Source organism: Mesorhizobium sp. 2RAF21, from assembly GCF_052115345.1.
GTDB lineage: Bacteria > Pseudomonadota > Alphaproteobacteria > Rhizobiales > Rhizobiaceae > Mesorhizobium > Mesorhizobium terrae.
In genome coordinates this window covers 1-53,087 of record NZ_JBFRGM010000019.1, presented here as the reverse complement: position 1 = coordinate 53,087, position 53,087 = coordinate 1, and the positions used below count along the sequence as shown (strand labels likewise).

The following is a 53,087-nucleotide window of genomic DNA, read 5'->3' as shown; positions in this document are numbered from 1 at the left end:
CTTGATGGCAATGGAGCCCTGGCCGAAGGCGGAGAGCACGACGGGAATCTCGTCGGCCGGGATGCCGGGGCCGTTGTCCCTGATCGAGACATATTGGCCGCCGCCCGCCGTCCAGCCGACGCGCACGCGCACCTCGCCGCCGGTTGGCGTGAATTTGACGGCATTGGAGAGCAGGTTGAGCGTGATCTGGCGCACGGCGCGCTCGTCGGCGAACAGCCGCGGCAGCTGGCGCTCGAATTCCTCGATGATGCGGATATCCTTGTTGCGGGCCCTCAGCTCCATCATGTGGCAGCAGTCCTCGACGACCGCCAGAAGCGTCACCGGCTCCTCGTTGAGCTGATAGCGGCCGGCTTCAATGCGCGACAGGTCGAGGATCTCGTTGATGAGATCGAGCAGGTGGCGGCCGGAATCGTGAACGTCGCCTGCATAGGTCTTGTAGGTGTCGTTGCCCATCGGACCCAGCACCTCATTGGCCATCACCTCGGAGAAACCAAGGATGGCGTTGAGCGGCGTGCGCAATTCGTGGCTCATCGAGGCGAGAAAACGCGACTTGGCGAGGTTGGCCTCCTCGGCGCGGCGGCGTGCCTCGTCGGACATCGACTTGGCGGTCTCCAGTTCGGCGATCAGCGCATCCTTCTCCGTGCGGAACGACAGCAGCATCACCGAGGACCGGTGCAGATGGTGCGCCACATAAGCGAAGAAGGGCAGGGCGGCGACCAAGAGCGTCACCATGATCGGCTCGGCCGGCATCCAGCCATGCGAGCCGACATAGGCATAGACGGCGACGGGAATTGCAAAGGTGGCGAGAAGCGCGCCGCGCAGCGACGAAGCCATGATGGCGGTGGCGGCCATCGCCATCAAAAGGATGACGGCCTTGATAACCTGGAACTGGTCGAGCACGCAGCCGCCGCAGCCCAGCGTGGCGAAATAGGCCCAGCCGAGGCCGCTGAGGAAATGCGCGGCCAGGAATGCGTTACGGGTCGATGTTTGCCGGATGTCGGCGGCTTCGGTGCGGTTGACGCGGCGCGCGATGATGCCGAGGCCGGCATAGCAGCCCATGGTGGCGAGCGCCCACACCAGCGCCTCGGAATTCATGCCGGAAAGGACGCCGGCGATGGCAATGGTCAGCACCAGAAGCGGCACGACCGCCGCGCCGTTGACCATCGCGCGCGCGTGCAATTTCAAAAGTTCGCGGTCGAAATCGGGATTGCCGGCCTGCTGGGAAAGGCGGTCGCGCGTACGCCGCACAGCGCGCGCGACATCGCTGTTGCGATGCGGCTTGCTGCGGTCCACAATGTTCTTGTCCGCCGTGGTCGAGCTTAACAATGGCATGAAACTTCAATCGTCGCAGGCAGCGGCTCCAGACTGGACGCTAAGGCGAAATCATTAAGAGACTGTTTGCCATATGAGTCGAACATGGTCGCAAAGGCCTGGACGGCGGCATTTTCAGCCGCGTCCGCGCGGCCCGTGGCGCAAGCTGCTCGATTACGCGCTGGCCGTGATTTTGCTTGGTCTGCTGGCATTGGTGGCGGCGCGGCTCGACCGGGTGGCGACCAAGCAGGAAAGCGGCGCTGCCATCGTCAATGACGGCGACACGATCACGCTGGGCGCCGAGCGCATCCGCCTGCGTGGCATCGACGCGCCCGAATACATGCAGACCTGCAACAAGGACGGCGCCGACTATGCCTGCGGCAAGCTGGCGCGGCAGGCGCTGGTGAAGCTGATTGGCGGGCAACCGGTGTCCTGCCAGGGCTGGCAGCGCGATCGCTATGGCCGGATGCTGGGCGATTGCACGGCCGGCGGCGTCGACCTGAACGCGGCGCTGGTGAAGGCGGGCTGGGCGATCGCCTTTGGCGATTTCGAGCAGGAAGAGGCCGCCGCGCGTGGCGCCCGCGCCGGCGTGTGGGCCGGCAGTTTCCAGGAGCCGCGTGACTGGCGCCGTGCCCATGACGGCGCCAGCGAGCCGCAGCACGGGGCGCTCGCCAGCGTTGGCGATTGGCTGAGAGAAATGCTTCGCTTCTGGTGAACCCGCCTCTATGGTTGGCCGGGCAATTCAAACAATCCCGGGAGCCGGCGATGAAACTGTTCGATGGCGGACGCGCGCCCAACCCGCGCCGGGTGCGCATCTTCCTGGCCGAGAAGGGCCTGAGCGTGCCGCTGACGCCGGTCGACATGGGCGCGATGGAACATAGGAACGAGGCGGTGACATCGCGCAACCCGCTGCGGCGGCTGCCGGTGCTGGAACTGGACGACGGCACCGTGCTTACTGAGACGGTCGCCATCTGCCGCTATTTCGAGGAATTGCATCCGGAGCCGGCACTGTTCGGTACAGGCGCGCTCGGCAAGGCGCTGGTCGAGATGTGGCAGCGGCGCATGGAGTTCAATCTGTTCCTGCCGGTTGCGCAGGCCTTTCGCCATATCCACCCGGCCATGAAGGAATGGGAGGTGCCGCAAATCCCCGAATGGGGCGAGGCCAACAAGCCGAAAGCGGTCGAGTTCCTGCACATTCTGGACAAGGAACTGGCGAGCCGCGAATTCATCGCCGGCGACAGTTACACCATCGCCGACATCACCGGGCTGGTGGCGGTGGATTTCATGAAACCGGCCCGTATCCAGATGCCGGAAGACTGCACGCATGTGCGGCGCTGGCATCAGGCCGTTTCCAGCCGGCCAAGCGCCGCCGCCTGAGGCAGGGTCTATGCTCAGCACCGAACTGGAGCGCCTGACCGAGGCGGTGCGCGCCTGCCGCATCTGCGTGGACGCGCCGCTTGGAAAGCCGTTGCCGCACGAGCCGCGCCCGGTGTTGATACCGTCGTCGTCGGCGCGCATCATGCTCGCCGGCCAGGCGCCGGGCACCAAGGTGCATCTTTCCGGATTGCCGTTCACCGACGCTTCCGGCGACCGACTGCGTACCTGGCTGGGCGTCACGTCGGAAGAATTCTACGACGCCGACAAATTCGCCATCGTGCCGATGGGTTTTTGCTTCCCCGGCCAGGATGCCAAGGGCGCCGACCTGCCGCCGCGCAAGGAATGCGCGCCGGCCTGGCGGGCGCCGCTGATGGCGCTGATGCCGCAGATCGAGATCGTGCTGACCATCGGCATCTATGCGCAGGGCTGGCACATGGGCACGGCCCGCCGGGGATCGCTGACCGAGACGGTACGGGATTGGCGCGCCGTCTGGGACAGTCGTTCTGGCCCGAAAGTGCTGCCACTGCCACATCCTTCCTGGCGCAACACTGGCTGGCTGAAGCAGAATCCCTGGTTCGAAATAGAGTTGCTGCCTTTCCTGAGATCGGAAATACGCTCTCGAATTAACCCCGGATGACGCAAATTATCACTCGTTTTGTTGCGATGCGGCAGAATTCCTTTCTTGTTTGTGACGGAAATAAGAGGGAATATGGGGAAATATTTTCCCTGGGAGCCGAAAATGGATCGTCTCGATAGAAAAATCCTCCGCCTGTTGCAGGAGGACGCAACGCTGGCGGTCGCGGACGTTGCCAAGAAGGTCGGGCTCTCGACGACGCCCTGCTGGCGCCGTATCCAGAAGCTCGAGGAAGAGGGCGTCATCCAGCGCCGTGTCGCGGTGCTGGACCCTGAAAAGATCAACGCCCGGGTGACGGTGTTCGTCTCGATCCGTACCAATTCGCACAGCCATGAATGGCTGCGGCGTTTTTCGGAAGTGATCCAGGAGTTTGCGGAGGTGGTCGAGTTCTACCGCATGAGCGGCGACGTCGACTATCTTCTGCGTGTGGTGGTGCCCGATATCGCCGCCTACGACGCCTTCTACAAGCGGCTGATCGCCAAGATCGAGATCCGCGACGTGTCTTCGGTGTTTGCGATGGAGCAGATCAAGTTCACCACCGAAATGCCGCTCGACTACATGATCCTGGATCGCGAGTCCGGATCCAACGCGGCCTGAGGCGTCTAACCGTTCTGTGACTCGGCGTCGCGCGAAAGCGCGACGTTGAGCAAGCCGGTCTAGCTGCGCCTGGCCAGCCTCTCCAGCGTCTTCGGATTGGTCAATTCGCGCACGGCGTCCTTGCCGATCCAGCGTGCGGTCTTGTCGGGAGAAGCGGCCAGCTTCTCGGCCGTGGCAAGTGCCGGGCCATGCAGCGCCATCCGGCGCTTGCCGATCTCGCGCAGGGCCCAGTTGACGGCCTTCTTGACGAAGTTGCGGGGATCTCCCGCATGCGCCTCGATCAACGGCAGAAAAGCCTCGAAGGTGGCGTCCGGCTCCTTCTTGCGGTGCACCGACGCCCAGGCAATCATCGCGAAAGCGGCGCGGCGAACGAATTCGCGCTCGTCGGCCGCGAATTCGGCGATCAGCGGCTGCCAGTGGTCGGTGTCGACGAACAGGCTGGTAACGCCGTCGACAACATCCCAGGAATCGAAAGTCTCGGCCCAAGCCCTTGCGTCATCTATGGAAAAGCGCTTCGGGTCGACAGTTGAGCAGGCAATGAACTGCGCTTCGACGATACCGCTTTCCCATAGCTCGAAAGCCCGCTCGTGATTGCGTTTGATCTTCCTGGCAATGTCGCGCTGGGGACCGTGCGGAATACCGAGCGACCGCTCGATCCTGATGCCGAAACGCTGCATGCCCTGGCGTTTTTCCTCCGAGGCGAGCGTATGCAGATGAGCGAGGATTTCGGCTGCGGTCGAGGCGGGAGAAAGAGGATCTGTCATGGCTTTCCCGGATAAGCTTTTCAAAGGGGCTTCGATGGGTCGAAGGTAATCGTCATCTCTTTCCAGCTGTCGTATGGCGCCAATTCAACCAGTTTCGGAAAAGGCGAGCATTTCCGGATGGCCCGTATCGCGCTTTGAACAAGGGCCGCGCGTTTCTTGTCCTGTGGCGTCGCGACGATCCGAGGGGGGCCGACAACCGTGCCGTTGTCGTCGAGTTGGATGCGGACGGTTGCCTCGTGGCCGGCCAGTTCCGGCGTTTCCCGGACCAGTCCCTTGCGGTCGAGTTTCAGCCGAATGATGACGGCACCGATGCCGGAAGCATCGGCGGGAACAATCCAGCAGCGCACTATTTGACCGCGGACATAGTCGGCCGCGGTCTTCTGCGGGTCAGCGCCGGCGGGACCGGATGCGATGAGGAGCGCCGACAGCAGGAACGGCGCCCGGCGCATGCTATTTCTCCAGGCGGGCAAGCAGCGAGGAGGTGTCCCAGCGGCTGCCGCCCATCGCCTGCACATCCTTGTAGAACTGGTCGACCAGTGCGGTGACCGGCAGGCGCGCGCCATTGTTGTCCGCTTCGGCCAGGCAGATGCCCAGATCCTTGCGCATCCAGTCCACGGCGAAGCCGAAATCATATTTGCCGGCATTCATCGTCTTGTGGCGGTTTTCCATCTGCCAGGAACCGGCCGCCCCCTTGGAGATGACCTCGACGACCTTTTCGATGTCGAGCCCGGCCTTCTTGCCGAAGTGGATGCCTTCGGCGAGGCCCTGGACCAGGCCGGCGATACAGATCTGGTTGATCATCTTGGTGAGCTGGCCGGCACCGGCCGGACCCATCAGCCCGACCATGCGCGCGAAGGCGGAAATGACCGGGCTGGCCCGCTCGAAAACATCCTCGGCGCCGCCGACCATGACGGTGAGCACGCCGTTTTCGGCACCGGCCTGGCCGCCCGAAACCGGCGCGTCGAGGAAGGAAAAGCCGCGCTTCTCGGCTTCGGCGGCGAGCTCACGCGCGACTTCGGCGGACGCCGTCGTATTGTCGATGAAGACGGAGCCCTTCTTCATGGCATGGAAGGCGCCGTCGGGCCCGATGGTGATGGAACGCAGGTCGTCGTCGTTGCCGACGCAGGAAAAGACGAAGTCCTTGCCTTCGGCGGCCTGTCTCGGGGTGAGGGCGACATTGCCGCCATGCTGGGCGGCCCACTTCTCGGCCTTGGCGGTGGTGCGGTTATAGACGGTGACGTCGTGGCCGCCCTTGTTCTTCAGGTGCCCGGCCATCGGATAGCCCATCACGCCGAGACCCAGATATGCCACCGCTGCCATGCCGAAAATCCCTTCAAATCGCTGCGGCGGCAGTCTTAGCGCATCGGCCCGAAAATCGGAATCGATTTTCGGTAAGCACGATGCGCAGCTTCAAAGTGCTGGAGCGTCCTTTGCGCGTCCGAATGGACGCGCGGCGCTCTAGCCGATTGCGGCGCGCTTGGGCAATTCATGGCTTGGTCCAGCCGGCAAACGCGGCCGGGTCAGCGATGCAGATGGCGGGTGATGCGCCGCTCGATCCATTCGATGCAATGCCGCAGCGCCTCGACCATGATGAGATAGAAGATGGCCGCCCAGATATAGGCCTGGAAGTCGAAGGTGCGCGAATAGGTCAGGCGGGTGATGCCCATCAGGTCGTAGACGGTGATGATGGCGACGATGGCCGAACCCTTGATCATCAGGATGACTTCGTTGCCATAGGGGCGCAGCGCCACGATCAGAGCCTGCGGCAGGATGATCTTGCGCAGCGTCTGCAGCTTGTGCAGCCCCAGCGAAGACGCGCCTTCCCACTGGCCCTTTGGCACGCTTTCGATGGCGCCGCGCAGGATTTCGGCCTGATAGGCGGCGGTGTTCAGCGAAAAGGCGAAGATCGCGCAGTTGAAAGCATCGCGGAAGAAACTCCACAGTCCGACCATCTCAAGCTGCGGACGGAAGGAGCCGAGACCGTAATAGATAAGGAAGGTCTGGGCGAGCAGCGGCGTGCCGCGGAAGAAATAGACATAGGCGTAGGCGAAGCCAGAGAGGATCGGGTTCTTCGACATGCGCGCATAGGTGATCGGAATGGACAGCAGCGCGCCAAGGACGATCGATATCGCGACCAGGGTCAGCGTGACTTCGATGCCCGACAGATAGCTCGGCCCGTATTTCTTGATCAGCTCCGGGTTCCATGACGCGACAAGGAACCAGACGAGACCGAGGCCAAGCAGCGCCCATAGCGCCAGGAGCACATGGCCGGTGATGCGGGCCTTGGTCCAGCCGGGCGCCGGCTCCGCCGGTTTTTCGACGATGGCTGTTGCGGTGCTCATCGATTTGCCTCCCGGCGACCGACGGCGCGCTCAATGGCGTTGATGCCGAAGGAGGAGATGATGGCGAGCACGAGATAGATCAGCGCCGCATAACCGAAGAACAGGAAGGCGTGCTTGGTGACACGCGCGGCGACGCCTGCCTGGCGCAGAATGTCGGGGAGGCCGACGGCGGACACCAGCGCGGTGTCCTTGAGCAGGATCAGCCACAGATTGGCGAGGCCGGGCAGGGCGATACGGATCAATTGTGGCAGCACCACGAGACGCATGGTCTGGCCGCTGGTGAGGCCTACCGCGAAACCGCCTTCATACTGCCCCTTGGGAATGGCGCGGAAGGCGGAGAGGAAAACTTCGCTGGCGTAAGACGAGAAGACGACGCCGAGCGCGATCATGCCGGAGACGAAGGCGTTCACCTCGACGGTGCCGGTGGGGTCGAACAACTGGACCAGCTTCTGCAGCGCGATCTGGGCGCCGAAGAAGACCAGGAACAGGGTCAACAGTTCCGGCAGGCCGCGGAAGATGGTGGTGTAGACATTGCCGGCCAGCCGCAGCGACGGGTCCTTGGATTGTTTGGCCAGGGCAATGAGGAAGCCGATGACGAGACCGACGGGCAAGGTAGCCGCCGCAAGCGAGATCGTGATCAGAACGCCATAGGCGATTTGTTTGGACCAGCCATCTGGTCCCCAGCTAAGAAGCGTCCATACGCTTTCCATGCGCCCGCCTGTCCCCATCCTCGTTAGACATGCCGTGTTCGTCCCCATGACACGGCTTGATCTGGCAAGAAAGGCGGGAAATTCCCGCCTTTCGCCGTTTCAACAATAAGTCTTAGGATTCCGAACCGTAGACGTCGAACTTGAAGTACTTGGCGTTGATTTCCTTGTATTTGCCATTGGCGCGGATGGCCTTGATGGCGGCGTTCAGCTTGTCCTTGAGTTCGGTGTCGCCCTTGCGCACGGCGATGCCGGCGCCTTCGCCGAAGATTTCGGGGGGCTGTGGCGAGGGCTGGCCGAGCAGCTTGCAGCAGGCGCCATCCGGCGTCGCCAGCCACTGGCTGAGCACCACAATGTCGTCCTCGACCGCGTCGAGGCGGCCATTGGCGAGGTCGAGCTGATACTCCTGCGCGGTCGGGTAAGGCTTCACCGTCGAATCGGTATAGGTCTTCGAGGCGTAGTTGAAATGGGTGGTCGAGGACTGCACGCCGACCGACTTGCCGGCGAGATCTGCCTTAGCCACGCCCTTGACCGTGCTGTCCTTCGGCACCGCGAGGGCCGAGGGCGTGTTGTAGTACTTGTTGGAGAAGTCGACCTTTTCCTTGCGTTCCGGGGTGATCGACATGGAGGCGACGATGGCGTCGAACTTGCCGGCCTGCAGCGCCGGGATGATGCCATCCCAGTCCTGGGCGATGAATTCGCACTTCACCTTCATCTCGTCGCAGAGCGCCTGGGCGATGTCGATGTCGAAACCGACGAGCTTGCCGTCGGAGGTGAGGTTGTTGAAGGGGGGGTAGGCGCCTTCGGTGCCGATCTTGACGACCTTCTCCTGGGCCTGGGCTGCGCCAAGGGCCAGCACCATGGCCGACGTGGCGAGCGCGATACGCATTGCAATACGCATGATGATCCTCTCTGTTGGTCTCGGCCGTTCTGACAACGGCTCGTTGGGGCGAGTTTCTTATCGCCCGCTGGCCGGATAGTGGAACTTTTTCGCAAGTGAAAGCAACTGCAAAACCGCCGACAAAGCTTTTCAGCCTCGGCAAAATTACGTGAGTTTTAGGCATATCGCAGGGGAAGCTTGCCGGCCGGCGGACGTCTTTCAGGCGGCCAGACCCGTCTGCCGTTCGACGAAGTCGGCTATCGCGGCGACGTCGTTCAAATCGAAGACAGGCAGCGTCTCGCCGGCTTGCGGATGGTCGGCGGCGACGGCGACGATGCTGGGGTCCGACGGCGCCAGCGGTGCGCAGTCCTTGGCCTCCAGCCGGCGCGCCTCGATCTTCAGATGGCTTTCGCGCTTGTAGCCTTCGACGATGACGATGTCGGCCGGCGCCAGCCTCGCCAGTATATCGGAAAGCTTCGGCTCGTCCTCGCCGCGCAATTCGTGCATCAACGCCCAGCGCCGCCCCGAAACGATGGCGACTTCGGTGGCGCCGGCCTGGCGATGGCGGAACGAATCGGCGCCTTCCTTGTCGATGTCGAATTCGTGGTGGGCGTGCTTGACGGTGGAGACGCGCCGGCCGCGCCGCACCAGTTCGGCTACAAGCTTCTCGGTCAGGGTCGTCTTGCCGGAATTCTTCCAGCCGGTGATGCCGAAGACGCGGTTGTTCATGCCGGAAGCTCTTGCAGGATACGCTCCGCCTCCACGAGGTCGGCGGGTGTGTTGATGTTGAAGAACGGGTCGAGCGTGCCGTGGCGCAACGGCGCCAGCGGGAATTCGACCTCGACGAAGCGGTGGCGTTCGATGAAGGACAGCACTCGCCGGTTGCCTTCCTCGACCAGGAAATGCCGCAGCGGCTCGCGCAGCGCCAGCGGCCACAGTGCAAAGGTCGGGTGCGGCCGGCCGGACGAGCGCGCCATGGCAATGGTTCCGGCCTCCGCGGCGGCTTCGCTCAGGCCGACGACCAAGGTTTCGGGGAAGAACGGCGTGTCAGCGGCGACGGTGACGATCGCGCGGCAGTTGGTCTCGGCCGCCGCCCATTCCAGGCCGGTCAGCACGCCGGCGAGGGGGCCCGGAAAACCGGCGACGCTGTCGGGCAGGATGGGAGCGTCGAAATCCGCGAAGCGGGCCGGGTCGCCATTGGCGTTGAGGGCGAAGCGGCCGACCTGGGGCTTGAGCCGCGCCGTGACGCGCTCGAGCACGGAGTGGCGGGCGAGCGGCAACAGGCCCTTGTCGCCGCCGCCCATGCGGCTCGACAGGCCTCCGGCCAGGATAACGCCCGCAATCTCCGCATTCATCGTATCGATCTCCCCTGCCGCGGCGGACTGCATTCCAGCCGCCACCCGCCTTCAGCCTATATGCCGTCCGGCTCCATGGCCGGTCCAGTGCTTTCGGCGGCAATGCGGTGCTTGCCGGCGACACGCTCGCGATAGAGCGTGTAGAGGCCGGAGGCGACGACGATGGCCGAACCGGCCAGCATGGTCGCATCGGGAACATCGCCGAAGACGAGGAGACCGAGCAGCAGCGACCACAGCAGCGCCGTGTAGCGATAGGGGGCGATGAAGGAGATGTCGCCGGCGCGCATCGACAGGATGACGAACTGATAGCCGATCAGCAACAGGCCGGCGGCAAGCACGAGCAACACAAGATCTGCCGTCGTCATCGGCGTCCAGCCACCCATGGGGGCAAGCAGGACGCCGCCGAGCAGGGTGATGACGACCGCCGTGGAGGTGGAGACCAGCATGGTCGGGATCTCGACCGGGATCTTGCGGGTGACGAGGTCGCGCACGGCGCAGCAGGCGACGCTGGCCAGCGCCAGTAGCGAATAGACGCTGAAACCCTCGAAACCCGGGCGCACGACAACCAGCACGCCGAGAAAGCCGATCAGGATGGCGAGCCAGCGGCGCCAGCCGACGCCCTCGCCGAAGACCAGGGCAGCGCCCATGGTGACGGCGAGCGGCAGCGCCTGCATCACCGCCGAGACATTGGCGAGCGGCAGGTGGACGAGTGCGAGGAGAAAACTCACCGTGCCGCCGGCCTCGGCCAGCGCGCGCAGGGCAACCAGCGGGTGCAGCACCAGATGCGGAGCGGCGAGCGCGCCGCGCCGCCAGGCCAGCACCGCGATCAGTGCGGAAGCGAAGACGCCGCGCACCAGCATGACCTGCGCCATGTTCATCGAGGCCGAGGCGTGTTTGGTGATGGCGTCGTTGAAGGCAAAGCCGACCATCGCCACAACCATGTAGAGCGCGCCACGGAGGTTGGGCGAGAGAGGCAAGGGCGTTTCCTGTCAGGCGTTCGAGCAAAGCCGTACCACCGACGCGCGAAACTGCAACGGTCAAGCGCTGGGCCAGCACCAGGAAGTTGTTCGGAAAACTCCGCTTCCGTGTCGGAATTGGTCGTCTTGGAGCGGTTCGGCCACGATCGGCCGATCAGCCCCCGGTGACGCTCATGTGGCGGGCCACGGCCGGCCGGCTGCTGCGGCGGTCGATGATGAAATCGTGGCCCTTCGGCTTGCGGCCGATCGCCTCGTCGATGGCATTCGAAACCAGCTCGTTGCCCTCGGAAGCGCGCAGCGGCGCGCGCAGGTCGGCGGCATCCTCCTGGCCTAGGCACATATAAAGCGTGCCGGTGCAGGTCAGCCGGACGCGGTTGCAGCTTTCGCAGAAATTATGCGTCATCGGCGTGATGAAGCCGAGCCGGCCGCCGGTTTCGGCGACCTCGACATAACGTGCCGGGCCGCCGGTCTTGTAGGCAATGTCGTTGAGCGTGAAGCTGCGCTCCAGTTCTGCGCGCACCAGCGACAATGGCAGATACTGGTCGGTGCGGTCAGCCTCGATCTCGCCCATCGGCATGGTCTCGATCAGCGTCAGGTCCATGCCGCGGCCATGCGCCCAACGCAGCATCTGCGGTATCTCTACGTCGTTGAAGCCCTTCAGCGCGACCGCGTTCAGCTTGACTTCGAGGCCGGCGGCCTGGGCGGCATCGATGCCGGCCATCACCTTGTCGAGATGACCCCAGCGCGTGATGGAATGGAACTTGTCGGCATCGAGCGTGTCCAGCGACACGTTGATGCGCCGCACGCCGCAATCGGCCAATTCGCCGGCGAAACGGGCAAGCTGCGAGCCGTTGGTGGTCAGGGTCAGTTCTTCGAGGGCGCCGCTCTTCAGATGGCGCGACAGTTCGCGCACCAGGTGCATGATGTTCTTGCGCACCAGCGGCTCGCCGCCGGTCAGGCGCAGCTTGCGCACGCCCTTCTCGATGAAGACGGTGCAGAGCCGGTCGAGTTCTTCCAGCGTCAGAAGGTCTTTCTTCGGCAGGAAGGCCATGTCCTCGGCCATGCAGTAGACGCAACGGAAATCGCAGCGGTCGGTGACCGACACGCGCAGATAGCTGATGGTGCGACCGAACGGGTCGATCATGTTCATGCGGCAGTTCCGTTACTCGGAGCCGAAGCGCGGCCCGCTATAACCATCTATGTGATACGAAGTTGCTTGTCGTTCAAGATCGCCGATCTTGGCTTTTCGTCCGATGCGGGGAACGACACAATGTGTCGAATGCGCGAAACAGCTTTCCCAAGAGCGGTCATGCGGCGTAGGAAGGCGAATTATCGCAAAGGAAGTCACGATGTCGGCACCAAAGGAATTGAGGGTCTCGAAGGACCGCAGGCTGCTGACGGTGACTTTTCCGGACCACCGGCCGTTTGAACTGCCGGCCGAACTGCTGCGGGTGCTGTCGCCGTCGGCCGAGGTGCAGGGCCATTCGCCAGAGCAACGGGTGACGGTGCCCGGCAAGCGCGACGTGGCCATCCTCAAGATCGAGCCGGTTGGCAATTATGCGGTGCGCATCACTTTCGACGATTTCCACGACACCGGCATCTTCACCTGGAACTACCTGCATACGCTGGGCCACGAAATGGACAGCCGGTGGCAGGGGTATCTGGACGAATTGTCGGAAAAGGGACTGAGCCGGGATCGTTAGAGCGCCGCGCGTCCATTCGGACGCGCAAAGGACGCTCTAACACTTTGAATTTGCGCATCGTGCTTACCGAAAATCGATTCCGATTTTCGGGCCGATGCGTTAGCCGGGCTTCGTCGTCAAACTGTTACATGGTTGCGTTAGCCGGCGGGCAGCAAGGATGAGGGCGATGTCGAAAATAGAGACCGTCGAACAACTCGAAGCGCTTTACGGGCTTCCCGGCGAGGCTTCGCTGGTGAAGGAACTCGACCATATCATTCCCGAATACGCCGCCTTCATCGAAGCCTCGCCCTTCGTGGCGCTGGCCACTGTCGGGCCGGAGGGGTTGGATTGTTCGCCGCGCGGTGACCTCGCCGGCTTCGTGCGCATCCATGATGCAAGAACGCTGATGATGCCTGACCGGCGCGGCAACAATCGCGCCGATTCGCTGAAGAACATCATCCGCGACCCGCGCGTCGCCCTGCTGTTCCTGGTGCCGGGCTCGGGCACCACGCTGCGCGTCAACGGCCGCGCTGAAATATCCATCGATCCCGAACTGTGCGCGTCGTTCACGGTCGAAGGAAAACCTGCACGGTCGGTGACGGTGGTCGCGGTCGAAAAGGTCTATTTCCAGTGCGCCCGCGCCATTCACCGCTCGGAATTGTGGAACCCGGAAAAACACGTCGACCCGAAAAGCCTGCCGACCCCCGGCCAGATCCTCGAAGTGACCAGCCGCAAGGGCATCGACGGCGAGACCTACGACAAGGAATGGCCGGAGCGGGCTAAGAAGTCGATGTGGTGAGGCTTTGCCGGGCCGCGCTGCGATAGCAGGCGCTGCTATTCCACCTTCATGGCTTCGGTGATGCGCTGCATCATGGCGCCCATGCGGTCGCATTCGGCCGGCGACGACTGCGACATCACCTGTTCGATCAGTCCGTTGTAGATCGCCAGGGCCTCCATCAGCAGCGCCTCGCCGCTGTCGGTGAGGGTGAGCCGCATCACCCGCTTGTCCTTGGCATCGTTCTCGCGCTGGACCAGGCCGCGCGTTTCCAGTTGCGGCAACAGCATGGTGATGTTGGAGCGTCCCACCAGCAATTTGCGAGCGAGATCGTGCTGCGACATGCCGGGATGCCGGTAGAGGTTCATCAGCATGTCGAGCTGCGCCAGCTTCAGATCCAGCGGCTGCAGCGCCTTGGTCAGCGCCGCCACCACGGCCTTTTCGGCGCGCACCAGAGCGATCCAGTTGCGGAATCGCGGATTGTCCCAAGGCAAGTCTTGTTTTTTGTTCATTCTTGAACTAACATGTTCATCATTGAACTAATATGGTGGATCGCCACTATGGCATCATTTGGTTTGAAGGTCATCCGGGGCATGTTCGGCGTTGGTGAGCGTATCGCGCCCGGTTTCGCGGGCCGTATCGCCTTCCAATTGTTCTGCCGCACGCCAAACGTCAATAAGCCGACTGACAATGAGCGCCGCGCTGTCGAACGCGCGGCCGATTTCATGGCCGAGGCACGCCATCATCGGCTGAAGACCAAGGCAGGCTGCGTCGCCGTGCACGAATTTCGCCCGGAGCCAGGCAAGGCGGCGCGTGGGACGGTTCTCGTCATCCATGGCTGGCGCTCGCGCACCGAATATATGCGCGCGCTCATCGAAGGATTTTTGCGCGACGGCTACAGGGTGGTCTCGCTCGATCTGCCGGGGCACGGCGCTTCCAGCGGCCGCAGGCTCAACATGATCAATGCCGTCGAGGCGACACGGTTGGCCGGCGACTGGTTTGGCCCTTTCGTCGCCACCGTCGGCCATTCCTTCGGCGGCGCCGTGGCGACCAACGCGGCCGTCGGCTCGGTCAAGGGGTTCCTGCCGGTCGGCACCGACAGGCTGGTGCTGATCGCGGCTCCTTGCTCGATCCCGGACCTGTTCGCCGAGTTCAGCCGCATGCTCAATGTCGGTCCGCGCTCGCAGCGGGTCATGGCCGGCGAGGTGGAGAGGCTTTCCGGGCGACCGCTCTCGGAATTCCAGGGCGACCGGCAACTGGCCACGACGCCGCTGCCGACGCTGGTTATCCACGCGCCGGACGATCGCGAGGTTTCGATGCGCCACGCCGAACTTTACGCCAGCGCTGGCGACCATGTCCGGCTGCACCGGGCGGAAGGGCTCGGCCACCGCCGCATCCTCGCCGATCCCGGCGTGGTGCAGAGGTCGATCGCTTTCGCGGCTGAGCGCGTCAAACCCGAATTGGTGCACTAAGCTCGAACAGGCCGGCTCTATTTCTTGGCTTCGGCCAGTTCGACCGGCAGGCCGGCGTCTTTCCATGCGGTGAAGCCGCCCAATATGTGCTTGACCGGCGCCAGGCCCATATCCTGCGCGGTCTTGGTGGCGAGCGCCGAGCGCCAGCCGCCGGCACAGAAGAAGACGAAGCTCTTGCCCGAGGCGAAATAGGGCTTGTGATAGGGGCTTTCCGGATCGATCCAGAATTCCAGCATGCCACGCGGGCAATGCTTGGCGCCAGGGATGCGGCCGTTCTGCTCGACCTCGCGCGGGTCGCGCAGATCGACGAAGATGGTGCCGTCGTCCTCGAGCAACGCCGCCGCCTGATCGGGCGACACCGCCTCGATCTCGGCATTGGCCTCGTCCAGCATCTGGCGAAAGCCCTTCTTCACGGCATTCCTCCGCAGGTCTTCTGTCAATTTCGAAACATCGTTGCGGGGATTTCCAGCATACGGCAGCGCGTTTGTCACGCGTGGCGATCGCCCTTGGCCCGTGCTTTCTCGACCAGGGGCTGGAAGGCCGCCATGGCGCAATCCGCAACCGCCGCCAGTTCCTCACGCGAGGCGCCGTCGCGCGCGATAATCGACATGCCGTGCTGGGCGGTGGCGTAGAACAGCGCCGCCGCTTCGCAGTCAAATCCCGCCGGCAGATCGCCTACGGCGACGCTGCGCAGGAAGCGTCCGCGCAAGGCATCGACATTGGCGGCGCGCCGGCGGCGCAGGTCGGTGCAGATCGCGCCGGAGGTGGAATCTCGGTGCAGCGCGCTCAGCGCGATGAGGCAGCCCTGCGGGCAATCCGTGCGCGAATAGGCGTCGACCGTCGCGCCAAGGAAGCCGGCCATGGCGGCCCGCGCCGTCGGGGCGCTCTCGATCGCTTGCCATATCTCGGTGCCGACCACCTTGTTGTAGTGGTCGGTGGCCTCGAGAAAGAGCGCTTCCTTGCTGCCGAAGGCGGCGTAGAGGCTGGGCGAATTGATGCCCATCGCCGTGGTCAGGTCGCTCAGCGACGCGCCTTCGTAACCTTTCGTCCAGAACACCTCCATCGCCCGCCCGAGGGCGGCGGTGCGATCGAAACTGCGTGGACGTCCGCGGTCGGCCATGGGGTCTTCCTTTCTGTGTTGATCAATACATAAATGTCTTGACGGCGCTGCGCAACATCGCCAGATGTTTATGTATCGATTGATACAGAAAGGAATATCGATGACTTCCACCAATTTGCAGGGCAAGGCAGCGCTAGTGACCGGCGGCAGCAGGGGCATCGGCGCGGCGATCGCCCGCAGGCTTGCGGCCGAAGGCGCGGACGTGGCGATTACTTATGTCAACGGCGCCGACAAGGCCGAAGCCGTGGTCAAGGAGATCAAGGCGAGTGGGCGTCGCGCCGTCGCGATCAAGGCCGACAATCGCGACGCCGAGGCGGTCGAACGTTCGGTCAAGGAAGCGGCCGGCGCGCTCGGCCGGCTGGATATCCTGGTCAACAGCGCCGGCATCTGGCGCGCGGCTCCGGTGGGCGAGCTTTCGCTTGCCGATTTCGACGAAACGATCGAGGTCAATCTGCGGGCGCCGTTCGTTGCCTCCAAGGCTGCTGCGGCGCTGATGGGCGAGGGTGGCTCGATCATTTCGATTTCATCCAACCTGGCCGACCGCGTGTCGGACCCGGGGCTTGCCGCCTATTCGGCGAGCAAGGCGGGGCTGGTCGGGCTCACCAAGGCGCTGGCGCGCGATCTCGGGTCCCGTGGCATCACCGCCAACATCGTCAATCCCGGATCGACCAACACCGATATGAACCCTGCCAACGGGCCACATGCCGAACACCAGCGCCAGAAGATGGCAACGCCGCGCTTCGGCGATGCCTCGGAAATCGCCAGCCTGGTCGCCTGGCTTGCCGGTCCGGAAAGCCGTTTCGTCACCGGCTCGGCCTTCACCATAGACGGCGGCGCCAACATCTGAGGCAACCGTTCCGGGCCTGATTTCGTTGATAGCGGGGTAGGGATGGATTCCCGCCCCGCTGGCCAGTTCCCACAGGACCATTCTGCAACAGTGTGAGTGGTTTCATGGAGGCTTAACCAAAAGGGTGTGAAACGTTATCATCCTGCCATAGAACCGCCACGCCTGTGACCAGAGCATCCGCGGCGGAATTCGGGGCCCAGGAACGGGCTGGAGAGGGTGGTTCATGAAATCGCTGGGTAAGAAAACCGTGCTGCTTTCGATCGCGGCTTTGACCGCGACGCTGGCGCTCGGGGCCCCACAGGCCAGTGCCGACGGGCTGTTCGACATGTTGTTCGGCGGCAGTGGCGGCAGGCCGGGCCAGTCGCCCTCCATGCGCGGCGGCGACGATTATTTCGGCGACACCTATGGGCGTGGCGAGCCGCGCAAACAGGTTCGGCGCGGCGAGTTTCCACCACCGCCCGGCACACGCAAGCAGGCGGCGATCGCCAAGATCACCGGGCCGACCTACAATACCTACAAGGCCGATCCGCTGGTCCGGGTCGATTTTTCGTCGCTGTCGGCAGCGCCGCAGAAGGTGGCGTTCGAGCCGGGACAGACCGACGGCGCGTTCCGCGATGCTCTTGCCGGGCTGGTGGGCTACGACCTTCTTGCCGAATCGGCCAATGCCAAGGCGCTTGTCGCCTATTACGCCGCCAATCCGGGCTTCATCTGGGTGACCGGAACCGAGGTCAACGAGCGCGCCAAGCAGGCGCTGCGCGTGCTGGGCGAAGCGGCGAGCTACGGGCTTGCCCCGTCGGACTACACGGTCGAGGTGCCGGTTGCGACCGTCACCGATCCGGCAGCCCGCACGAAGGAGATGATCCGCTTCGAAATGGCACTGTCGGCGCGCGTGCTGCGCTACATCGACGATGCCCAGGACGGCCGCATCGATCCCAACAAAATCTCCGGCTACTATGATTTCCCGGCGAAGCCGTTCGACCGCGAGGCCGCGTTGAAGGCGCTTGCCCATACCCAGGAGACGGCCACCTATCTGGAATCGCGCCATCCGCAGAATCCCGAATACCAGGCGCTGCGTGTCGAACTCGAAACGCTGAAGGCCAGCGAAGAGAACCAGATCGTCGTCGATCCCAAGCTGAAGCTCAAGCCTGGCGAGACCAGCCCGGAGCTACCCAAGCTGTTGTCGCTGATCGCCCGCGACCTCGATGACGAGATGGGCGGCGCATATGGCGAGGTGCTGGCGAGGCTCGGCACCAGCGAGACCTATGGCCAGGAACTCGTGCCTGTCATCAAGGCGGCGCAGAAGAAGGCAGGCCAGAAGGGCGACGGCGTCATCGGGCCGCGCACAGTGGCGGCTCTCGCCGGTTCGTCCAAGGCCGACCGCATCGCCAAGGTGCAATACGCGCTGGAGGAATTGCGCTGGCATCCATCCGATCTGGGCAGCCCGCGCGTGTTCATCAATCAGCCTGCCTACACGGCCAGCTATATCGATGGCGGCGTGGAGAAGCTGAAGACGCGCACCGTCATCGGCAAGGTCACCAACCAGACCAGCTTCTTCTTCGATGAGATCAAGCAGGTCGACTACAATCCCTATTGGGGCGTGCCGCAGTCGATCCTGGTCAACGAGATGCTGCCGAGGCTGAGGCGCGATCCGGGCTATCTCGACCGGGCCGGCTATGAGGTAACGGACGCGCGCGGCAAACGCATTCCCTCCAACGCGGTCGACTGGGGCGCATACGGTTCGAAGATCCCCTACAATGTGCGCCAGCAGCCGAGCGAGGCCAATGCGCTGGGCGAACTGAAGATCCTGTTCCCCAACAAGCACGCCATCTACATGCACGACACGCCGCAAAAGGCATTTTTCCAGCGCGACATGCGGGCACTGAGCCATGGCTGCGTGCGCCTCCAGGACCCGCGCGGCATGGCCGCCGCGGTGCTCGACACCTCGGTCGACTACATTGCCGACAAGCTGGCGCAGGGCCATTCCTCGCAGCAGGTGACGCGCAAGATTCCGGTCTATGTCGCCTATTTCACCGCCTGGCCCGACATGTCCGGCAAGGTCGAATATTTCGACGACGTCTACGGTCGCGACGACCGCTTGCGGCAGGCGCTGGAAGCAGTCGCCGCGGTGCGCAGCCCGTCGAGCTGACGCAAGCGCCCAACAGGCGCTTGCCCATCACTCCGGCCAGCGTGATGACGCTAGTCCGCCTTCAGCGGCTGCGGGTGTCGATGCGGCGGGACCAGTCTTCGGTCTGGCCCGACGACAGCCGGGCGGCGGCGAGGCGGCGCCAATTGTCCGGCAGGCCGGGCAGGGCGGCGAGACCGGCGAGTGCTGCCCGGTTCATGCGGTCGTGGTAGAGAAGGTGCGATACCCTGGCCACCGACCAGTCGGGATGTCGCCTCTTAATCAGCCGGCCGTGGTCGCCGGCGGCGATGATGCCTGGTTCTGACACCCGGAAATACCAGCCGCTGCGCCCCGTATCCTGCACGCGGCGTGCCATGTCAGGCAGATCGAAGCGCAGGTTGAGCTTCCAGCAGGGCTGGCGGCCCTGGCTGACCTCCAGCAGCGCGCCACCGACGCGCCAGAGGTCTCCGAGGCAGAGATCGGCTTCGGTTATCCCGTCCAAGACCAGGTTCTCGCCAAAGGCGCCGGGGCTGAAGCGCGCGGCGCGATGCGGCAGTTCGGCTGCCCAGTCCGGCATGTGCGAAACCGCATAGGCGTGGATCGCCTTGTCGGGGCCGCCGTGACGTTTGCGGTCGCCCTGTTGGTCGCCGTCAAGTCCGAGTTTTTCCGCCCGAACCGGCCCGTCGACCTTGTGCTTGTCGATGGCACTCAGCGCGCCATCCGGGCCAAACGGCACCGCTTGCCCGATGCGCAGTTCGGTCACATGGAAGGTGGTCATGCTGGGCAGTGTCCTCGGCAAAATGAGCAGGTCGCTGCGATATCCGCCCTTATCTGGGGTTTGTCGTCAGCGGCCATCAAGGCGCCAGGCGATGCAAAGGACTGACCCATGGCTTGGGTGGCCGGGGGCGGTCAAATCGTATCGAGCGATGTCCAGCCTTCACCACCAGCCCATCTCGTGGCCTGCCACGGCGATGGCGATCAGGATGCCGGCAAGGTGAAGCAGCCACTCATAGCGCATCGCTACCTGTTAGCGGTTTGGCCAAAGCGGCGATAGAGCGGGCCGCGACGATGGTCGTGCCGCCAGCCAACGTAGATGCGGCGGTTTCCGCCTGGCTTTCCATCAAAAAAACGACCCGGCCATGGGGGCCGGGTCGATGTCTGATGACGTCTTCACTTGGATAAAAAGAGCGAATGACTGGAGGTCAAACCTTTCACCCGCTAAACCAAAAGAGCCTCAGCCTTAGAAGTCGCGCTGGAAGCGGAGGATGCCGCCGACGCTGCTCTTCTTGTCGGTGGTGGTCCAGCTGCCGAGCCAGTCGGCGTCGCCGCGCTTGCCTTCGTTGAGGTAGTCAACTTCGGCCGTCACGGTGAAGCCCGGAACCATCTGGTAAGCCACGTTCGCGGCTACGCCGAGGTTCTTCTGCTCGTCATAAGACACCTGGGTGTTGAAGGTGGTCTTCTCGTTGAACTTGTACGAGCCACCGCCCCAGAATGCCCAGTTGCCGCCCCACGGCTTGTAGAAGCTGCGAGCCGCGTGGTCGTCCGTGCCGTAACCGCCCATGATGAAGAGCGAGATCTGGTCGGTGGCGTTCACGTCCAAGCGAACCTTGCCGGCCCACTCTTCCCAACTCGGATTGTAGGCAACGACACCGGTGATGCCGCCCCAGCCCTGGGTGTACTTGGCGCCGACCACGACGTTCGGGGCGTAGCTGTCGATGGTGTTGTCGACAATGCCGGGAACCCAGGCGCCGGTGCCATCCTTCACGAAGGTATTGTAGCTACCCGAACCCTGTTCGAGCGACACGATCGCCGAGAAGCCGTTGCCTGCGTCGAAAGTGTAGCTGATCAGATTGGTGTCGAATTCACCGTAAGGAACCAGCGTATCCTGGATGACGTTGCCGGCGTAACCCGAGAAGGTGTCGTAGGCCGATTCGTCCTTACCGACACGCAGGCCACCGAGCTGGATCCAGGCGAAATTCAGCGAAATGCCACGGTTGCGAGCATCGGCATTGCTGTTGTCGTTGCCGAAGTTGAAGCGGGTTTCGGTGTAGGTCTTCAGGGTGCCGAGCTCGGTCTCCTGACCGGTCCAGGTCTTCAGCGTGAAGCGGGTGTTCTTGTTCCAGGTGTTCTGTTGCTTGCCGGTGAGCACGTCGTTGGTACGCGCGCCGTCGAAGGTACCCCGGTCGCCAAGACCGGCATCGTAACGGATGTAACCGCCAATGCGCAGGCAGGTTTCAGTGCCCGGGATGTAGAAGTAGCCGGCGCCGTAAACGTCACAGATCTTGACGTATTCGGCCGGTTCCGGCTCGGCGACGACGACAGCGTCGGCGGCGCGTGCACCCGAGACTGCGAGCAGAGCCGCACCGGTGCTGAGAAGTAAAGTATGGATTTTCACTGAAATCCCCTGTCCGTGCCTTGGGATCGTCAAGTTCCCCCTGTCGCGATTGCAATCCTCGCCGGAAGTTCCCGATCCAAACAAGGCGAACTATGCCTAGATCATGGCCGCTATCGTTAGTAACAAAAAAGTGACTGGTCTGTAACATTCGGAATATTTACTAAGTATATCATTGGATACCGCATAATTGAAAAGTCATTGATTCCATTGTGTAATTGAGAAATTTATAATTTTACATTGATGGATGGCCCGGCGGAGTGACGGAGTGTTCGGCGCTGTTCAGCGCCGACATGATTGTCACGGTGTTGCAATAACGTCACGGATCGCAGCTCACCAGGCGCCGTTAGACGGCTTGGGCTGTTTCTGATCGAAAAGATGCTGCGCCCGCGTAATCTGGTCGGCGTTGTCGTGCGTCCAATGGTGGATAGCGTTGAGCAATGTCCGCACCGAACGCCCGAGGTCTGTCACGCTGTATTCGACGCCAGGAGGCGCAGTGTCGACCAGTCGCCGGCTGATCAGGCCGTTGCGTTCGAGCCGCCGCAAACTCTGTGTCAGCGTTTTCTGGGTGATGCCCACCAGTTGGCGCTTCAAGACATTGAAGCGTAAAGCGCTTTCGGCGCGGTAGATGGCCTGCAAAACCAGTATGGTCCATTTGTCGGCGAAAAGTTCGTGTACGACGCGGTCCTCGTCCTCGCTACGATCCGAGGTACTATTGATCATAATGCACTCCTGAAGGACCCCCGGTTGGAAATGGGACGAATGGCCTCTAACGGTCTTGGCGGCGCTTAAGTTCCAGCAGATTTTCTGCGGATGTCTCTCGCAAGGTTGGCGAAGAGACGGCGGCCAGAATCGGTGCGACAGGATGCACCCGCGCGCCGGTTTCAGGGAGCCGGTGCCAGATCAAAATCGCGTTAGCGGAGACTTCGTCAGTCCGCCATGGCGGTGAAACAGGCCCTTGGTGGGAACAATCACGGTGGCGATCCGGGCCTGGCTTGCACGACTAAAAGCCGTCCTATGGGGTGGATTCCGAGATCGCGGGCATGGCGGTCCCTATCCCCGGCTCATGTTTGAAGGCAACGAATGTGTCTGAAATCTCGACCCTGCTGAACAAGCCGCTTTCGTCGATCAATCGCACGCAAACGGCGTTGAAATAGACGATCCAGACGCTTCTTTCCTCGCGCAGGAGCGCGCTTTCCAGATTGGCAAGAACGCCCCGCAGGACGGTTTCCCCAAAGGGATTGAACAGGAAAACCAGCAGATTCCCGGAGGGGAACTGGTAGTCGATCGCGTCCATTTGAAGTGTCGAAACATCCTGGCAGACGCGCCTCGATGCGGGGTACTTCAGAATGTTATCGGCGGCGACCGCGTTCAGCTCATGCGAAAATTCCACGCCGATCACTCGTTTGAAGGGATATTCGGACGCGATCATGAGGATGCGACCTTTCCCGGAGCCCAGATCGCAAAAGGAAAAATCTTCCAGATTTGCCGACAAAGCCTCGATCGATCTGCGGATCAGAAAGGGCGCCAATGTCTGATAGTGCGCTCCTTCAAGCTGATGGGGACTATCGATCTCCAACTGCCATAAAGGAACATTGCCTTCGGTGTCGGTACCGAATTCACGATCGAACGCGCTGCCTTCGGCATTTTGATGCCGCCGACCTCGCAACCTTGCCATGCCAACCCGCACAAGCGCGGCAAACCCGTCGCGATGCAGCCTGAAGCGAAGCCGGTCGAAAGCCAACTTCAGTTGATGTGGTTGAGCAAACCCCATCCGCGGATCGCTTTCTGAAGAAAGACGGCACAACGAATTGCAATTATATCGTTTTCCCGTTTCGGTGACCAGTGTTCTGCGAGGCCGTCGCCGGTGCCCGAAGCCGCGGGCGGATGGCGGTTGTAACCGAGGCAGGGCAGGCGGTGGTGATCTCGATCGTTGAGCGTCAATCCAACGTCTCTATGAGCGATTGGCCTTCCGCCTGATTGCGTGACAGCGATGGCGCGCGGGGTTTCAACCGGTCCGATAAGCGCAGACATCGCCGCCGAAAGCCGGATGAAGTCCGCCGCAAGGTTGAGATTCAGAAGCGCCAAAAGTGAGAGCTTCGTCGGCTTGCCGGTTTTCCAGTGTGTCGTCGTGCGATATAAACCCTTCGTGACCTCGGGGCGGGATGGCAACGCACGAAACCTGCAAGTTCCGTTAACCCCGGTTCGAATCCGAGGCGAGGTCTCCAGTCCGCTTCCTGTTTGACCAAAGCCGTGGCTTCGGGCGGTAAGGCCTGCGGGTTGTTAATTGCAAAATATCTATTGCAAAAAAATGTAATCGTTAATATCTAGATATCGAAAATGATGCCGCGCCATGTGAGTGCGGCGGCTTAAAGCGATTTCGAGAGGATGTGCGATGATCAAGGTGACCGATAAGCTCTGGGTTTCCGGACAGCCGACCGAGGCCGATGTGGCTGCCGCCGGCGAGGCCGGCATCCGCAGGATCGTCAACAACCGCCCCGAGAATGAAGAGCCGACCCAGCCCAGCATGGCGGATGCCGCCGCGCTTGCGGGGCAGGCGGGCATGGATTTCGTCAACATCCCCGTGGCGCCGGGGCGCTATACGCTTGAGACGGTGCGTGCCTTCCAGAAGGCGGTAGTCGAGGCCGACGGGCCCGTGCTTGCGCATTGCAAGGGTGGCACACGCTCCGCCACGCTGTGGGCGATCGGCGAGGTTCTCGACGGTAGGATGTCGGCCGACGAACTCGACGCGGTCGGTCAGCGGCTCGGCATCAATTTCGCCGGTGCCAAGGACTGGCTGCGCAACAACAACTGACGATTTGAACCTGAACCGATCGTGAGGCTTGCCATGAACCTGAAAGCCGAAGTGACCGCATTCTTCGATCCCCGGACCTTTTCGGTGCAGTATGTCGTCGCCGATCCGGCAACGAAGAAGTGTGCGATCGTCGATCCCGTGCTCGATTTCGATGAGAAGTCGGGCACTACGGCGACCGTCAATGCCGACCACATCCTCGACTTCATCGAGGAACGGGGGCTGGCGGTCGAATGGATCCTCGATACCCACCCGCATGCAGACCACTTCTCCGCGGCCCGTTATCTCAAGTCGAAGACGGGTGCGCCGACCGCCATTGGCGAACGTGTCGTCGACGTCCAGAAACTGTGGAAGGGCATCTACAACTGGCCGGAGCTGAACGCGGACGGCTCGCAGTGGGACAAGCTGTTCGCAGAGGGCGAGACCTTCTCCGTCGGTGAACTCGAGGGAAAGGTGCTCTTCTCGCCGGGGCACACGCTGGCCTCGATCACCTATGTCGTCGGCGACACGGCCTTCATCCACGATACGCTGTTCATGCCTGACAGCGGCACCGCGCGCGCCGATTTTCCCGGTGGCAGCGCCGGGCGGCTCTGGCAGTCGATCCAGGAGATCCTGTCGCTGCCGGCGGAAACGAGGCTGTTCACCGGCCACGACTACCAGCCGGGCGGCCGCGAGCCGAAATGGGAAAGCACGGTTGCCGAGCAGAAGGCCGGCAATTCGCACATTTCGAAGCTCTTGACCGAGGCGGAGTTCGTCGCTGTGCGCGAGGCGCGTGACCGCACGCTGCCGATGCCAAAGCTGATCCTGCATGCGCTGCAGATCAACATCAATGGCGGCCGCTTGCCGGAGCCCGAGGCCAACGGCAAGCGCTACCTGAAATTCCCGCTCGACGCGCTGCAGGGCGCGAACTGGGGGTAGAGAACCATGGTCCAGCAACCGAACATGCCGGTTGCCGATCTGCTCCAACGGGCAGGAGAGGCATCCGAATTCCTCAAGAAGCTCGCCAATCCCAACCGGCTGATGATCGCCTGCGCGCTTGTCGACGGCGAGCACTCGGTGCGCGAACTGGAAGACAGTCTCGGCATCAGGCAGCCGGGACTGTCGCAGCAGATCGCCGAGCTGCGCGATGCGGGCCTGATCGTCGGACGCAAGGAATCGAAGTCCGTCTTCTACCGGCTCGCCGATGAACGGGTGAGGGCGGTCGTTACCCTGCTCTACCAGATGTTCTGTGCCCCGGGCGCTGACGCCAGAAACGAAAGCTGAGAGAAATGACCGAATTCACGCCGATCGCCTCCACCCTTGGCGGCGTCCTCATTGGCTTGTCCGCGGCTCTGCTGTTGGCCTGGGAAGGGCGCATCGCCGGCATCAGCGGCATCGCTGGCCGCTTGCTGCCGCCCTATCTCGACGGCGCTTTCCTGTCGCGCCTTGGTTTTGTTCTGGGGCTGATTGCGGCGCCCGTGATTTATTCCATGGCGACGGGGCAGGCGGTGCTGCAGTCGGTCTCGTCCAATCTGCCGCTGATGGCCGTGGCCGGGCTGCTGGTCGGCTTCGGCTCTGTGTATGGCAATGGCTGCACCAGTGGCCACGGCGTCTGCGGCCTCTCCAGGCTGTCGCCGCGCTCGCTTGTCGCCACGATGACCTTCATGGCGACAGCCTTCGCCACCGTCCTCGTCGTCCGTCACATCGTGGGAGCATGACCATGTCGTTTCTCGTCAATCTCGCGCTCGGCCTTTTGTTCGGCGTCGGGCTCGTCGTGTCGGGCATGTCGGACCCGGCCAAGGTGCGCAACTTCCTCGACCTGTTCGGCACCTGGGACCCGTCGCTTGCCTTCGTCATGGGCGGCGCCGTTGTCACGGCCTTCATCGGCTACCGCATCGTGCTTCGCCGTCCCAAGCCCGTTGCCGCCAGCACGTTCCACCTGCCGGCGAAGACCGACATCGACAGCAAGGTGCTGGTCGGACCGGCCATCTTCGGCATCGGCTGGGGCCTTGGCGGCTTCTGTCCGGGGCCGGCGCTGACCGCCGCAACCTTGGGCGCTGCCGGTGCCTACGTCTTCCTGCCGACGATGTTCCTCGGCATGTGGCTGGCCCGCATCGTGGCCAACAGAAAGCTCGCCGCCGCCGCGGCGTGACGACATCGCCGGACCGCAACTGACCGTCCGGCAACACAGACATTTCAGATCGGAAAGGACCGGGCCATGTTTCTGGAACCCGTTCAATATGCTTTGGGTGCACTCTCCGGTGGCGTTGTCGGCCTCAGCCTCGGCCTGTTCGGCGGCGGAGGCTCTATCCTGGCCGTGCCGCTGATGGTCTATCTCGTCGGCGTTCCCAACGCGCATCTCGCCATCGGCACCAGTGCCGTCTCGGTCGCTGCCAATGCCATGACCGGGCTCGCCAGCCATGCTCGCAACGGCACCGTGAACTGGCGCTGCGCCGCCGTCTACAGTGCTGCCGGCGTGCTGGGCGCCTTCTTCGGCTCGTCGCTCGGCAAGGCCATTGACGGTCGCCATCTGCTCTTCTTGTTTGCCGGCCTGATGTTGGTCGTCGGGGCGCTGATGTTCCGGCGCCGCGGCGTTGCCGGCGATCCGACTGCCGTCTGCAGTCGCGAGAACGCGCCCCGAGTAATGGGTTTCGGCAGCGGCACGGGCTTGTTGTCCGGCTTCTTCGGCATCGGTGGCGGCTTTCTGATCGTGCCGGGCCTGGTCGCGTCGACCGGCATGCCGATGATCAACGCCATCGGCTCATCGCTGGTCGCCGTTGCTGCCTTTGGCATGACCACCGCTATTTCCTATGCCCTGTCGGGCATGGTCGACTGGTCGCTCGCCTTCGTTTTCATCGCTGGCGGCATAGCGGGCGGCCTCGGCGGCTCAAGGGCCGCCATGCTGCTTGAGACGCGCAATGGCGCGCTCAACATGCTGTTTGCGCTGATGATCGTCGTCGTCGCCATCTACATGGCCTGGCGCAATATGATCGGTGGCTAACAGCGCTGGCAGAGCGCTGCCTGTGCCGCTTAGCCCTTGCGTCCACAGACCGGTTCGACCGCCATGGGCGCGGCTCTCGATTGTGAAGTCGACGGCACAGGTCTCGACAGACCCTGATAGCGGCTGGCTTGGCGAGGCCACGAGGAACATTGGTGCCCGGCCCGCGAACGGGCCTTCAACCGGCTTTCAAAGCATTCTGAATTGATGCCAAGTGAAGTTGCGCGCTGCAAATGTAACGCGCAAGGACACTTGGCATATGACCGAGGGACGGCGGGAATAAGCGGGATTTGCCGGGAAACGCCGAGAACTTATGGAAATCAACGCATTACGCGGGGAAGGTGGTGGAATAGTGGCCAGCGGCTTGCCATAGTCGTCTGCCAAGTGAAGTTGCGCGAATGCGCGTCCAGGGGCGCCGCGAGGGCGCAAATGCGGTGAAACGCGGCCTGGAGGGCGCCATGGCGGGAACGCTGGCGGGGTTCGGCCGTAGCGGTTCCCACCTTGCGATTCTGTTGGCCGACAAAGGTTTCGCCGGCAACTGCCCATATTTCGCGGCTGCGAGGTGGGAACCACAACGCTCGATCGTGGTCCCCACCGCTGGTGTTACTGTCGCGGCAATTCGTTGTCCTCGGCCAGGTCATCTACCGTGGCGTGGAAGAGCGCGGGGTTCGGGCATGTCGGGGTGGAGATATAGTCGCGTATGCCCTGGACGCCGCAGAGGCTCGGGGTCGGTCCCTGCAAGGCACCCTCCTTGCATGCCCTGCAGAGGCGCGTGAAGGCGGCCTCCAGCTGCAGAGAATAGTCTAGTGGCCTGGCGCCGCCCCACCCGGTCGCGGGTGTCGCTTCCGACGGGATCGTCAGATTGCCGCCGACGACATTGGTCATGTACTTGGTGCGCAGATCGTCGCGAACGGCACGATCGTTGAGGTTGGCGAGGCTGTAGGTATTGCCGCTCGGTACAATCCCGAGCGCCTTGGATCGGGGCCATTGCGCAAGCGCGTGGCACGAGATGCAGGATGAGCGAAGGTTGTCTGCAGGTCCGTTCAAACGCCCTTGAAAACCCGGCCACGGGCGTTCGTTCCAGGTTTGGCCCGGACCGCGCCAGACAAAGCCGGCGAGGTCGTCGTTGAGGTGGGTTTCGGCCAGAACCGCGAAGTCGTCGCGGTTCTGGGTCGCGGCATCTGGGTCGTTGCCCTGCATCAAACCGACCGGGACGAGGTTGTCGAAAAGGCCATCGCCAGACTTCGGTCCCTTCCAGGCAAAGGTGCCAAAGACCCATTTGGTCGGCGATTGGGGATCGCGGGTCGCGATATCGACCTGGAGCAAGCGAACCGTCTGTTCCGTGCGTCCTTGTCCGGCCGGGCCGTCAATATAGGCGAGAACCTCGGGCGAGCCGTCGAGATAGGGGATCTGATCCTTGGTCGCGTTGGTGAAAAGCAGCTTGAAGGAGGCCGCCTGGTCGGGGAATGTCCAGCCGGCGGCGGGAATGGCCGGATTGCAGGGCTGGCTGAAGACCTGCGACAAGGCATAGGCGCCCTCGGCATTGTAGAACCCGACCGCCCAAACCTGCAGGCCGCCCGGCGATCCGGGTGCGAGGTCGCCAGGATCGGGACTGCGTTCGCGCGTCAGGCCAAGATTTCGTTCGCGGCCGTTGGGAGTGTAGTCCATCCACGGCGAGATCCACCATTGCGCGTCGGCACGCATCGTCGCCTTGCCGTCTTGGATGGTCAGGCCGGCGGCCTTCGCCTCGCTCAGCACCGCGGCCATGTAGGCCCGCCAATCGCTGAAAGGAATGTTCGCCCAGGCGTGATTTGAGCTTGCCGGAAGTGCTGCCGGCAGGTCGGTGCGCCAGGGGAGATTGATCGAATGAGTCTGCGGATTGTAGGCGGTGCTTCTTTCGATCGGCATCAGCCCACATGAGGCGAACGGCTCGGCCGAAGCGCGGTCGATGGTGCCCATCGCCAACAAGGTTGTTGCTACGAATGCAAGCTTCCTGAGTAATTTGGTCGACATCCGAATTGCCCCCGTTGTCGAAAACTATGTCCTCATTCGCAAAATCCCAACGAAACCAAGTGCTTTTCGACGCCATTGGCGGAGCCAATTTGTTAAAGGTGGCAGCCGGCATCACGTTTCTCTGCCTCCTTCATTCGAAGCTAGTGCAAGACCTGCATTAGCTTCCATGAGACTCCTCACATTCGATCCAGATTGGCGCGGGCCTTAAGAATTGCCACCAGGCAAATGGTGTCGGTGTTCAGGCGTTGAACGGATTGACTGACAAGGGGCGTCGAGGTTCGATTTTGATAAGAACCCTCATCTTCAGCTGAAGCGATTACTAGCGGCTTTGCGCCTGTCGACGATAGAGCTAGGCTTTATCGTCGTCCGGAAGCAAACATCGTTGGTGACCATGCTGGATGCGCGGATAGAATATCTAATTTACATATTCAATGTGACGGACCGTCGAGCCAGAAAGAAATTTTGCGAAAGCCATCTTAAAGTCGAATTTCGTCATAGGTTCTAGAAATAGAAACTGTCCTTGCGGGTTTATTTCCAACCAGACAAGCTCTCCAGACGGTAGAATTTTCATATCTATAATCCCCATCTCTAGATTTAGCTCGTGCATAATCCTAAAGATGCGGCCACGCGTGGTCTCATCAACTTCGACAATTACCGACGGAATATCCAAATTGTCGCGCCAATCCATCTCCTTGCTGGAAATTTTGACGCAGTAAATATTCGATCCAAACACTTGGATTCTAAGATGCTCTGTCCCGGATATACGCTCCTGATATATTGCCGGTGACGCATTCACCGCAACTGCGTCGATGTCATCTGTTTGTATCGCTACAGAAAGCAGATTTTGTAGGCGGGTGCCTCTGAGTGTTTTTAGAACACCCTCGCCACCCAAATTTCGCAAAAATTGCCTTACCTCGTTGTAGTCTTGAGATACGAGGGTGACAGGTATCCGAAATCCGGCCCTTGACGCCGCTTCAAGCTGTAAAATCTTATCTTCTGCCGCTGCATTGGCTGTAGGGTGATTTATCCAGCGCCCATCAAATGCAGCTAATAGACCTCCTCTGAAGGCGGCGGAGCTATCATTGTTGATAAGATCAATTTGGGCTGCGCTCAAATTGCCAATGCCCTCTATCGTCTGCTCGCGGCTTCCTCTTCTCCACCAAATAGTAGCAAATTCCGACGCTTGGCGTCTGACGCCATCGGAGTCAAGGAAGCTGAACTCAACTTCCTTTCCTATGTCTCTTATTGTAATTGATGATGAGTATGCTATTGAATCTACTTCAAATATGCAGCAATCTATGCCGATTTGTTTAGAGATGGTTTTTCTAATTACAGCAGCGTGTAGGTCTCCTTTAACGGATACTATCAAAACCCTTTGTGGAAAATGCATCTAAATTCCACCAATCAATTCTATGTCCAATTATCGCAGTCGTCGTTTCCTCCGCCAACGCCGCCACATCCAGAAATACTCATAATCCCAACGACATCACCCGCTCTCACATTCAGGCCGACCTCAAGGCGCATTTTTTCTTCCCACTCAGCTATTTGTGTAGGCGTTGTAGATTTGCTGAACGTCAACTCACGAGGAAAGACTTTTGTCCTAGCGCTCTCCGAAATCGCCTTCTGGTAGAAAAATACCGCTGGTGCTTTCGCCATTTTCCAAGTTCCCCCGTTTTTGATCGCGTTAACCTGACGGTATTTGGGAATACTGTCAAGTTATGGTGACCGCATCCGCGTAATGCTTGGTTGGCTGAGAATGTCGTGCAGTCCTTAGCAGCCTACATCATAGCAGAACTGAAGAGGAGGCGGATGTGCGGAGTTTATTGGTTCCATAATTCCCTTTCTTTCGGTGCGGTCACAGGACATTCACTTGACGCCAAGTGCCTCTGACCTGCTGACCTGCCACTGAACTGTCATCCAGTGGCGATTAGAGCCTCGGCCATTTGTGTTACGCCGTAGGGCGCGGGGTGAGCAACCGGCGGAGACGCGAAGCCGTCAATGAGCGCAGCGTCGTAGCCGGTTGCGGCGAGGGTTCCGGCGAAGGCCGCCGGGGTCTGGTATCCGAGCGATGAATGCGGTCTCGCGGTGTTGAAGTCCTGCTTCCATTCGGCGATGGCGCTGCGGGCGTGATCCAGGCCGAAGAACAAGCTCTCGTTCAGGAGCTCGTCGCGCATCCGGCGTTGAAGCTCTCGACATAGCCATTTTGCATCGGCTTTCCCGGCGCGATGTAATGCCAGTCGACGCGATCATCCTTGGACCATGCAAGGATGGCGTTCGAGGGGAACTCGGTGCCGTGGTCCGAAACGATCGTGTCCGGCTTGCCGCGACGACTGATCAGATCGGTCAGCTCACGTGCCACCCGACGACCGGAGATCGACGTGTCCAGGATTGCGACCAAGCATTCGCGCGTCACGTCGTCGACGATGTTGCGCACCCGGAAGCGTCGGCCGCAGGCGAACTGATCGTGCACGAAGTCCAGTGACCAGCGTGCATTCGGTCTCGCCCCGACCAGGATCGGCGCTCGCGTGCCCACCGCTCGTCGCCGCGCCCCAAAAAAGAAGCGCGACCTCGACATCTGGAAAACGATCCAAGCATTTATCGCTACCGCTAGTAGGCGATTTATTATCGCTAGCGGCGATATTGTATTTGACATAGATGGGAAGAGCAGCCATATTGGGAATGTGGTGATTGCTCATGCTGAACCCGTCGAAGTGTGGGGCCTGGAGCCCTGTGGGAGCCTAGTGCTCCCGACTCAATCCCGTCGTCTGGCAGGGACCGTGGCCGCGCGCCGCACCCGTCGGGCTCCGGGTGCGGCATATTCGAGGTCAAACGTCGCTGAACAGTACCTCTGTTTCTACGGGCGTCCGGCACTTAGGCCGGCGGGAGCAGAGGAATATATCGATGAGCAACCAAAATCATCACCAGCGGCGGCGTCGCCAGCCTAACCGCGATTGGCTCTGGAAGCTGATCGTCGGTCTTGGTCAGGCAGCATATTATGTTGCGCGTTTCTGGTTCTGGTGGTCAGACCGGCAATGAGCGGCGACCTCGAAAGTAGCCGAAGGAGCGTCGAAATGAACGATATCAAGCGTCCAATGATAAACGACGCACTTCGCTTGTTGCGCCTATATCTCGGATTGTCGCAAAAACAGATTGCGGTCGAACTTGACCTTTCTCAATCTATGATTTCCGAGATTGAAAACGGAACAAAGACTGTTTCGATGGATGTCTTAGACAAGTATAGTGTGAAATTTAATGTCCGCATGTCGCAGCTTTTGTTTTTTGCTGAAGAGTTGGATGGTGAACCTCTGAAAATGAGAGGCAAGCTCATCATTGCTAATCGGGTGCTCAAGTTACTAGAAAGGCTTTCGCCGCGGGAAATCGCCGATGCCTCGTAGCGCCAAGCTGAAGCGCGTTGAACGGTATGAGCTTGAGCGGTCACCACTTGCGCAAAAGCCCACGCAACGCGAGATCGCTGTCTTGCTGAGCGAAACAAGGGACGACCTGCGGCGGCTTGTAAACTACAAGAATGAGTTCATCGTTCGTCGGCAAATCACCACGGGGAAGAAGGGAAAAGTCCGCGATCTGGCCTATCCTGTTTCGAGGCTCCGGGCGGCGCACGAACGTCTGAAATTTCATCTAAATAAAGTGAAACAGCCGAGCTATCTTTTCAGCCCTCGTACTAAAAGGGGGCAGCGCGACAATGCAGCACTCCATCTGGATCAAGACCAGTATCTGACTCTCGACTTGAAGCAGTTTTATCCATCGACAAGCGAAGACATGGTGCGGCGTTGGTTTCGCGATGAGCTCGGTATGTATGATGATGTGGCAGGTTTGCTAACACATCTTTGTACGATCGACGGCAAAGTTTCATTCGGCTCACCTTTGACTCCCGTACTGTGCACCTTAGTGCATCGTCGGATGTTTGATCAGATTGCCGATATATGTGACGCTCGTGGACTTCGATATTCAGTTTGGGTGGACGACCTCACCATCTCGGGGCGCTTCGTTCCAGGGGAGGTTTTGAGGCGGATACGGGCTGTCGTGTGTGCGGCAGGATTGAAATCGCACAGCATAAGGTACCGCAGTGGGAACCGCCCGGTTTTCATAACAGGTATCGGAGTTGTTGGTTCGAGGCTCGTTGCTCCCAACTCCCTCAATCTGAAGATCAGGGAATGCTGGGCTGAATATCATGACGCGGAAACTGATTATGAGCAGGATTTTCTGACCCAGCGTCTCCTGACTTACCTTGGTACCGTAAGGCAAATTGCTGGTGCGAAATCAGAGGTCGGTCGTAAAGTCGCTGACGAAATGAACTCCCTCCGGCAAAAGCGGAACAGAAGATATTTAGCTGCGGAGGAGCACCGTCGCCTCAGGCGCGAGGAACAGTCGAAAGTGGTCACCACGGAGATAGGTGCCGCGCCATTCTAGCCTTTGAAAGCACACGCGCTAAGGTTCGCTACGGTGATTTGGTCATCTGATCGTTTGCTTTACTAGAAGCGGTACCGACGGCGCGGGCATGATGATGGTTGAGCCAAGTTCGCATATCGGCGATCAGCAGTGTTGACTGCTTCTTATCGAGAACAGACAGCCTTGCACACGGTATCGCTTACGTCAGTCCAGTTTGTGAGGCGGAGATACTGCTCACAGCTTGAACCCCAGACCGCTCACGCGCAAGCTTGCCGGTTGGTTGAAGCTGAAGCGTCTGATACCCACAGTCAATCCACCGCGTAGCGAAGCATCATGACGAAACCGCCGAGCAGGCGCACGACGATGTCCTCGGCCTCGATCGGGATCGGGCGCATGTCGACGGCGAGGTCGGCGGTGTGCATCATCAGGAAGGGCGGCTTGTAGATGCGCAGGACGGTTGCGAGATTGCCGTCGCCTTTGCGTATCTCGGCGACGACCGGCTCGCCGTCGCGCGGTTTCTTCGTCGCGCTGAATTCCAGGATATCGCCGGGCAGATAGCCGGCCAGTTCGATGGCGCGGCTCATCACCCGCCAGCGCGAGCGGCCGGCCTGTGGCCGTGCCCCGAAAGCGAGGGTGGTGCCGCCATAGGGCGCGACATCGCTGCCGTCGCCGCGCGCCGGGGCGGCATCCACCCGCGCCTGTTCCGGTAGCCAGTCCATCGGTTCGGCGCAGCTATCGGCGATGCGGCGCAGATAGTCGAGGTTCGGCTTCAATGTGGTGCCGTTCAGGTAATTCTTCAGTGTCTGCAGCGGGATCTCGGCCAGCCGGGCAATGGCCGACGGGCCGCCATGGCTGCCGACCACGCGCTTCAGCCAGCGCCGCCACGGCTCGTCGCCTCTCGGCCATTCGGACTGGTGATTGTTGTTTTCTTGGTTATCCACCGGCGCTATGGTCCAATTCTGTTGACTTTAGTCCATTTCTGGACCATCTGGAAAACCAGAAACTGCTCTCGACCGGTTCGGCGGCGGGCCGCCCGGTCACTTCAGGGTAGAGCCGTGCACAAGGGCAAGCACACGACCCGATACGACCGACACGCGATCCTGGCGGAGATCAAGCGCCGGCATGGCACTTTAAGCGCCTTCGCCCGGCATACGCCCGTCTCCGCCTCGGAAATCTCGGCCGCGCTCGGCTCATCCTACCCGAAGGCGGAGAACGCGATCGCGGCGGCGCTCGGCATACCGGTGCAGACCCTATGGCCCGACCGCTATTGGCCGAACGGCAGGCGGCGTCTTTTCCCTAGCACCGCGCCGGTAAAGGAAGCGAGTCAAAAGGCTCGAAGTGGTACGGACCAGGAGGGGGTTCGATGATGCGACGGCGGTCCGAAAATCGCGACGAAACCGACAGAAACCGCATCTTCGGTGCGCCGGAACCGGCGCCGCGGCGCAACTGGCCGATCGTGCTTATCGCTTTGGTGCTGATCGCCTCCAACATCGTCGCCGCCGTGCTTTCCATCGACCTCATGATGGGCGGCTCGACGCTTGCCCATATCGTCGCCGGCGCTGTCGGGCTGATCTGCCTGTCGCTGGCCATCTGGCTGATGAGGAAAGCGCTTTGACCGCCTTCCAATCCGTGACCGTTTGCCCCCCATCGGTCACGGTCGGTGCGCCCGCCGCTCCACCCCCAGGCGGCGGGCGCATTTTTTCGACTAGGCAAGCTGCTGGGGAGGGGCGCTGATGCCGGGCGCGCGGGCGACGTTCAGGCGCATCGCGGTCGCGCTGATCGACGTGCCGGAAGGCCGGTTGTCGGCAGCGCGCGCCGCCCGCGTCGAAACCATTGCCAAGACATCGCGCGCCATCGGCCTCTTGCAACCGGTCAATGTCGAGGCCGGCGAGGATGGTCGTTTCCGGCTGATCGCTGGTGCCAAGCGCCTGGCGGCACTGATAAAGGCCGGCGAGGCAGAGATCGATGCCCGCGTCATCGCAGCCGGAACGCTGGACGAGGCTGGCCGGCGGCTGATCGAGATCGTCGAGAACCTCGACCGGCAGGACCTGACCAAATTGGAGAGGGCCGAACATCTGGTGGCGCTGAAATCGGCGCATGAGGTGCGGTTCCCAGACACAAAACGGGGCGGACGGCGCGGCAACCAGCACAGCGGCGGCGTCGTCCGGCAAAGCGAAATCTTTGCGTTCAGCCAGGAGGCCGCCGAAATGACCGGCCTGTCGCGCCGCGCCATCGAGGTGGCCGTGCAGATCGTCTCGGCGCTTTGCGAAGACAGCAAGGTCCGCCTGCGCGGCAGCTGGCTGGAAGACCACCAGGCCGGCCTGAAGCTTTTGTCGGAACAGAAGCCGGCAGTGCAGGGGCGTATCCTCGACATTTTGTTCGCCTCGCCGCCGGAGGCTGCCAGCGTCGCCGATGCGCTTGCCTTGGTCGAAGGGCGGCGCCTTTTGTCCACGGCCGAAAAACTGTTCGCCTCGACGCTCGGAAACTGGTCGCGGCTGTCGGAACGCCAGCGCGCATCCTTCCTCGACACGCATGAGGCGGCGATCAGGGCGCACGCCAGGGCGCGCGGATGGTTTCGATGAAGGCTCGCGACCGCCTCACCGCCGACTTGTTCGATTGGCAGCCGCCCAAGGTGGCGGTGGGGTTCGAAGCAGACCTTTCCGGCAACCGGCTGGGCTCACGCATCAGCCGCGCCGTTTCCCTGGCGCTGAAGGAATGCGGCAAGAGCCGCGTCGAAGTGGCCGAGGCGATGAGTATGGAACTCGGCTACCCGGTCAGCGCCGATATGCTCGACGCCTATGCTTCCGAAGCCAAGGAAGGCCACCGCATCACGCTGGAGCGTTTCGTGGCGCTGGTCACCGCCACCGGTTGCCTCGACCTGCTCGGTTTCGTCGCCGGCCTGTTCGACCACGTCGTGGTGCCCAGCCGTTACCAGTCGCTGATCGAGCTGCATCTGATCGAGGAGCATGAAAAGGACCTCGCCAGGATGAAGCAGACGGTCGAGGCGAAGTGGAGGGCCGGCCGATGAAGGTCTGGTTCACCGCCGCCGAATTCGCAGCCCTTGCCGCAGCCGGCGAACTGCCGGGCCTGCCGACGACCAAACGCGGCATGAACATGCTGATCGCACGCGAGGGCTGGGACCGGCACGCCAGCCTGTGCCGCCGGCGCGAGGGCCGCGAGGGTGGCGGCGGCACCGAATTCCATCTCGACCTGTTGCCGCTGTCGGCCAGGCTTGCCCATGCCGGGCGCCATTGCCGCATCGAACAGGACGATGTGCGGCCGGTCCTGACCGATGGCGATGCCTTGACCATGCGGGCGCGCGGCGAACGCGACGCCCGGCTAGCGCTCACTGCCGTGGCCGACCGGTTCCGCCGCGAGCAGGGGCTTTCGCAAGCCGCCGCCGACGAATTGGTGGCGAACCTGTTCAACAGCCGTTCAATCGCGCTTCCCGCCTGGGTGCAGACGCAGGTCAAACGCGCCAGCGGCCGTTCGTTGGCACGCTGGCGCTCCGCCCGCGACGCCGGCCAGGCCGACCGGCTCGGCCACGATCCGGCGGTTGCGCGCAAGGGGTCGAGCCAGCTCGACCGGGCGCTGGGCGGACAGGTGCGCAGCGTACTCCTGGCGGCGATCGCCAAGATGCCGTTCCTGTCGGCCGGCCGAGCGCTGGAGCTGATCCGCGACCGTTTCGGCGAGACCTTCGAGACGCCGGCGCTGAGGACGCTGCAGCGCCAGCTCGCCATCTGGCGCCAGGACTACAGCCACGAGCTGATGCTGCTCACCGATCCCGACGGGTTCCGCAGCCGCATCGAATATGCGGCGGTGGGCGCGACCAGGGCCGAGCGGCTGAACCAGCTTTGGCAGATCGACGCCTCGCCGGCCGACATCATGCTGAAAGAAGGCCGCCATTCGATCTATCTGGCGATCGACGTTTTTTCCCGCCGCATCAAGGTCTTGGCGACACCGACGCCACGCGCCGCCGGCGTCGGCCTTTTGATGCGCAAATGCCTGCTCGCCTGGGGCGTGCCGGAAAAGATCAAGACCGACAACGGCTCGGATTTCACCGCGCAGGCGACGGAGCGGCTTTTCGCGCTGCTCGGCATCGAGACGGAACTGTCGCCGCCTTACCAGCCACGCTCGAAAGGCATGGTCGAACGCGCCATCGGCACCTTCCAGCGCGATCTCGCCGGCCTGCCGGGTTTCGTCGGCCATTCGGTCGCCGACCGCAAGAAGCTCGAAGGCCGCAAGGCGTTCGCGCAACGTCTCGGCGCCGATCCATCTGAACTGTTCGGCGTCGACATGGACATCGTCGAGTTCCAGACCTGGTGCGACGACTGGGCGGACACAATCTATGCCTCGACGCCGCATGAAGGGCTCGGCCGGCGCACTCCGTTCCAGGCCGCGGCGAGTTTTTCCGGGCCGATCCGGCGCATCGACAATCTTGCGGCGCTCGACATCCTGCTTGCGCCGGTTGCCGGCAAGGACGGTTTGCGCACCGTCGCCAAGACCGGTATCCGCATCGACGGCGCGCATTATTTGTCCGGGTCGGTCATGCCTGGCCGCACGGTGTTCTGCCGCATGGACCCGGCCGACATGGGTCGCATCCTTTTGTTCGAACCGGACGGCACCAGCTTCCTCGGCGAGGCGGTCTGCCCGGAACTCGCCGGCCTCGATCCCGTCGCCACCATCGCCCGCGTCAAGGCGGCGCAAAAGGCGCATCTCGACGACCGCATCAAGGACATCCGCCAGGAGATGCGCCGCATCGGTCCGCGCGCCGTGGTCGACGCCATGCGCCGCTCCGGCGAGAAACGGGCGGGTAATCTCGTGACCTTCCCGCGGCCGTCACAGGCGCATGTCACGCCGGCGCTCGATGCCGCGGCGCGGGCGACGGCACGCAACGAACCCGCCGCGCTCTCCGAAGAGGCCGCCAGTGTGCATGCGCGGCTTCTGGCCGATGCCGGTCCGGCAGTCGTCGCCTTGCCGGAAACGCGCGAGCAGCGCTTTCGGCGCGCGCTCGATATCGAGGAGCGCGTTGGTCGCGGCGAGCCGGCGCGGCAGCAGGAGCTGGTCTGGCTCGGCGGTTACCGCCAGGGCTCCGAATACCGGGCCATGCGGCAGATGCTGGATGAATTCGGTCGCGCCGCGCTCAGTCTTTAGCCGGCCAGTTGTCTTGCGTGCGGGTTGTTGGCGTCGGGCCGCGAATGCGGCGGATCGGCTTTCGAGGGGTGGTGTGGAATGAACGGATATTCTGTTTCGCATGCGGTCAGGCCGGGATCGGTGGCGCCGCTCAAGAATGTCGCCTCGTGCCTGGCGCTGGTCGACACGCTGGTGCACCGGGCGCCGCATCTGCCCAATATCGGCGTCTTTTCCGGCTTCTCCGGCTACGGCAAGTCGATGGCGGCGCAATATTGCTGGAACCGCACCGGCGCGCTGTTCGTCGAGGTGTTCGATTTCTGGACCCGCAAGAAGTTCTGTCAGGCGCTGCTGGCCGAACTTGGCGTGGCGCGGCCGCGCGGCACCATCGGCGACATGATGGACGAGATCATCGCCCGCCTTGGCGACGATCCGGCGCGGCCCGTCATCATCGACGAGGCCGACAAGCTGGTCGACAAGGGCATGATCGAACTGGTGCGCGACATCAACAAGGCGGCACAAGTGCCTGTTTTGCTTGTCGGCGAGGAATTGCTACCGCAGAAGCTGGAGCAATATGAACGCGTGCACAACCGCGTGCTGGAATGGGTTCTGGCGCAACCCTGCGACCTCGCCGATGCGCGCGCGCTGGCCGATTTCCTCTATCCGCGGCTCGGCATCAGCGACGAACTGCTCGACCTGATCCGCGACCAGACCGGCGGCAAGGCACGCAAGATCGCCACGACATTGAACGCCGCCGCCTCCTTCGCGCTGACCGCCGGCGTCGGCGAACTCACCATTGCCAATTATCGTGGCCGCGTCTTCACCGGCGAGACGCCGAAACGCTTTTCGGCGCGGAGGGCCGCCTGATGCCGCCCGCCCTCAAACTGACGGTGGCCAAGGCCGAACCGCTCTATCGCGGCCGCGACCATTTCTGGCGGGTGATCCGGGCGCTTGGCGCTGACGGACGCTGTTTCACCGCCGCCGAAGTGCGCGGCGTATGCGACGAGCCGCAGCGCGGCACCATTCCGACGCTGCTACGCCGGCTTGAGCGCGACGGTTTCGTCGAGGCTTGCGGCGAGCGCCGCAGCGCTGCCGGCAAGCTCGAGAAGGAGTGGCGCCTGATAAAGGCGCCGAAAGCTGCGCCGACCGTGTCGCGCGATGGCCGCAGGCGCCGTCCGTCCACTGCCCAGCAGCAGATGTGGAACGTCATGCGCGGACCGCTGGCGCGCGCCGGCTTCTCATTCGCCGATCTCGTCGCCTATGGCTCGACCGACGACCTGACCGTGCCGGCGGTGACGGCGAAGAGCTATATCGGGGCTTTGTCGAAGGCGGGCTATCTGCTGCAGCTCGATCCGGGCGGGCCGGGGCGACCGGCGCTTTGGCGATTAAGGCCTTCCATGAACAGTGGCCCGCTGCCGCCGATGGTGCTGCGGGCCAAGCTGGTCTTCGACCAGAACCGCCACCGTGTCGCCGGCGAGGTATTGGCCGAGGAGGTAGCGCCATGAAGCGCGGGCCTCGCGCCGGCGGTACCACGCCCGGCCGCAGCTTCGCCGACAAGGCGCAGGCTGCCTGGGCGCCAGCGCCGGACTGGGTGAGCGAACTCGCCGCCTTCTGCGACCGCGAAGGACTGCGCGGGGCGGAAAAGCGCGTCGGCTATTCGCCTTCGGCGCTGTCGACAGTGATCTCGCGGCGTTATCCCGGCGACATCGCCCGCGTCGAGGAAAAGGTGCGCGGCGCGCTGATGGGGCAGATGGTGCTCTGCCCGGCGCTGGGTGAGATTGGCCGCAACGTCTGTCTCGACTGGCAGAAGAAACCCTTTGCCGCCACCTCGTCGGTTCGCGTCGCGGTCTACCGCGCCTGCCGTTCCGGCTGCCTGCATTCGGCATTGAAGCCGAGCCATGAAGGAGGCGGCTGATGCGCACCGAGCGTCAATTGGCGACCGCCGCCGGGTTGGCCGGCCTGCTGCCGCCGGCCGCGCTGGCAAGCGACCGCGCCGCCAGGATCGCCAGCGACATCGCACCGGCCATCGCGGCGGCGATCGCCGCCGAGATCGACATGCTGCGCCAGCTGCGGGCGGCGCGCGAACGCGAGGAACAACGCATTTTCGAGGCCTGCCGCAGCGTCGGTCTCGCCGTCGACCGGCTGGAGCAGGCGCGTTTCACCGCCGCCGAGCCGGCGGCAAGACGCGGGTTGGAACAGGCGGCGAAAACCTTGCGCCGCGCCATCCAGGCCAAGGACGTGCATGCGACGCGATGAACGGGAAGGAGGACGACGTGGCGAAAGCGAAGGCAATGAAAAGGGTGCCGCAGGGCAGGGAGGACGCGGTGTGGACGGTCGGCCGCATCGGCACGCTCCGGCGCGACATCCAGGCGCGCAAAGCGGCGGCCGACGAGCAGATCCGCACCGTCGGCGAAATGGTCGAGGGCGCGCTGGCGCCGCTCGCCGAGGAGCTGAAGCAACTGGAAGAAGGCATGCAGGCCTATTGCGAGGCGAACCGGCTGACGCTGACCGGCGAGGGCAAGGTCAAGTTCCACGATTTCGGCACCGGTCGCGTCGCCTGGCGCCAGCGTCCGCCCAAGGTCGGCATTCGCGGCGTCGACGCGGTGATCGAGGGCTGCAAGCGGCTCGGGCTCACTCGTTTCCTGCGCGTCAAGGAGGAGGTCAACCGCGACGCCATGCTGGCCGACCCCGATGCCGCCCGCCAGCTCGCCGGCGTGACCATTTCCTCGGAAGGCGAGGATTTTGTCATCGAACCGGTGGAGCTGGAGGTGGGACAAAACGGAGGTTGATGAACAAATGATGTCGGTGGCGATCATCGTTCGAGCAGCGCCGGGGTCGCTACTTATAGAGCCGTCCCAAATGTTCCAGCGCATCGGCGAATTCGTGACCCATCTCTTGGATGGCGTCTGTGTCCCGTCGAACTCTAGCCAACGCAATGGTCGTGTTGTCACCTGCGACCAATCGGACAATTTGTTCGGGCAGATTTTCCACTATCAAGCCCCGCAGAATTTCCAGATGGCTGGCCAGCGGTGCATCGAAAAGATCTTCTGCTGCCTTGATCAGTGGATGATCGAATTCCTTTTCCGCCCATTCATTCCACAAAACGAGCTCGTTCGAAAAATCGACCGTCGCGGCATAATCGTCCACTATTGTTGGCTCCGTTGGGATGGCGTCGACGACCTCGCGAATGTGCCCTGCAAGGTAGGCTGCGCGTGCCGCCCGCAATCTATCCGCACGCAGCGACAGATCGACCAGCTCCCGGTGCCGCTTCTCCTGCTTTTCATCGGATATCCGCATCTGGCTCAGCGTGAACGCGGCGGCGAGCAGCGCGATCATCGCCGCCAGCAACGTCTCCCATTTCTTCACCCAAAGCGTGAGCGGATCGGTATCGCTGTTCAGGATCATGGCGAAGAGAACCAGACCGATCGGCAAAAGCAGGCCGAAGAACGCCAGAAGGCGCCTTTTCTGTTCGTCCAACACGGCAATTCCCCCTCGCAATCCCTTGCGGAGTGTGGCCGATGAACGCGCTGGCCGCAATCCATGTCGCCCGCAGGGAGCTCGGCCTCGACGAGGACACTTATCGCGCACTCGCGCTGCGCATCACCGGCAAGGCCTCGGCCGGCGCCATGAATGCCACGGAGCGTGGCCGGCTTCTGGAGGCGCTGCGCCGGCACGGCTTCAAGGGCGCGAAAAGAGGGCTTGAAGGCCCGTTCGCGCGCAAGCTGCAGGCTCTCTGGATCTCGGCCTGGCATCTCGGCCTGGTGCGCGACCGCTCCGATGCCGCGCTGCTCGACTTCGTCCGGCGCCAGACCGGTATCGACCACACCCGCTTCCTCGTCGATCCGGTGGACGCGGCCAAGGCGATCGACGCGCTGAAGGCCTGGACGGCACGGGAAGGCGGCGTCGACTGGAGGCTCGGCGCCTCGGTGCCGGCCTGGCAAAGGCTGCCCGGCGCCAAGATTGTCATCGCGCAATGGGCGTTGCTGCAAAAGGCCGGCCTGGTCGAGCCGGGTTTCAAGACCTTCGCGGCCTATATCCAGGACCATGCCTTCAACCCGATCGACAGGATGGGCCCGAAGGAGTGGGCCGGCGTCATGGCGACGCTCGGCACGCGGCTACGCAAGGCCACCCGGCGATGAGAGACCTATTTCGCCCAGTCGCTGTCCTTGGCGTCCTGACGCATGTCGGCGCAATGGGCGGCGCGCCATTTCGGCGGCGCCTGGCGGATGCGCTCGATGGCCCTTCCCATCGCGTAGGCAACGTCTTCGGCAAAGCCGGGATAGCGGTTTTCGGCCCTGCGCAGAATTTGCCTGAGCAGTTCCTCGTCGAGCTTGAAACCGCATTCGGCCGAGGCCGCCATCATGGCGCCGATGCCGCGCGCCTCCATGTCGTGGCCGTCGGAGGCGATGATCAGGAAAGCGAACAGGATCCCCATGCCGTCCTTGCTAGCGGAGTGCGGCGCTGATGCAAAGGGTGCACCTGCCGGACAGCCCGCCGCCGCTTTTGATCTGGCGCGAACGTTCGGCACTCGACCAGCTGGAGCGCGATGCCCAGGCGCTTGCCGGGCGCATCGCCAGGCTGCGGCCGCATTGCCACCACCGCATCGAGCTGGAGGCGCGGCTGCGCGAGCTACGTTGCCGGCAGATGCGGCTGGAATGCCAGCTGAAGGGCAGGTCGTGAGCGAAACGCGGCTCTCCTCGCTTCTGTTGTCGCTGCTCGGCGCCGAGGGGCTGGTGCGGCTCGCCGAACGGCGCGGCGGCACCCGGCTCTATGTGCCGGCCGAAGGCAATGGCCAGCTTGCCGCTGACATCGGTGCCGCCGCCGCCGGCAGGCTCGCCGACCGCTATGGCGGTTTCTACATTCGCGTGCCGCTTGCGCGTGAATTGCGCGCCAGGCACTATCGCGCCGCCGGCTGCTCCAACGCGGAAATCGCGCTCAGGCTTGGCATGAGCGAAAGCGGCGTCGACCGCCTGTTCTACGCCATGCCGAACAAGCCGGCCAAGGGTTCCGGCGATCCGCGCCAAGGCGACCTATTCCCCAGATGACGATACCGATGCCCGCCTCGGCGGGCATGGCTGCCGCGCGCGGCGACGCTCATGCTCCAGGCCATTTCCAGCCGCCGGAGCCGCCCGCCATGCGCCAGAATTTCGAGGCCAGTCTCAAACTTACGCTGAAGCATGAGGGCGATTGGGCCGATCATCCGCGCGACCCTGGCGGCGCCACCATGAAGGGCATCACGCTCGCCACCTATCGTCGTTTCGTGCCCAACGCCACCAAGACCGCTCTGCGCAACATCGCGCCGGCCATGGTCGCGCGCATCTACCGGCTCGACTATTGGGACAAGGTCGGGGCCGACCGGCTGGCCGCCGGCGTCGATCTCGCCGCTTTCGATGCCGGCGTGATGAGCGGGCCGGGCAGGGCGAGAAAATGGCTGGCCGCTTCGCTCGGCGGCGCCGACCACCAGACGGTGATGAGGCTTTGCGGCAAGCGCCTCGGTTTCGTGCGTTCGCTCGCCATCTGGCGCAGTTTCGGCGGCGGTTGGGGCAAACGCATCGCCGCGATCGAGGCCAAGGGCGTTGCCTGGGCGCTGGCCGCCTCGCTCCCCGGTCATGAGGTCAAGGCGGCGCTCGCCGACGAACATAGGGCGGCGCAGGCCAAGGCAAGGACACTCGCCGCCGGTGGCGGCGGCACCGGTGCTGCGACGGCCGGCGGCGGTGGCGATCTCGTGCTTAACCCCGGCCATGCCGAGCAGCTGGCCGGCTGGTCGATCGCAGCACTTCTGGCGGCCGGCATGCTGGTGGCGCTGGTCTTCGCCGTTCGCGCCGTCCTGCATCGCCAACGCGCCGCCGCCTATCGCGCCGAGATCGAAGCGATGGGGGACGCCTGATGGATCCGCTGGTCGGCTCGGTCCTCGTCGAGGCGGCGCGCAAGGTCGGCGCGCCGCTGGTCAAATCGGTGCTGGAGCGTTTTCTTGGTGGCGAGGCGGCCGATATCGGCGGCGTCGTCATCGACAGTGTCGCCGAAAAGCTCGGCGTGCCGCCAGGCCAGATCCCGGCGCAGCCGCCCGAAAGCATCGAGGCGGCCGTCGCCGCAACCGAGGCCGAGACGCCTGACCTGATCGCCGCCGAAGTGGCGCGCATGAAGGCCGGCCATGCCTTTGTCCAGGACAAGGCGACGCCGGCATGGGTGCCGGCCTGGCAATGGTTCATCATGGCGCTGTGGGCTTACAGCTGGGTGCTGGTGCCGGTCGTCAACGCCGCTACCGGCGCCGTGATCGAGCGGCCTTCGATCGCCGACCTGATCTGGCTTACCACCTGCTACCAGGTGCTCAACATGGGCGGCAACACGGTGCTGCGACTGGCCGACAAGGCGCGCGACCTGTGGGGCGCAAGGCCGGGGAGCGCCTGATGCCGGAGACCGTCAGCGAATGGCTGTCCTTCGCGCTTTCCTTCATCGCGCTCGCCGTCATCGTCTATGGCTGGTTCACCTCCGGCGAGAAGACGATCGCGAAGGATCTCGACAGCCACAAGGAGACAAGCGCCAAGGCGCTGACCGCCATCGATGCCGGGCTCGATGCGCATGAGCGCCGCATCCAGGCGCTGGAGACCGAACTGAAACATCTGCCCGACCGCGAACAGGCGCACCGGCTGGAGCTCGCCATGGTCGAATTGACCGGCTCGATGACGGCACTGGACGAGCGCCTGTCCGGCCGCATCGAGGCGTTGAGCGAAAGGCTGCAGCCGGTGCAGGCGATCGCATCGCGGTTGCAGGAGCTCGAACTCGAGAGGAAACGATGAGCCTGGAGCGCATCATTCGCGAGGAGGCGCGCCTGATCATCTTGCGCGCGCTAGCCGAGGAGCCGAACGAGAGCGCCACCTCGAGCGCGCTGCGCGAGCATCTGGCAGACATGTTCATGATCGTGCGCGAGCGCGAATGGGTCGAGCGCGAACTCTTCTGGCTGAAGGAGATGGAAGCGGTGCGGCTGACGCCGGCCGGAACCGTCGTCATCGCCACGCTTCAGCCGGCCGGCACCGAACATCTTTCGCACCGGCGTTTCCTTTCCGGCGTCAAGCGCACCAGCCAGCCGGTGTGTTGAGATGGCCGAGCGCCGGGTTCTCTCCTCGCTCGACCTGTTGCCGGAAGAGTGCCAGGACGATGTGGCGTGGGCGCTGTGCCAGCTCAACCAGCGCAGCCGCACCCAGGTCGACATTCTTGCCGATCTGAACGGCCGTCTCGCCGAGAAGGGGCAGGGGCCGCTGTCGCGCTCCGCCTTCTCGCGCCGCAATGTGCGGCTGAAGCGCCGCCGCGACCGGCTCGAGGAGCGCAGCGCCATCTATGCCGGCATCGTCGAACAATTGCAGCCGGACAAGGTCGGCGATGCCGATCTGGTGCTGGGCGAACTGATCAAGACCCTGATCGACGACCTGCTCGACGAGGCCAAGACCACCAAGCAGGCGCAGGAACTTGCCGCCGCCTACAAGAATGTCGTCACCGGCCAGCAGGTCTCGGCCGACCGCCGCGCGACGGAAAACCGCCGCGCCGCCGAAAAACTCGACCGCACCGTGGAAAAGGTGGCCGAGGAGGTCGGCAGGACCGGCCGGCCGATCGACGCCGAGCAGGTGCTCGAACTGATCCGCAAGGCCTACCGGGAGGGCGCCTGATGCGGCCGATCCTTTATGGCTACCAGCGCCGCTGGTTCGACGACCGGTCCCGCTTCAAGCTGGGCAAGTTCGCGCGCCAGACCGGCAAGACCTTCACCACGACGCTGGAGACCGTCGACGACAGTTTCGAACATGTGGTCAGGCAGGCGCGCACGCGCTGGGTGATCCTGTCGCGCGGCGAACGCCAGGCGCGCGAGGCGATGGACGAGGGCGTCAAGCTGCATGCCAGGGCCTATGGCATGACCTTCCAAGAATATGAGCAGGACTACGACATCGGTGCGGTCAGATACACCGCGCTCGAAGTGGCGTTGCCGCACGGCTCACGCATCCTGGCGCTGCCCGCCAATCCCGATACGGCGCGCGGTTTTTCAGCCAATGTCTTCCTCGACGAATTCGCCTTCCACAAGGACAGCACCGCCATCTGGAAGGCGCTGTTTCCGGTGATCTCGGCCGGCTGGAAACTGCGCGTTACCTCGACGCCCAACGGCAAGTCGGGCAAGTTCTACGAGCTCGACACCGGTACCGACACTGCCTGGTCACGCCATGCCGTCGACATCTACCAGGCGGTGGCCGACGGGCTGCCGCGCGACATCGAGGAATTGCGCGCCGGCCTCGCTGACGAGGATGCCTGGGCGCAGGAATACGAGCTCAAATATCTCGACGAGGCGTCGAGCTGGCTGTCCTACGAATTGATCAGTTCGGTCGAGGATGCGCGGGCCGGCGAACCGGAAGCCTATCAGGGCGGCGTCTGTTTCATCGGCGTCGACATCGGCCGCCGCAATGACCTCTTCGTCATCTGGGTGCTTGAACAGGTCGGCGACGTTTTGTGGACGCGCGAGATCGTCGAGATGAAACGCGCCACCTTCGCCGCGCAGGACCAGGCGCTGGACGAGGTGATGCGGCGCTACCGCGTCGGCCGCGGCTGCATGGACCAGACCGGCATGGGTGAAAAGCCGGTTGAGGATGCGCAGCGCCGTTATGGCGAACACCGCATCGAGGGCGTCCTGTTCACCGGGCCTAACAAGCTGGTGATGGCGACGGCCGGCAAGGAACGTTTCGAGGACCGCACCATCCGCATTCCCGAAGGGCGGCCGGCCTTGCGGTCCGACCTGCATAAATTGCGCAAGGTGGCCGGACCGACCGGTGCGCCGCGCTTCGTCGCCGAACGCGACGACGATCATGCCGACCGCGCCTGGGCCTGTTTCCTGGCGGTCAATGCCGCTGCCGGCCCGCGTTACCAATATGGCTACGAGCCGGTTTCAAGCCGCCGTGAAGCGGCATTGAACAGGCGCGGCTTCGAGCGTGCCGACGACGACGATTTCGGCGACGACGACTTTCGCGGGCCGCTCGGCGCCTCGATCCGGGGAGGGAGCTGGTGATGGCGCAGATCCTCGACGCCTATGGACGGCCGATCGACCGAAAAGCGCTGGTGCAAGAACGCGAGGGGCCGACGCTGACCGGCGTTCGCTCGCCGATGTCAGGTTATCCGGCCGACGGACTGAACCCGGTCAGGCTCGCCGCCATCCTGCGCGAGGCCGACCAGGGCGACCCGGTGCGCTATCTCGAGCTCGCCGAACAGATCGAGGAACGTGACTGCATTATCTCGGCGTCATCGGCACCCGCAAACGGTCGGTGGCGCAGCTCGAGGCGACGGTGGATGCGGCAAGCGATGCCGCCGCCGATGTCGAGAAGGCGGACCGGATCCGCGCCTGGCTGAACCGCGACGAACTGCAGGACGAGACCTTCGACGTGCTGGACAGCGTCGGCAAGGGTTATTCCTTCACCCGCATCCAGTGGGACACATCGGAAGGGCAATGGCAGCCGAAACGGCTCGACCGCTGGGATCAACGCTGGTTCCGTTTCGCCAGGCATGATCTCACCACGCCCTTGATGCTGGACGAGGGCGGCCGCGAACTGCCGCTGCCGCCTGGTGAATTCATCTTCGCGGTGATGAAAGCAAAGTCCGGCCTGCCGATGCGTTCCGGCCTGGCGCGCGTCGCCGCCTGGGCCTGGATGTTCAAGGCCTTCGCCAATCGCGACTGGGCGATCTTCACCCAGACCTATGGCCAGCCGATCCGCATCGGCAAATATGGCGCCGACGCCACCGACGACGACAAGCGCAAGCTCTACCGGGCGGTGGCCAATATCGCCGGCGATTGTGCCGCGATCATGCCGGACGGCATGGCGATCGAGTTCGTCGAGGCGAAATCGATCGGCGCCTCGATCGACCTTTATGAAAAGCGCGTCGACTGGCTGGATCGCCAGGTCTCAAAGGCGGTGCTTGGCCAGACCACCACGACCGACGCCATCACCGGCGGCCATGCCGTGTCGGAAGAACACCGCAAGGTGCAGGAGGACATCGAGCGCGCCGACGCCCGCGCACTCGCCGCGATCCTCAACCGCGATCTGGTCAGGCTGTGGATCGACCTCGAATACGGGCCGCAAAAGGCCTATCCGCGCCTAACCATCGCCCGGCCGGAAAAGGAGGATCTGGCGCAATTGTCGACGGCGCTGTCGCAGCTGGTGCCGATCGGGCTCAGGGTGCAGGCTTCGGAGATCCGCGACAAGTTCGGCCTGGCCGAACCAGGCCCGCAAGACGAGGTGCTGGCGCTGGCGGCGCCGAAAGAGCCGGGCAATGCCGAGCGGTCCGACAAAACCCGGGAGAAGCCGGCGCTGCAGCATCAGCACGCGCCAGCCGCTGCCTTGCCTGACGAGTTGATTGGACAGCAGGGCGCGGATCTCGGCGCGCCGGCTATCGCTGCGCTGGTCGACCGCGTGCGCGGGCTGGTCGGCCGCGCCGGCAGCCTGGAGGCGGCCGAGGCAGCGCTGGCACGCGTTGCCGCGGCCGAGCGCGCGCCGGTCGAACTGGTGAACGCGCTACGCCAGGCGATGCTTCTGGCCTGGCTGGCCGGCGAGGCGGAGGAGGCCGACCGTGGCGACTAGCGGCGTGCGTTTCGACGAGGCGATCGATTTCCTCCGACGCCGGCTGGCGCTGCCGCCCGAACGCTGGCTGGAGTTGTTGCGCGCGGTCGATGCCGGTGCAACCGACCGCGCCGCCGGCATGAGCGATGCGCTGGTCCATGACATCACGCAGGCCGTGCTCGACGCGTTGGAGGAGGGCACTGGCCTGCAGGGGTTCCTGGCCGAGTGGGACCAGATCGTCGAGCGGCATGGCTGGGAAAGCGACGGCCGCCGCGCCGCACTCGCCTTCCGCATCGCCACCGCGCAGGCCTATGCCGCCGGGCGCTGGCAGCAGATCCAGCGGCTGAAACATATCAGGCCCTATCTGCGCTACGTCCACGTCGACCCGGCGCTCACGCAACCAGGAAGCCGGGAAGAACACGCCGCCTGGCATGGGGTCATCCTCCCCGTCGACCACGACTGGTGGCAAACGCATTACCCGCCGAACGGCTGGAACTGCCGCTGCTATGTGCAGTCCCTGTCGGCACGAGATCTCGCTCGCTACGGCTGGTCGGTTAACGAGGGCGCGCCGCCCGAACGCACCGTCATCAAATGGTTTCGCGGCCGCCCGGTCGAGATGCCGGCAGGCATCGATCCGGGCTTTGGCGTGAATGTCGGGGTCGCTGGGCTGCGGTTGCCGGGCTGAGCGCCGAAACGCGGCTGAAAGCGTTCAAAACCGCTTTAGCATACGGGAAAATCGGGAAACGAGTCTTGGCACAAGATGAGGCTGCGATGTGTGAGCAAAATCACAGAGGTAGAATAAACCCACCAATATAGGATCTATAGGCTCAATCATTGGAATAGAGATGGAGTTTACGACCATCTCGGGCCTGGTTGCAGAATATCGGCCGCGTTGAATATTGCCCGCGTCGTGCAGCTACCGATCCAATAGGCACCGGATTTAAGTCGAGATTTCGAGGCGGTGGGGATCAATTATCGCATTCGACAAAGGCTATGCTGATCGCGCTCCGATCTTGGGCAGCCGACGCAAGCTTAGATCAGATTTTGGAGCAATCGCGATGTTTACATACGTAATTCGTGCATCTGCTGCAGTGGCTATTCTTGCAGCAAGTGCCTCATATGCAATGGCGGGGAAACTTACCTGTTCACAGGGGTCGGAAGCAGTCTGCGATGCCTGGTGTGGACACGTGGGTGGCGGGATGTCTTCGAACCCGGATGGCTCGGTGAGCTGCTCATACGCCATGGCTTCGTACAAGGCGAAAATGGACGCCAAGAAAAAATACGACGTCACGAAATTGAACAAGGGCGACTGGAAAATCTCGGCTGTCTCAAAAAAGAAGCCGAAAGCTAAGTAAGGCAATTTCAAACGTCTTTCCAATGTCGAGACTGCCTACTCAGGCCAAACAGAGTGCTGGGTTGGGCAGATTCTTGTCGGCGATAGCTGCTGCCGTGTCGATAGCGAGACGCCGATGGATGGTCTCGATATTGGAAGACGTTCTTCGATTGTTGTTGCCGTTGAGGGTGGAAGTAAGCGTTATCTCGACCGCCCTGGCCGGGTCGAATTATCGATATTGCTGACTAGCAGTATTATTTGAGCTTATGCTTTCTAGACACGGAACCCGTAGGCCTCGGCAATGGCTTGCCACCGGGCCGCGAAACGTCGAATACGATGATATCGGTTTGGTCTCTCAGACCGGTGGGGAGATCGACACGAAGCATTTGTTCGAGCGCTTCAGCACTTGTCGGCTTAGTAGTCCTATCCGGCCGAGCAGGGAGAGGTTTCCAATCCAGACCGAACCAGAACACCAGGTAGATGCCGTACCCGTCTGCTCCAGGGTCTGCTGCGTAGCCCTGTAGCTGCGTGGATGCTGCCTTCCAGAGTCCGGGATGGTTATGGCGTTTCGCTTCGATTGGCAGGTTTCGCCCCGCTCCCGAGAGGATGAGCATGTCGGCTCGAGTGTTGTTCGCCCGTTGTCCCTCAGCTAGCGTAGCGGCGATCTGATACCGTCTTAGGCGCTCCTCTAACATCGTTCGCACGAAATCCCGACAGTCGTTTTCCAGCAACGCTTCTTCGCAATACTCCCCCCAAAATCGCTTCCAGAGCGTGTCGCTTGTCGTGCGAATATCGTTCTTCAAACGATGCAATTCGTCCACAGCGATAGCGCGAAGGTCTTGCGCATTGACAGGCGCTTTCCCGGATAGAGCGTCTAGGGTCTTTTTAGCGGTAGGATGACGAAAGTCTCTGTCACGGGCGTTCCCCGCCGCCTCGGCTAGTCTGGTTTTGAAACTGTTAGTCCAAATTGGCAGTGCGGCATCGCTGGAGAGTTCGCGAAGGACCTTGAGCGCCGGGAGGTCTGACGCTTCAACGAGATTTTGGAGCTCGCGCTCGATTAGATCGGCAAATCGGTGCCGCCCCGAACTCAGGTCGAACCTGTCGCTGGGGCTGCAACGATCGCCCAACAAACCGATCAGGACCGAACTTCGCGTCGCGTCCTCTGTATTCGCGTTAACGAAGGTCGCGCAAAGGTCGCTAGCCCATACCTGCGCTGCGTGCTCGATTTCATCGGCATCGGAGCAGGTGACAGCGTAACTGTCGCCAAAAGCTGTGGAGTCGAGTGCAAACTCAATGAACCGCCAAAAGGCCTTTTGTTGACGACCGACTGCGGCGTTCGATAGAGCTCGCTTCGCGAGGCGCTGTAGCTCCTGTGCATCGAGTATCTTGATTGCCGATGTAAGAGTATCTTCAAGCGCTTTCGCATTCATGCCGGGCCGCTCGAACAAAATCGCTTCGATGGCATATCCGAGAGCCTCGCAATTGGTCTCCTTTCCAATATCTGTCAGGAGCCACAAGCTTTCGAGAGTTTCGTGGCCAGCATCAAGCATCGATTGCCAATAGCGAGATAGAATTTCTCCTCCCTTTTTCGGATCGCGACTGATGCAGTCTGCGGCGAATGTTAGAATTTTCGCTCGACGCTGATCGTCCTCGGTGAAGGTCCAGCGGAGTAGGCTGAGTGCAGTCAAAGGGGAACAGGGAATAAGGTGAGGCGGACGGCCTTCTTGCAACAAGAAGTCAACCCCGGAAACCAGCGCCAATTCCGCTGTTAGGCCACCGTGCTTTCTATGGATCTCGCCTAGCGAAACCTCGTCTTGGCCCTCAATCCCATTTTCGAGCAACCGCTCCCAACCCTGTGCAATAGCGGCGGCGCACTCGCGATCCGATTTTTCAATGATCCGGTCAAATTCAAAGGTCGGCGGGTGGTTTCCGAAATCGAGATACCATTTTGCGGCAAGCGCCAACACACCCACATTTTTGCCGGCGCGGATTTCCGCTAACTGTGGATTGAGAGTTTCTACAATACGGTTCCGATCAGCAGCAGCCTTCTCTCTTGCGAGAGCCTTTCGCTTGCCTTCTTCCTGCCGCCACGGTTCGATTTCGCAGTTTACCAACGCGACCATCACGCCCGAGAATTCTGGTTCATCGGACAACCAGTCGTAGAGAGCCCAGTAAGAGGGCTCGTGCCGCGAGGCTCGTGTAAGATGGACCGCTATCTCGGCTAACCGCTGCGCGCCTGAGGCTCCCCTCGATCGAGCGTTCACGAGGGCATATGCGCAGATCGCGGGTGTTGGAGCGCGGCCGGTGAAGTGTTCGTAGAAAACCTTGATCTGAACCGCGCCGGGTTTGCCAGAGGCCGTTTGGTTTAAGTTATGCGGCCATGGCTGGTTCTTCCAGCATGGCGTAGTAGCGTTCCTCGGCTTCGGCTGGCGGGATGTTGCCGATAGGCTCCAGCAGCCGGCGGTGGTTGAACCAGTC

65 protein-coding genes and 2 pseudogenes (1 of these 67 running past the window's edge) are annotated in these 53,087 nt (G+C 62.7%); 40 read left to right on the top strand and 27 right to left on the bottom strand.

Annotation, left to right across the window (positions count from 1 at the left end; translation table 11 throughout):
- Positions 1-1,332, bottom strand: partial view of a sensor histidine kinase gene (locus tag AB4136_RS26015; protein WP_024925097.1) — the 5' portion only. Its footprint begins 192 nt before the window's first position; only the first 1,332 of its 1,524 coding nucleotides appear in the window; its start codon is at positions 1,330-1,332; its stop codon lies off the left edge, out of view.
- 73 nt (positions 1,333-1,405) lie between these two features.
- On the opposite strand from AB4136_RS26015, the gene AB4136_RS26010 reads away from it, so the two are divergent.
- From AB4136_RS26010 to AB4136_RS25995, 4 genes are all read left to right on the top strand, one after another.
- The gene (locus AB4136_RS26010; protein ID WP_024925098.1) at positions 1,406-2,026 is read left to right on the top strand and encodes a thermonuclease family protein; all 621 of its coding nucleotides are present in this window, start codon (positions 1,406-1,408) and stop codon (positions 2,024-2,026) included.
- 50 nt (positions 2,027-2,076) lie between these two features.
- Positions 2,077-2,688: a glutathione S-transferase gene (locus AB4136_RS26005; RefSeq protein ID WP_024925099.1), complete on the top strand. Its 612-nt coding sequence runs from the start codon at positions 2,077-2,079 to the stop codon at positions 2,686-2,688.
- Between the two features lie 10 nt (positions 2,689-2,698).
- Positions 2,699-3,325, top strand: coding sequence for a uracil-DNA glycosylase family protein (locus AB4136_RS26000; protein WP_024925100.1), 627 nt, complete (start codon positions 2,699-2,701; stop codon positions 3,323-3,325).
- A gap of 102 nt (positions 3,326-3,427) precedes the next feature.
- Complete coding sequence (locus tag AB4136_RS25995; protein WP_024925101.1) at positions 3,428-3,919, top strand: Lrp/AsnC family transcriptional regulator; 492 nt, start codon at positions 3,428-3,430, stop codon at positions 3,917-3,919.
- A 59-nt stretch (positions 3,920-3,978) separates the two neighbouring features.
- Here AB4136_RS25995 and AB4136_RS25990 read toward each other — a convergent pair whose 3' ends face one another.
- The 10 genes from AB4136_RS25990 to moaA form a co-directional block, all read right to left on the bottom strand.
- Positions 3,979-4,683, bottom strand: a complete 705-nt coding sequence (locus AB4136_RS25990) for a DNA alkylation repair protein (protein ID WP_024925102.1) — start codon at positions 4,681-4,683, stop codon at positions 3,979-3,981.
- A 20-nt stretch (positions 4,684-4,703) separates the two neighbouring features.
- Positions 4,704-5,132: a cell envelope integrity protein TolA gene (locus AB4136_RS25985; RefSeq protein WP_024925103.1), complete on the bottom strand. Its 429-nt coding sequence runs from the start codon at positions 5,130-5,132 to the stop codon at positions 4,704-4,706.
- Position 5,133: 1 nt separating this feature from the next.
- Positions 5,134-6,003, bottom strand: a complete 870-nt coding sequence (locus AB4136_RS25980; protein WP_024925104.1) for an NAD(P)-dependent oxidoreductase — start codon at positions 6,001-6,003, stop codon at positions 5,134-5,136.
- A gap of 200 nt (positions 6,004-6,203) precedes the next feature.
- Positions 6,204-7,025: an ABC transporter permease gene (locus tag AB4136_RS25975; RefSeq protein WP_024925105.1), complete on the bottom strand. Its 822-nt coding sequence runs from the start codon at positions 7,023-7,025 to the stop codon at positions 6,204-6,206.
- Positions 7,022-7,735, bottom strand: a complete 714-nt coding sequence (locus AB4136_RS25970) for an ABC transporter permease (protein WP_024925106.1) — start codon at positions 7,733-7,735, stop codon at positions 7,022-7,024. The genes AB4136_RS25975 and AB4136_RS25970 overlap by 4 nt, the downstream gene beginning before the upstream one ends.
- Positions 7,736-7,847: 112 nt before the next feature.
- On the bottom strand, positions 7,848-8,633 hold the full coding sequence (locus tag AB4136_RS25965) for an ABC transporter substrate-binding protein (protein WP_024925107.1): 786 nt from the start codon (positions 8,631-8,633) through the stop codon (positions 7,848-7,850).
- Between the two features lie 198 nt (positions 8,634-8,831).
- Complete coding sequence (gene mobB, locus AB4136_RS25960; protein ID WP_024925108.1) at positions 8,832-9,341, bottom strand: molybdopterin-guanine dinucleotide biosynthesis protein B; 510 nt, start codon at positions 9,339-9,341, stop codon at positions 8,832-8,834.
- A complete protein-coding gene (mobA, locus tag AB4136_RS25955) occupies positions 9,338-9,967 on the bottom strand; it encodes a molybdenum cofactor guanylyltransferase MobA (protein ID WP_024925109.1) in 630 nt (209 codons plus the stop codon). The genes mobB and mobA overlap by 4 nt, the downstream gene beginning before the upstream one ends.
- A gap of 56 nt (positions 9,968-10,023) precedes the next feature.
- Complete coding sequence (locus tag AB4136_RS25950) at positions 10,024-10,944, bottom strand: DMT family transporter (protein ID WP_024925110.1); 921 nt, start codon at positions 10,942-10,944, stop codon at positions 10,024-10,026.
- A gap of 154 nt (positions 10,945-11,098) precedes the next feature.
- On the bottom strand, positions 11,099-12,094 hold the full coding sequence (moaA, locus tag AB4136_RS25945) for a GTP 3',8-cyclase MoaA (RefSeq protein ID WP_024925111.1): 996 nt from the start codon (positions 12,092-12,094) through the stop codon (positions 11,099-11,101).
- 199 nt (positions 12,095-12,293) lie between these two features.
- Between moaA and AB4136_RS25940 the strand changes: the two genes are divergently transcribed.
- Together AB4136_RS25940 and AB4136_RS25935 are read left to right on the top strand one after the other, a co-directional pair.
- Positions 12,294-12,647: a gamma-butyrobetaine hydroxylase-like domain-containing protein gene (locus tag AB4136_RS25940; protein WP_024925112.1), complete on the top strand. Its 354-nt coding sequence runs from the start codon at positions 12,294-12,296 to the stop codon at positions 12,645-12,647.
- 166 nt (positions 12,648-12,813) lie between these two features.
- Positions 12,814-13,425 (top strand): pyridoxamine 5'-phosphate oxidase family protein, encoded by a 612-nt coding sequence (locus tag AB4136_RS25935; protein ID WP_024925113.1) that lies wholly within the window; start codon positions 12,814-12,816, stop codon positions 13,423-13,425.
- 35 nt (positions 13,426-13,460) lie between these two features.
- Here the strand turns inward: AB4136_RS25935 and AB4136_RS25930 are convergent, their stop codons facing one another.
- Positions 13,461-13,913 (bottom strand): MarR family winged helix-turn-helix transcriptional regulator, encoded by a 453-nt coding sequence (locus tag AB4136_RS25930; protein ID WP_024925114.1) that lies wholly within the window; start codon positions 13,911-13,913, stop codon positions 13,461-13,463.
- 48 nt (positions 13,914-13,961) lie between these two features.
- On the opposite strand from AB4136_RS25930, the gene AB4136_RS25925 reads away from it, so the two are divergent.
- On the top strand, positions 13,962-14,873 hold the full coding sequence (locus AB4136_RS25925; RefSeq protein WP_024925115.1) for an alpha/beta hydrolase: 912 nt from the start codon (positions 13,962-13,964) through the stop codon (positions 14,871-14,873).
- Positions 14,874-14,890: 17 nt separating this feature from the next.
- Here the strand turns inward: AB4136_RS25925 and AB4136_RS25920 are convergent, their stop codons facing one another.
- Entirely contained in the window at positions 14,891-15,286 is a 396-nt protein-coding gene (locus AB4136_RS25920) for a rhodanese-like domain-containing protein (RefSeq protein WP_024925116.1), read from the bottom strand.
- A 74-nt stretch (positions 15,287-15,360) separates the two neighbouring features.
- Positions 15,361-15,993: a TetR/AcrR family transcriptional regulator gene (locus AB4136_RS25915; protein WP_024925117.1), complete on the bottom strand. Its 633-nt coding sequence runs from the start codon at positions 15,991-15,993 to the stop codon at positions 15,361-15,363.
- Positions 15,994-16,093: 100 nt separating this feature from the next.
- On the opposite strand from AB4136_RS25915, the gene AB4136_RS25910 reads away from it, so the two are divergent.
- Together AB4136_RS25910 and AB4136_RS25905 are read left to right on the top strand one after the other, a co-directional pair.
- Complete coding sequence (locus AB4136_RS25910) at positions 16,094-16,840, top strand: SDR family NAD(P)-dependent oxidoreductase (RefSeq protein WP_024925118.1); 747 nt, start codon at positions 16,094-16,096, stop codon at positions 16,838-16,840.
- A 223-nt stretch (positions 16,841-17,063) separates the two neighbouring features.
- Entirely contained in the window at positions 17,064-18,986 is a 1,923-nt protein-coding gene (locus AB4136_RS25905; protein ID WP_024925119.1) for a L,D-transpeptidase family protein, read from the top strand.
- Positions 18,987-19,047: 61 nt separating this feature from the next.
- On the opposite strand, the gene AB4136_RS25900 is transcribed toward AB4136_RS25905, so the two are convergent.
- The 5 genes from AB4136_RS25900 to AB4136_RS25880 form a co-directional block, all read right to left on the bottom strand.
- Entirely contained in the window at positions 19,048-19,740 is a 693-nt protein-coding gene (locus AB4136_RS25900) for an MOSC domain-containing protein (protein WP_137900803.1), read from the bottom strand.
- A gap of 462 nt (positions 19,741-20,202) precedes the next feature.
- Positions 20,203-21,357, bottom strand: coding sequence for a porin (locus tag AB4136_RS25895; RefSeq protein ID WP_024927268.1), 1,155 nt, complete (start codon positions 21,355-21,357; stop codon positions 20,203-20,205).
- A 330-nt stretch (positions 21,358-21,687) separates the two neighbouring features.
- Positions 21,688-22,077 carry a winged helix-turn-helix transcriptional regulator gene (locus tag AB4136_RS25890; RefSeq protein ID WP_024925122.1) on the bottom strand — a complete coding sequence of 130 codons (390 nt, stop codon included), beginning with the start codon at positions 22,075-22,077 and terminating at the stop codon, positions 21,688-21,690.
- Between the two features lie 292 nt (positions 22,078-22,369).
- Complete coding sequence (locus AB4136_RS25885) at positions 22,370-23,128, bottom strand: class I SAM-dependent methyltransferase (RefSeq protein WP_137900802.1); 759 nt, start codon at positions 23,126-23,128, stop codon at positions 22,370-22,372.
- Positions 23,101-23,526 carry a hypothetical protein gene (locus AB4136_RS25880; RefSeq protein WP_137900801.1) on the bottom strand — a complete coding sequence of 142 codons (426 nt, stop codon included), beginning with the start codon at positions 23,524-23,526 and terminating at the stop codon, positions 23,101-23,103. Before AB4136_RS25880 ends, AB4136_RS25885 begins: the two co-directional genes overlap by 28 nt.
- Before the next feature lie 223 nt (positions 23,527-23,749).
- On the opposite strand from AB4136_RS25880, the pseudogene blh reads away from it, so the two are divergent.
- The 5 genes and pseudogenes from blh (at position 23,750) to AB4136_RS25855 (ending at position 27,146) form a co-directional block, all read left to right on the top strand.
- A pseudogene (blh, locus tag AB4136_RS25875) lies at positions 23,750-25,084 on the top strand (bifunctional sulfur transferase/dioxygenase Blh).
- A gap of 6 nt (positions 25,085-25,090) precedes the next feature.
- Positions 25,091-25,429 carry an ArsR/SmtB family transcription factor gene (locus tag AB4136_RS25870; protein ID WP_441931746.1) on the top strand — a complete coding sequence of 113 codons (339 nt, stop codon included), beginning with the start codon at positions 25,091-25,093 and terminating at the stop codon, positions 25,427-25,429.
- Positions 25,430-25,434: 5 nt separating this feature from the next.
- Complete coding sequence (locus AB4136_RS25865; protein ID WP_137900800.1) at positions 25,435-25,863, top strand: YeeE/YedE family protein; 429 nt, start codon at positions 25,435-25,437, stop codon at positions 25,861-25,863.
- Between the two features lie 2 nt (positions 25,864-25,865).
- The gene (locus AB4136_RS25860) at positions 25,866-26,297 is read left to right on the top strand and encodes a DUF6691 family protein (protein WP_137900799.1); all 432 of its coding nucleotides are present in this window, start codon (positions 25,866-25,868) and stop codon (positions 26,295-26,297) included.
- Between the two features lie 66 nt (positions 26,298-26,363).
- Positions 26,364-27,146, top strand: a complete 783-nt coding sequence (locus AB4136_RS25855) for a sulfite exporter TauE/SafE family protein (RefSeq protein WP_137900798.1) — start codon at positions 26,364-26,366, stop codon at positions 27,144-27,146.
- Between the two features lie 600 nt (positions 27,147-27,746).
- Here the strand turns inward: AB4136_RS25855 and AB4136_RS25850 are convergent.
- The 4 genes and pseudogenes from AB4136_RS25850 to AB4136_RS25835 form a co-directional block, all read right to left on the bottom strand.
- Positions 27,747-29,156: a hypothetical protein gene (locus tag AB4136_RS25850; RefSeq protein WP_441931744.1), complete on the bottom strand. Its 1,410-nt coding sequence runs from the start codon at positions 29,154-29,156 to the stop codon at positions 27,747-27,749.
- 415 nt (positions 29,157-29,571) lie between these two features.
- Positions 29,572-30,546 (bottom strand): hypothetical protein, encoded by a 975-nt coding sequence (locus AB4136_RS25845; protein ID WP_137900797.1) that lies wholly within the window; start codon positions 30,544-30,546, stop codon positions 29,572-29,574.
- Positions 30,547-30,566: 20 nt separating this feature from the next.
- Positions 30,567-30,812, bottom strand: coding sequence for a hypothetical protein (locus AB4136_RS25840; RefSeq protein ID WP_137900796.1), 246 nt, complete (start codon positions 30,810-30,812; stop codon positions 30,567-30,569).
- Positions 30,813-31,069: 257 nt separating this feature from the next.
- A pseudogene (locus tag AB4136_RS25835) lies at positions 31,070-31,704 on the bottom strand (integrase core domain-containing protein); the annotation flags it as partial.
- Positions 31,705-32,057: 353 nt separating this feature from the next.
- On the opposite strand from AB4136_RS25835, the gene AB4136_RS25830 reads away from it, so the two are divergent.
- Genes AB4136_RS25830 through AB4136_RS25820 form a run of 3 tightly spaced genes read left to right on the top strand, consistent with a single transcriptional unit; the run spans position 32,058 to position 33,584 of the window.
- Complete coding sequence (locus AB4136_RS25830) at positions 32,058-32,192, top strand: hypothetical protein (RefSeq protein ID WP_441931743.1); 135 nt, start codon at positions 32,058-32,060, stop codon at positions 32,190-32,192.
- A gap of 35 nt (positions 32,193-32,227) precedes the next feature.
- Positions 32,228-32,551: a helix-turn-helix domain-containing protein gene (locus tag AB4136_RS25825; protein WP_137900795.1), complete on the top strand. Its 324-nt coding sequence runs from the start codon at positions 32,228-32,230 to the stop codon at positions 32,549-32,551.
- Positions 32,541-33,584, top strand: a complete 1,044-nt coding sequence (locus AB4136_RS25820; RefSeq protein WP_137900794.1) for a reverse transcriptase family protein — start codon at positions 32,541-32,543, stop codon at positions 33,582-33,584. The genes AB4136_RS25825 and AB4136_RS25820 overlap by 11 nt, the downstream gene beginning before the upstream one ends.
- A gap of 287 nt (positions 33,585-33,871) precedes the next feature.
- Here the strand turns inward: AB4136_RS25820 and AB4136_RS25815 are convergent, their stop codons facing one another.
- A complete protein-coding gene (locus AB4136_RS25815; RefSeq protein WP_171020946.1) occupies positions 33,872-34,504 on the bottom strand; it encodes a hypothetical protein in 633 nt (210 codons plus the stop codon).
- Positions 34,505-34,618: 114 nt separating this feature from the next.
- Here AB4136_RS25815 and AB4136_RS25810 point away from each other — a divergent pair, with 114 nt between their 5' ends.
- The 10 genes from AB4136_RS25810 to AB4136_RS25765 all read left to right on the top strand — a co-directional run bounded on the left by AB4136_RS25810 (position 34,619) and on the right by AB4136_RS25765 (position 41,482).
- Positions 34,619-34,930, top strand: a complete 312-nt coding sequence (locus AB4136_RS25810; protein WP_171020945.1) for a helix-turn-helix domain-containing protein — start codon at positions 34,619-34,621, stop codon at positions 34,928-34,930.
- Complete coding sequence (locus tag AB4136_RS25805) at positions 34,927-35,178, top strand: hypothetical protein (protein ID WP_137900791.1); 252 nt, start codon at positions 34,927-34,929, stop codon at positions 35,176-35,178. The genes AB4136_RS25810 and AB4136_RS25805 overlap by 4 nt, the downstream gene beginning before the upstream one ends.
- A 118-nt stretch (positions 35,179-35,296) precedes the next feature.
- Positions 35,297-36,145 carry a ParB N-terminal domain-containing protein gene (locus AB4136_RS25800; protein WP_137900790.1) on the top strand — a complete coding sequence of 283 codons (849 nt, stop codon included), beginning with the start codon at positions 35,297-35,299 and terminating at the stop codon, positions 36,143-36,145.
- Entirely contained in the window at positions 36,142-36,591 is a 450-nt protein-coding gene (locus tag AB4136_RS25795; RefSeq protein ID WP_137900789.1) for a hypothetical protein, read from the top strand. The genes AB4136_RS25800 and AB4136_RS25795 overlap by 4 nt, the downstream gene beginning before the upstream one ends.
- Positions 36,588-38,717: a DDE-type integrase/transposase/recombinase gene (locus AB4136_RS25790; RefSeq protein ID WP_137900788.1), complete on the top strand. Its 2,130-nt coding sequence runs from the start codon at positions 36,588-36,590 to the stop codon at positions 38,715-38,717. The genes AB4136_RS25795 and AB4136_RS25790 overlap by 4 nt, the downstream gene beginning before the upstream one ends.
- A 78-nt stretch (positions 38,718-38,795) precedes the next feature.
- On the top strand, positions 38,796-39,560 hold the full coding sequence (locus AB4136_RS25785; RefSeq protein ID WP_137900787.1) for an ATP-binding protein: 765 nt from the start codon (positions 38,796-38,798) through the stop codon (positions 39,558-39,560).
- Positions 39,560-40,198 carry a BlaI/MecI/CopY family transcriptional regulator gene (locus AB4136_RS25780; RefSeq protein ID WP_137900786.1) on the top strand — a complete coding sequence of 213 codons (639 nt, stop codon included), beginning with the start codon at positions 39,560-39,562 and terminating at the stop codon, positions 40,196-40,198. Before AB4136_RS25785 ends, AB4136_RS25780 begins: the two co-directional genes overlap by 1 nt.
- A complete protein-coding gene (locus AB4136_RS25775; protein WP_137900785.1) occupies positions 40,195-40,608 on the top strand; it encodes a transcriptional regulator in 414 nt (137 codons plus the stop codon). Before AB4136_RS25780 ends, AB4136_RS25775 begins: the two co-directional genes overlap by 4 nt.
- On the top strand, positions 40,608-40,949 hold the full coding sequence (locus tag AB4136_RS25770) for a hypothetical protein (RefSeq protein WP_137900784.1): 342 nt from the start codon (positions 40,608-40,610) through the stop codon (positions 40,947-40,949). The genes AB4136_RS25775 and AB4136_RS25770 overlap by 1 nt, the downstream gene beginning before the upstream one ends.
- 17 nt (positions 40,950-40,966) lie before the next feature.
- Positions 40,967-41,482 carry a host-nuclease inhibitor Gam family protein gene (locus AB4136_RS25765; RefSeq protein ID WP_441931738.1) on the top strand — a complete coding sequence of 172 codons (516 nt, stop codon included), beginning with the start codon at positions 40,967-40,969 and terminating at the stop codon, positions 41,480-41,482.
- A gap of 49 nt (positions 41,483-41,531) precedes the next feature.
- On the opposite strand, the gene AB4136_RS25760 is transcribed toward AB4136_RS25765, so the two are convergent.
- A complete protein-coding gene (locus tag AB4136_RS25760; RefSeq protein ID WP_137900782.1) occupies positions 41,532-42,170 on the bottom strand; it encodes a hypothetical protein in 639 nt (212 codons plus the stop codon).
- Between the two features lie 41 nt (positions 42,171-42,211).
- Here AB4136_RS25760 and AB4136_RS25755 point away from each other — a divergent pair, with 41 nt between their 5' ends.
- The gene (locus AB4136_RS25755; RefSeq protein WP_137900781.1) at positions 42,212-42,832 is read left to right on the top strand and encodes a regulatory protein GemA; all 621 of its coding nucleotides are present in this window, start codon (positions 42,212-42,214) and stop codon (positions 42,830-42,832) included.
- 5 nt (positions 42,833-42,837) lie between these two features.
- On the opposite strand, the gene AB4136_RS25750 is transcribed toward AB4136_RS25755, so the two are convergent.
- A complete protein-coding gene (locus AB4136_RS25750) occupies positions 42,838-43,128 on the bottom strand; it encodes a hypothetical protein (RefSeq protein ID WP_137900780.1) in 291 nt (96 codons plus the stop codon).
- Between the two features lie 29 nt (positions 43,129-43,157).
- On the opposite strand from AB4136_RS25750, the gene AB4136_RS25745 reads away from it, so the two are divergent.
- From AB4136_RS25745 to AB4136_RS25690, 12 genes are all read left to right on the top strand, one after another.
- Entirely contained in the window at positions 43,158-43,373 is a 216-nt protein-coding gene (locus AB4136_RS25745; RefSeq protein WP_137900779.1) for a hypothetical protein, read from the top strand.
- Positions 43,370-43,738 carry a hypothetical protein gene (locus tag AB4136_RS25740; RefSeq protein WP_024925150.1) on the top strand — a complete coding sequence of 123 codons (369 nt, stop codon included), beginning with the start codon at positions 43,370-43,372 and terminating at the stop codon, positions 43,736-43,738. The genes AB4136_RS25745 and AB4136_RS25740 overlap by 4 nt, the downstream gene beginning before the upstream one ends.
- Complete coding sequence (locus tag AB4136_RS25735) at positions 43,735-44,580, top strand: glycoside hydrolase family 108 protein (protein WP_441931736.1); 846 nt, start codon at positions 43,735-43,737, stop codon at positions 44,578-44,580. The genes AB4136_RS25740 and AB4136_RS25735 overlap by 4 nt, the downstream gene beginning before the upstream one ends.
- A complete protein-coding gene (locus AB4136_RS25730) occupies positions 44,580-45,101 on the top strand; it encodes a hypothetical protein (RefSeq protein ID WP_171020944.1) in 522 nt (173 codons plus the stop codon). The genes AB4136_RS25735 and AB4136_RS25730 overlap by 1 nt, the downstream gene beginning before the upstream one ends.
- Positions 45,101-45,490: a DUF2730 family protein gene (locus AB4136_RS25725; protein ID WP_171020943.1), complete on the top strand. Its 390-nt coding sequence runs from the start codon at positions 45,101-45,103 to the stop codon at positions 45,488-45,490. Before AB4136_RS25730 ends, AB4136_RS25725 begins: the two co-directional genes overlap by 1 nt.
- Positions 45,487-45,789 carry a VpaChn25_0724 family phage protein gene (locus AB4136_RS25720; protein ID WP_137900775.1) on the top strand — a complete coding sequence of 101 codons (303 nt, stop codon included), beginning with the start codon at positions 45,487-45,489 and terminating at the stop codon, positions 45,787-45,789. Before AB4136_RS25725 ends, AB4136_RS25720 begins: the two co-directional genes overlap by 4 nt.
- 1 nt (position 45,790) lies before the next feature.
- The gene (locus tag AB4136_RS25715; protein ID WP_137900774.1) at positions 45,791-46,354 is read left to right on the top strand and encodes a phage protein Gp27 family protein; all 564 of its coding nucleotides are present in this window, start codon (positions 45,791-45,793) and stop codon (positions 46,352-46,354) included.
- Positions 46,354-47,733 (top strand): phage terminase large subunit family protein, encoded by a 1,380-nt coding sequence (locus AB4136_RS25710; RefSeq protein ID WP_137900773.1) that lies wholly within the window; start codon positions 46,354-46,356, stop codon positions 47,731-47,733. Before AB4136_RS25715 ends, AB4136_RS25710 begins: the two co-directional genes overlap by 1 nt.
- Complete coding sequence (locus AB4136_RS25705; RefSeq protein WP_441931733.1) at positions 47,733-48,071, top strand: hypothetical protein; 339 nt, start codon at positions 47,733-47,735, stop codon at positions 48,069-48,071. The genes AB4136_RS25710 and AB4136_RS25705 overlap by 1 nt, the downstream gene beginning before the upstream one ends.
- Positions 47,987-49,297, top strand: coding sequence for a DUF935 domain-containing protein (locus AB4136_RS25700; RefSeq protein WP_441931731.1), 1,311 nt, complete (start codon positions 47,987-47,989; stop codon positions 49,295-49,297). Before AB4136_RS25705 ends, AB4136_RS25700 begins: the two co-directional genes overlap by 85 nt.
- Positions 49,287-49,961, top strand: coding sequence for a phage minor head protein (locus AB4136_RS25695; RefSeq protein ID WP_137900772.1), 675 nt, complete (start codon positions 49,287-49,289; stop codon positions 49,959-49,961). The genes AB4136_RS25700 and AB4136_RS25695 overlap by 11 nt, the downstream gene beginning before the upstream one ends.
- Positions 49,962-50,334: 373 nt before the next feature.
- Positions 50,335-50,631 (top strand): hypothetical protein, encoded by a 297-nt coding sequence (locus AB4136_RS25690; RefSeq protein ID WP_441931729.1) that lies wholly within the window; start codon positions 50,335-50,337, stop codon positions 50,629-50,631.
- Positions 50,632-50,863: 232 nt separating this feature from the next.
- On the opposite strand, the gene AB4136_RS25685 is transcribed toward AB4136_RS25690, so the two are convergent.
- Positions 50,864-52,762: a hypothetical protein gene (locus AB4136_RS25685; protein ID WP_441931727.1), complete on the bottom strand. Its 1,899-nt coding sequence runs from the start codon at positions 52,760-52,762 to the stop codon at positions 50,864-50,866.
- Positions 52,763-53,087: the final 325 nt, after the last annotated feature.

Excerpts from the sequence above, each read along its gene's own strand:
- AB4136_RS26010 (WP_024925098.1), top strand. The coding sequence starts at position 1,406 with ATGAGTCGAACATGGTCGCAAAGGCCTGGACGGCGGCATTTTCAGCCG.
- AB4136_RS26005 (WP_024925099.1), top strand. The coding sequence starts at position 2,077 with ATGAAACTGTTCGATGGCGGACGCGCGCCCAACCCGCGCCGGGTGCGC.
- AB4136_RS26000 (WP_024925100.1), top strand. The coding sequence starts at position 2,699 with ATGCTCAGCACCGAACTGGAGCGCCTGACCGAGGCGGTGCGCGCCTGC.
- AB4136_RS25995 (WP_024925101.1), top strand. The coding sequence starts at position 3,428 with ATGGATCGTCTCGATAGAAAAATCCTCCGCCTGTTGCAGGAGGACGCA.
- AB4136_RS25990 (WP_024925102.1), bottom strand. The coding sequence starts at position 4,683 with ATGACAGATCCTCTTTCTCCCGCCTCGACCGCAGCCGAAATCCTCGCT.
- AB4136_RS25985 (WP_024925103.1), bottom strand. The coding sequence starts at position 5,132 with ATGCGCCGGGCGCCGTTCCTGCTGTCGGCGCTCCTCATCGCATCCGGT.
- AB4136_RS25980 (WP_024925104.1), bottom strand. The coding sequence starts at position 6,003 with ATGGCAGCGGTGGCATATCTGGGTCTCGGCGTGATGGGCTATCCGATG.
- AB4136_RS25975 (WP_024925105.1), bottom strand. The coding sequence starts at position 7,025 with ATGAGCACCGCAACAGCCATCGTCGAAAAACCGGCGGAGCCGGCGCCC.
- AB4136_RS25970 (WP_024925106.1), bottom strand. The coding sequence starts at position 7,735 with ATGGAAAGCGTATGGACGCTTCTTAGCTGGGGACCAGATGGCTGGTCC.
- AB4136_RS25965 (WP_024925107.1), bottom strand. The coding sequence starts at position 8,633 with ATGCGTATTGCAATGCGTATCGCGCTCGCCACGTCGGCCATGGTGCTG.
- mobB (WP_024925108.1), bottom strand. The coding sequence starts at position 9,341 with ATGAACAACCGCGTCTTCGGCATCACCGGCTGGAAGAATTCCGGCAAG.
- mobA (WP_024925109.1), bottom strand. The coding sequence starts at position 9,967 with ATGAATGCGGAGATTGCGGGCGTTATCCTGGCCGGAGGCCTGTCGAGC.
- moaA (WP_024925111.1), bottom strand. The coding sequence starts at position 12,094 with ATGAACATGATCGACCCGTTCGGTCGCACCATCAGCTATCTGCGCGTG.
- AB4136_RS25940 (WP_024925112.1), top strand. The coding sequence starts at position 12,294 with ATGTCGGCACCAAAGGAATTGAGGGTCTCGAAGGACCGCAGGCTGCTG.
- AB4136_RS25935 (WP_024925113.1), top strand. The coding sequence starts at position 12,814 with ATGTCGAAAATAGAGACCGTCGAACAACTCGAAGCGCTTTACGGGCTT.
- AB4136_RS25930 (WP_024925114.1), bottom strand. The coding sequence starts at position 13,913 with ATGAACAAAAAACAAGACTTGCCTTGGGACAATCCGCGATTCCGCAAC.
- AB4136_RS25925 (WP_024925115.1), top strand. The coding sequence starts at position 13,962 with ATGGCATCATTTGGTTTGAAGGTCATCCGGGGCATGTTCGGCGTTGGT.
- AB4136_RS25915 (WP_024925117.1), bottom strand. The coding sequence starts at position 15,993 with ATGGCCGACCGCGGACGTCCACGCAGTTTCGATCGCACCGCCGCCCTC.
- AB4136_RS25910 (WP_024925118.1), top strand. The coding sequence starts at position 16,094 with ATGACTTCCACCAATTTGCAGGGCAAGGCAGCGCTAGTGACCGGCGGC.
- AB4136_RS25905 (WP_024925119.1), top strand. The coding sequence starts at position 17,064 with ATGAAATCGCTGGGTAAGAAAACCGTGCTGCTTTCGATCGCGGCTTTG.
- AB4136_RS25900 (WP_137900803.1), bottom strand. The coding sequence starts at position 19,740 with ATGACCACCTTCCATGTGACCGAACTGCGCATCGGGCAAGCGGTGCCG.
- AB4136_RS25890 (WP_024925122.1), bottom strand. The coding sequence starts at position 22,077 with ATGATCAATAGTACCTCGGATCGTAGCGAGGACGAGGACCGCGTCGTA.
- AB4136_RS25885 (WP_137900802.1), bottom strand. The coding sequence starts at position 23,128 with ATGGGGTTTGCTCAACCACATCAACTGAAGTTGGCTTTCGACCGGCTT.
- AB4136_RS25870 (WP_441931746.1), top strand. The coding sequence starts at position 25,091 with ATGGTCCAGCAACCGAACATGCCGGTTGCCGATCTGCTCCAACGGGCA.
- AB4136_RS25865 (WP_137900800.1), top strand. The coding sequence starts at position 25,435 with ATGACCGAATTCACGCCGATCGCCTCCACCCTTGGCGGCGTCCTCATT.
- AB4136_RS25860 (WP_137900799.1), top strand. The coding sequence starts at position 25,866 with ATGTCGTTTCTCGTCAATCTCGCGCTCGGCCTTTTGTTCGGCGTCGGG.
- AB4136_RS25855 (WP_137900798.1), top strand. The coding sequence starts at position 26,364 with ATGTTTCTGGAACCCGTTCAATATGCTTTGGGTGCACTCTCCGGTGGC.
- AB4136_RS25850 (WP_441931744.1), bottom strand. The coding sequence starts at position 29,156 with ATGTCGACCAAATTACTCAGGAAGCTTGCATTCGTAGCAACAACCTTG.
- AB4136_RS25845 (WP_137900797.1), bottom strand. The coding sequence starts at position 30,546 with ATGCATTTTCCACAAAGGGTTTTGATAGTATCCGTTAAAGGAGACCTA.
- AB4136_RS25840 (WP_137900796.1), bottom strand. The coding sequence starts at position 30,812 with ATGGCGAAAGCACCAGCGGTATTTTTCTACCAGAAGGCGATTTCGGAG.
- AB4136_RS25830 (WP_441931743.1), top strand. The coding sequence starts at position 32,058 with ATGAGCAACCAAAATCATCACCAGCGGCGGCGTCGCCAGCCTAACCGC.
- AB4136_RS25825 (WP_137900795.1), top strand. The coding sequence starts at position 32,228 with ATGAACGATATCAAGCGTCCAATGATAAACGACGCACTTCGCTTGTTG.
- AB4136_RS25820 (WP_137900794.1), top strand. The coding sequence starts at position 32,541 with ATGCCTCGTAGCGCCAAGCTGAAGCGCGTTGAACGGTATGAGCTTGAG.
- AB4136_RS25805 (WP_137900791.1), top strand. The coding sequence starts at position 34,927 with ATGATGCGACGGCGGTCCGAAAATCGCGACGAAACCGACAGAAACCGC.
- AB4136_RS25800 (WP_137900790.1), top strand. The coding sequence starts at position 35,297 with ATGCCGGGCGCGCGGGCGACGTTCAGGCGCATCGCGGTCGCGCTGATC.
- AB4136_RS25795 (WP_137900789.1), top strand. The coding sequence starts at position 36,142 with ATGAAGGCTCGCGACCGCCTCACCGCCGACTTGTTCGATTGGCAGCCG.
- AB4136_RS25790 (WP_137900788.1), top strand. The coding sequence starts at position 36,588 with ATGAAGGTCTGGTTCACCGCCGCCGAATTCGCAGCCCTTGCCGCAGCC.
- AB4136_RS25785 (WP_137900787.1), top strand. The coding sequence starts at position 38,796 with ATGAACGGATATTCTGTTTCGCATGCGGTCAGGCCGGGATCGGTGGCG.
- AB4136_RS25780 (WP_137900786.1), top strand. The coding sequence starts at position 39,560 with ATGCCGCCCGCCCTCAAACTGACGGTGGCCAAGGCCGAACCGCTCTAT.
- AB4136_RS25775 (WP_137900785.1), top strand. The coding sequence starts at position 40,195 with ATGAAGCGCGGGCCTCGCGCCGGCGGTACCACGCCCGGCCGCAGCTTC.
- AB4136_RS25770 (WP_137900784.1), top strand. The coding sequence starts at position 40,608 with ATGCGCACCGAGCGTCAATTGGCGACCGCCGCCGGGTTGGCCGGCCTG.
- AB4136_RS25755 (WP_137900781.1), top strand. The coding sequence starts at position 42,212 with ATGAACGCGCTGGCCGCAATCCATGTCGCCCGCAGGGAGCTCGGCCTC.
- AB4136_RS25750 (WP_137900780.1), bottom strand. The coding sequence starts at position 43,128 with ATGGGGATCCTGTTCGCTTTCCTGATCATCGCCTCCGACGGCCACGAC.
- AB4136_RS25745 (WP_137900779.1), top strand. The coding sequence starts at position 43,158 with ATGCAAAGGGTGCACCTGCCGGACAGCCCGCCGCCGCTTTTGATCTGG.
- AB4136_RS25735 (WP_441931736.1), top strand. The coding sequence starts at position 43,735 with ATGACGATACCGATGCCCGCCTCGGCGGGCATGGCTGCCGCGCGCGGC.
- AB4136_RS25730 (WP_171020944.1), top strand. The coding sequence starts at position 44,580 with ATGGATCCGCTGGTCGGCTCGGTCCTCGTCGAGGCGGCGCGCAAGGTC.
- AB4136_RS25725 (WP_171020943.1), top strand. The coding sequence starts at position 45,101 with ATGCCGGAGACCGTCAGCGAATGGCTGTCCTTCGCGCTTTCCTTCATC.
- AB4136_RS25720 (WP_137900775.1), top strand. The coding sequence starts at position 45,487 with ATGAGCCTGGAGCGCATCATTCGCGAGGAGGCGCGCCTGATCATCTTG.
- AB4136_RS25715 (WP_137900774.1), top strand. The coding sequence starts at position 45,791 with ATGGCCGAGCGCCGGGTTCTCTCCTCGCTCGACCTGTTGCCGGAAGAG.
- AB4136_RS25710 (WP_137900773.1), top strand. The coding sequence starts at position 46,354 with ATGCGGCCGATCCTTTATGGCTACCAGCGCCGCTGGTTCGACGACCGG.
- AB4136_RS25705 (WP_441931733.1), top strand. The coding sequence starts at position 47,733 with ATGGCGCAGATCCTCGACGCCTATGGACGGCCGATCGACCGAAAAGCG.
- AB4136_RS25690 (WP_441931729.1), top strand. The coding sequence starts at position 50,335 with ATGTTTACATACGTAATTCGTGCATCTGCTGCAGTGGCTATTCTTGCA.